Genomic DNA, 56476 nt, shown 5'->3' on the forward strand with positions numbered 1-56476 from the left:
ATGTTCATATTGGTCGACGTTCCCGCTCCTCCCTGGAAAACGTCGAGCGGAAATTCTCTCCACAGCACTCCTCGCGCTATTTCGCTGCAGACCTCGCAGATTACGTCGGCCTTATCTTGCTGGAGATCTCCAAGACGCGCATTTGCCCTTGCCGCAGCCGTCTTCACGAACGCTAGCCCTTAATAAAATGGGAAAGTGATTGATCGGAATACCTGAGATCGGGAAATTTGCGATCCCGCGTGCGGTCTGCGGTCCGTAGTAGGCGTTCGCCGGGATCGTCACCGGGCCAAGGCGCAGGCGAGCGGCAGGGCGAGCGCGTGTCCGCACCAGGCAGGAGTCCCGACCGCGGCCGCGGCAACGACCATCGCCACGGCGCGCCAGGCGTTACCGACCGAAGGTGAAGACGGGCCGGGCAAGGCCGAGAACGCCCGATGACGGGAGCGGGCCGAAGTAGCGGGAATCATAGGAGCCTGCGAAATCGGAGTGGAGATAGAGCTCGCCGGCGGGAATGACGCCCCCGGCAAAGGCTAAGAAAGGACGGCCGACGGCATCGGTATGCCGGACATTGGAATCGGGAACCGACGGCCATCGATCGAGACCTGCTCGGCCACATCGACCTGTTGGCCGCCGACGGCAGCGACGGTCTTGATGAGTGGGCTTAAGCCCCCGGCGCAAAGTCCGCGCCGAATGTAGCTGCGCGAATGCCCGTTCGAACTCGGCTGTGTCGGGCGGACAGATGAAGACGAGATCGCCGACGGCGGCTGCCCGATCCAGCCTCTCGATCCGCCACAGGCCGCGTAGATAGCTCGACGTCATGTTGATGCGCAGTCCGGCGCCCCAGCCGGCGCCAGCCACGGCGGCGACGAGCCCGGCGCCAGCCACCAGGATCGCCAAGGGGGAGCGCCGACTGCTCATTTCAGGGTCTGTCCCTGGCTCTGGATCAGGCGCTGCGCTTCGGCCTGCTTGAGGGCCTGCGCGGTGCGCTCCCCCGCTGCGAGCTGCTGTGCCGCACGCATGGCGGGCCATGCTTCTTTCAGCTGCTCGCGCCGCGCCGGATCCATGTCGGCAGCCGCCTTCTCGAAGATCTGCCCGTTGGGCTCTTTAGCGGCGTTCGGCAGGAATGTACGATCGCCAAAGCGCTCTGCGACGGCCTTGCTAAAACCGTCGATATCCGCCTCCACCATCCGGTCCTCGAGCGCGAACTCAAGCGCGCTCGGCAGGTCGTTGCGTTCGATGGCATCGCGCATGCGCTCGAGCACGCGACGCGCGTCGCGCGACAAAGCGGGGATGTCAATGGCCACACGATGCCGGATCGCGCGTTCCTCGGCTTCGTGCTTGTGCTCGGCCTCGGCGCGAAGACGTAAGTAGCGCTCGATGTCGCGCCGGAGCGCCGGCACATTGGCGTCTGCGCGCTGGCGTTCCTCCTTGTCCGCCTTGCCGGCCATCAGACCGCTTTTTCCACGCAGCGCGCCGAATAATTCCGGGGTTGCGGCGATGCACGCGAGCGTCGTGCTCGCAACGGCCGGATCCTTCAGCATGGCGTCGAAGTTCGTCGCCCTGAACGCCCGCTGGGGATCGGCAAAGACGAGGCGGAAGCGGGTGGAGACATCCTCCCACTGCTTCTTGATGGCGGGGTCCGCCAGGATTCTGTCCTCGACGGTGTCGATGAGAGATTTTGGGGAATGTCGTCACCCCAGTGACCATGGGCTTTGCCTCCTTATGTGCGGTGTTGATGATGGGTTTACGGCCATCGACGAGGCCGAGTTTTGCACCGAGCGCACGCAGCCGACGGCCGACTTCGGTGAGGCGCTGCTTCTGGCGAACCGTCCAGCGCAGGCGGTCGCTCATGAGCGTGCGCGCCACCCGAACGATGTGCAGTCCGCGGTTTGCGGCGAAGCGAAGCGCATCGCGGTAGAGGCTGCCGCGTTCGTAATCGAGGGTCGTTTCCTTCGCCCTGCGCTGAGACAGGATCGGGATCAGGCCCCCGGCCTTCTGGAACGAACGCCGGCCATAATACAGCGCCACATCCTCGCGATGGCGGGTCAGCGCGACATAGGTCAGGTGCTTATCCAGGGACAGCGTTGCCAGCACCTTGACCCGGTCGACGGTCGCCCTGCGCCTTATGCACCGTCGTCGCGTAGCCGTGGTCGACATTGCGATAGAAGCGCTGATCGACCTCGACGCGGCGGCGGCCCTCGCCCTCTCCAATCTCGGCGACCAGCGCTTAGGCTCTGCTTCCACGACCTTGCCGATCATGCCGTTCTTGACGCCGAGCGAGCCCTCGTTCTTCAGGAAGACGATCTGGTCGCCCGGCGCAAACCGGCGCTGGCCGTCCTCCGTCCGGAACGCATGTCCCTGTGCGACGAGACCGCGCTCGACGAGCTTGGCGCGCGCCATCTCGTTCAGCGCGCGGAAGTCGCGGCGCAAATGCGCGAGGATCAAAGTTGACTTCGATGGATCGTAGTCGCGGTTCCAATCAGCGATCAGATTGTCGATCGCCTGCGCCTTCAACTCCGAGCCGAACAGACGTCCATGATCGCGATAGGCGGATAGGGCCGGCGCCGTCCGGCCACGGGCAAGATCGAGTGAGGCGTCGCGCATCCATTGCTGGCCCTGGCGATAGATCGTCTCGAGCTCGGCATAGCCGATACGTTCGACGATCGCGCGAAACGCCGCCCCCGCTTCGATCGGCTGGAGCTGCTCGGGATCGCCGACCAGGACGATCTTCGCTCCCGCCTTTGATGCTGTTTCGATGAACAGCGCCATCTGCCGCGAAGCGACCATGCCGGCCTCGTCGAGGACAAAAACCGTCCTATCATTGAGGCCATTGCGGCCTCTCTTCCAGCGTAACTCCCAGGAGGCGAGCGTGCGGGATTGGATGCCCGCTTCCTTCTCCAATCCCTCGCGCTCCGCCCGGCGCTGGATGGCCTTGGCCGCGACGCCGATATGGGTGGTCGGCACGACGTCGATGCCGCGCTCGGCGTAGGAGCGGCCATCGACGCGAATCTCGTGACCATGCAGAGCTAGGTGCTGATTCTGCAGGTCGAGCGAACCGTTGCGCTGCTCGAGGAACTCCTGCTTCTCGCCGGCCCAAAGCCGGTAGGCGATCTTGCCGGATTTCATGCGCAGCGGCTGCCCGTCTTCTCCGACGACTGCGACCCGCTTCGGCCCGAATCCGTCCTCGGTGAGAGGCCGCAGCGTCGTCATCAGGTGGACATCCTCGCGCAATGCCGGTAGGCAGCGGCCAGCACGGCGCTGCGGCCATCGCCGCGTCCGATGAGCTGTGGCGTGAAATGCGTGATGGCCACGGCTGAAGCGATCCTTCGAACGAACATGCTGTTCGTCGGGATCGGCCCGCCCAGTTGGGCCGCGAAGCAGGACGTCGCGTCAGCGACGTATTACTGCGCCCTTGGAAGCCGCTCCTTCGGAACGGCGGGATGATCTTCCAAAGCGTCGGCTCCGCCGACCCCGTTAATTACCCGGGTCGCGCTTCGCGCTCACCCCGGCTTTCCTGTCGGCGCTTCGCGCAATTAATGACAGGAAAGGTCTTCCGGAATGAAAAAACCCTCGCGGCAGATCAGGGACGAAATCGCTCGGCTCCAGGACCAGCTGAAGCAGGCAGAAACACGGGAAGCCGAGCGCATCGGCCGCATCGCGCTCAAGGCCGGGATGGGAGAAATCGAGATCGAGGAAGGCGCGTTGCTGTCGGCGTTCGAGGAGATCGCCGGCCGGTTTCGCAAGGGCGGGAGCAGACCGGCCAAGGCGGCCACGACCATCCCGCCTGTCGCGCCTGCGGGCCTGGCTGAACAGGGCTGAACGCATGCGTCGGTCCGATGCAACTCACGCCCGCAAGAAGGACACGCGGGAGAAGATCGAGCTCGGTGGCCTGATCGCCAAGGCCGGGTTGCGCTACGAGAAGCGTGCGCTGCTGCTCGGCCTGTTGCTTGATGCCGCCGATCGTCTGCGCGGCAACGAGGCGGAACGCGAGCGCCTGACGGCGATCGACGCGATGGCCTTCGGCCATGAGAGCAAGTAGGATCGCGCTGGCGATCGCGCCGGCCGTGCTGATGGCGGGCTCATGCCTTGTCCTTACCGGCATCGAAGCGTGGCTTTCGAAGTTCGGAACAACCCCAAACGCGCACCTGGTGCTCGGGCGGATCGGCATCGCCTTGTCCTACGTGATGGCCGCGGCGATCGGCGTGGTCTTCCTGTTCGCGGCGGCTGGTGCGACGGCGATCCGCTGGGCCGGTTGGAGCGTCATGTTCGGCGGCCTGCTTGTGGTCGCGATCGCCGCCTCGCGCGAGATCGCCCGCCTCCATTCCTTTGCCAATGCCCTGCCCGCTGGAGACCGGCTTGTCGCTTATGCCGATCCCTCGACCATCATCGGAGCGACGATCGCATCGCTCGTGGCGGTGTTCGGACTGCGTGTAGCGATAAGGGGCAATGCCGCGTTCGCGGCCGCCGAGCCGCGCCGCATTCGTGGGCGACGCGCCATCCATGGCGAGTCGGACTGGATGACGATGATTGAGGCTGCGCGGCTGTTCCCGGAGGCGGGTGGCATCGTGGTCGGGGAGCGCTATCGTGTCGATCGGGATGCGGTCGCCGACCAGTCGTTCCGCGCCGATGACGTTGAGACATGGGGCGCCGGCGGTAAGTCTCCTTTGCTCTGTTTCGATGCGTCTTCGGCTCGTCGCACGGCATCGTGTTCGCCGGGTCCGGCGGCTTCAAGACAACATCGGTCACGGTGCCGACGGCGCTCAAATGGGGTGGAGGGTTGGTCGTCCTTGACCCGTCCAACGAGGTCGCACCGATGGTCACCGGACACCGGCACGGGGCGGGTCGTCAGGTCTTCGTGCTCGACCCGCGCGCCTCGGCGATCGGCTTCAATGTGCTCGACTGGATCGGCCAGCACGGCGCAACCAAGGAAGAGGACATTGCCGCCATCGCGTCATGGATCATGACCGACAATCCACGCCAGGGCCCGGCGCGGGACGACTTCTTTCGTGCCTGGGCCTTGCAGCTGCTGACCGCGCTGATCCGGCCCAGTCGGCTGCGCAGGATGCGCAACTGCCGCTGATGCCGCTTGAATTGCTTGGCATGGCCGTAGCGCCCCGCCATCATTGTCGCGGTTTTGGCAATGCGCAGATAGGACTGCCGCAGCTTGACCCCGTGCTTCCTCGCCAGACGGTTGGGCCCCTTGATGGCCGCGTGCAAGAGCTTGGCATCGGTCGGGAAGGTGATCGCCTTCGGCTGCACGGTGGTATCGACTGTGACCCGTTTGATGTCCTGGCTGCGTAACGCGCCGGCCTCGTGTGCCACCCGCAAGCTCTCGGCCAGCAACAGCTCCAGCTTGTCGCCGAGCCGCTTGCGCCAGTGGCTCAGGTCCGAGCGCTTGTGCGGGAATGCGTGCTGGAAGAACTCTTCGCCGGTGAAGTACTAGAAATATGGATCGTGGACCCAGCGCTCGCACACCCTCTCATCGGACAGCCCGTAAATGTGCTTGAGCAGCAACAGCCCGATCATGAAGCGGGTCGCGATCCCGGGCCGACCATTCTCGCTATAGAGCGGCGCGATCTCGCCGTCGATCCAGTCCCAATCGACCTTGCCGGCGAGCTGAACCAGCTCGTGCTTCATATTGATGATTTGGTCCAGCCTGGCCCGGAACAGATCGCCCGATCCGTCGTCCTGTGCTTCTTCGGTCGCATCGCCACCTCCGATGCGATGACGGAATCATGGTTGGCGATTCGACGGAATCCTGAAAATGAAATTGCAAGGTTCCGACGCCCGAAGCATCAAACCCCTGCAAACGCAAAACAGTCCACAACGACAAATGCGATTCTAGCTCAATCGCTTAGCCACTCTTCACGGACGACGCGATCGCCTAGGAAGCTGGCTCGACGGGCTCCAGAGTCGGATGCATCCGAACAAGGCCGTTGTCGCTCTAGCCGCCAAGATGGCCCGCATTGTCTGGGTGGTCTTGAACAAGGCTGGAGCTCTCTACGAACGCAGAGATCCTGCTTCCACCTGACGCTTTTGGCTTCGATTGCAAGGCTCGGGAACAGTGATGACGAAACAGTGGATCAACATGCCGTAAGCCTGTGCAAAAAAGCGGGCTTCGTGCCCGAACCATTTATTGGGAACGGCGTGCGCGGATCTCATCATGGCCTGGCTGCAACCGCAGTCCACTCGCGAGAGGCCGGATACATTTATACAACTGGAAGCGTCATTTTTGCTGGTTACGAACCCTTGCACGAACAGGACGGACCATACATTAATTGAAAGGAGCTCGCGAAGTGCGGCCGCATCGCCTTGACCCCTTGAACAACGCAAGTGGCGGCCAGGCGGGCTCGCCCTTTGTCACCAGCCCGGTCTGTTCACCCGAGATGGAGGCCACCCACGGGAGCAAGTTCAAGCCGTCAAATATCCGCACTGAGCCACTCTGACGCACGATGGTGAAACTGCCCTCGTTTTCACGCGAGTTTCACGGCCGTTCCTTTGGACCTTCTGTATAATCGCAGTAACAAGACATTACGAGGCCAGCTCCACAGGAAGTGGTAGTGTTTGAACATCAGAAGACTTTGACTGTCGCCCGACCTGACCGTTTCGTGAGTTCGTACAGTGTATTCAGCTGACACCACCAAAGGCGAACGGCGCCGGGCGGTGCTCGTAGGCATCAACGATTATCACGGCGCAGCGAACAACCTTCCGAGCAGTGTTAACGATGTTAATGCCTTTGAGGAGGTACTCAAGAAGCAATACGGATTCGCCAACATTGTTCGACTTGTCGATTCCGAAGCCACCGTAGGCAATGTAACAGCTGCCTTGCGAGAGCTCTTCGCAGACGTATCGCCGGACGATCGATTGGTCTTCTTTTTCTCCGGTCACGGAACGACTGCACTCCGAGGCCTCGTCATTGAAGAATGCATTGTTCTCTACGACGGCTATCTCTTCGACGTCACGTTCGCGCAGATGACGCAGAACCTGCCGCCCGGAATATTGACGCTCGTTGCCGATTGCTGCTTCTCCGGCGGCCTTGAAAAGCGGATGTTGGCGCCGGCGTTCAAGTACTCCGGGTTAGTCGGACGCGCGCGCGTCAAAACCCACATGCGTCCAACCCGCGACAAATTCCTCGAACACACCAACGGGCAGGGCAGGGCAATAGCAAAGAAGCGCTTTGGTGAGATGACTTACCTTCGGAATTCACCCGTCGCGGCGAATTCGCGGGATCCCCTGGCCGGGTTGCAGGCCTCTATGCCGGAGGCCGCGTCCGGTGAGACGGGGCAGCTACAGTTAAATGGCGTCCTTCTTTCCGCTTGCCTCGAAACCGAAACGGCAGCCGCGAGCACTGCATTAACGGAAGGGAAGTCGGCCTTTACCTTTGCCCTTCTCCATTCATTGAAGGCGCTCGGCCCCGGAGCAAGCTTGGCTGAGCTTGTGGACGCCGCGAAGTTAATGATCCAGAGGGTCGGGCTTCCCCAGACGCCTCTTTTAAAGGAACCTAAGATTCCAGGGGACACACGGCTCCGCTCCTTCATCACCTTTGCACGCCAGCGGAGAAGTGTGATCTGAGAGCCGCAACCAACCGCAAACATCAACAAGGTGATCAACAATGGACACATCTACGCTTACTCAACTGTCACTTGGCACAGCTAAAGAGAGATATCAGCTTGAGCGCGACCCTTTCGGAATAGATCATCCGAGTCTAGTTCGCGCGATCGTCTCGATGATTACGGCTGAGAACAATGACCAGCAGCCAACCCCGGAACCTAACCAAATTGCAGGTGACCTTGCCAGAGGTCAGCAGCTTACCGAGCAGAAGCTGTTCGGCATCAACCCTGCTATTCTGATCCCGGCGATCATCTCGGCGGCTAGGGCGGTGATCAAAGGTCAGCAGCCCAACGAGTTTGACGAGAGCCTACGTGGCGACGCGATCCAAATTGCAGGTGACCTTGCCAAAGGTCAGCAGCTTACCGAGCAGAAGCTGTTCGGCATCAACCCTGCTATTCTGATCCCGGCGATCATCTCGGCGGCTAGGGCGGTGATCAAAGGTCAGCAGCCCAACGAGTTTGACGAGAGCCTACGTGGCGACGCGATCCAAATTGCAGGTGACCTTGCCAAAGGTCAGCAGCTTACCGAGCAGAAGCTGTTCGGCATCAACCCTGCTATTCTGATCCCGGCGATCATCTCGGCGGCTAGGGCGGTGATCAAAGGTCAGCAGCCCAACGAGTTTGACGAGAGCCTACGTGGCGACGCGATCCAAATTGCAGGTGACCTTGCCAGAGGTCAGCAGCTTACCGAGCAGAAGCTGTTCGGCATCAACCCTGCTATTCTGATCCCGGCGATCATCTCGGCGGCTAGGGCGGTGATCAAAGGTCAGCAGCCCAACGAGTTTGACGAGAGCCTACGTGGCGGTCGTGTCCCAGAGAGTGGTGTAGCTGACGCGCGCCCCTACATAGCGCCGTAGCGAGCGAGCGGCTTTGCGGGTGGTCACCGATGATTCGTCGGTAAGGTTTGGATTGCGACAGCCAACCTGATTCGAGGAACCACCGATGACCGACGACATGATGAACCTGCGCGCGCTCGTAGAGAAGACCCCCGATGCTGATCTCTTGCGCGAGATGATCGGCTTTGCCGCCCACCGGCTGATGGAGCTGGAGGTCGAGGGCCTGACCGGAGCCGCGTACGGCGAGAAGAGCCAGGAGCGCCAGGTCCAGCGCAACGGCTACCGCGACCGGAGCTGGGAGACCCGGGCCGGCACGGTCGAGCTGCGCATTCCCAAGCTGCGCAAAGGCTCCTATTTCCCAGGCTTCCTGGAGCCACGGCGGATGGCTTCACTCGTGATCCTCGCTGAGCCGCTCTGACGCACGATGGTGAAACCTGGCTCTCGTTTTTAACGTGAGTTTCATGGCATTTCCTTCGGATCTTTCTGTATAATCGAGACAACAAGACATTCTGCGTTCAGCTTCACAGAGAGTTTCAATGGTTGAACATCAGCAGACTTCTACGATCGGCCGACCTGACCGTGGGTTCCTACAGTGGGTCCAAAGCGGGCACCAGCGAAGCCGAACGCAACCAAGGCTGGGCTGTGGACGCGGAATCAACGACTATCATGTCCCTGCCATACCTTCCGAGCTGTCTTAATGCCTTTTAAAGGGCATCGAAATGGCAAACGAAGCAACAAATGAGACGACAAACACAAGAGGACACGTCAGCAAAATGCAGAGCGGTTTGGAATTGCTTGCGCAGATCAAATTGAGGCCGAACGGATCGGTTGAAGCGTTTCTAACTGACGTGCGGCCAGTACTGAGGGCTTTCACAAAGAAAGATAACCCGTTCAAATACAAGAAGCCGGTGAACAAGATTAATAATGAATGCTACAGATTTGTGATAGGAAGGCTTGGGCAGGGCGTAGTGAAATCACCATCCGAAGGTGCCGACATTCTAGACAAGCTGATTTCGGCAGCATTGAACGACAGCGACACTGAATTTCAGGCGCTCATCGCAGAGGCATACCAATTGGATGCCAAAGTGGCAGAGGAAACACCAGACGAACCACCGGGAGCGGAAGGGAAGAAGAGAAAGTTGAAGACCGAACCAACACCCACCGATGACGGACAAACGCCCAAGGACCAAATGCAGGAATAACCAAACCGCCCCCCGGGGACGCTTTAGGGCGTACCGGGCAATCCTGCTCCAGTGCGTGCGCTGGATGTTTTTCAATGTCCAGCGGTACCGCGAAGCCAAGCCTCAAGGCGCTGCCGGTGATCCGCACATCGGGCCCGGAGGCCGGGCGGGCGGCGGCCCTGAGGGCGTAGCGCCAGTTTGTCGACCTTCGCCCCCGCATTCAACGGCGTCAGAGATGAGGCGGTGACTTTTGAGATCGGTTTTGGAGGATGTCAGGCCGCTACTGCGGCTGCGTGGCCCTATGGGGCGTGGAGCCGAACGGGGGAGAGCATTCTACCGCGTGGCCGCAAAGCTCAGGCAATCTTGGCTTATCTCGCCATGTGCGGAGAGGCACCCATCCCGCGCCGCCGCCTTGCTGGATTGCTGTGGAGCACGCGCTTTGATGAACAAGCGCGTGCTAGTCTTCACGATTATCGATATCTTCTCCCGCTTCTCGCCCGCCCTGGAGCCGCGGCTCACTTTCCGCGGCACCGATGTTGTGGAGGTGCTGGAAAGGGTTTGCAACGAAGTGGGCTTCTCGGCGACGATCCGCGTCGACCAAGGCAGCGAGTTCGTGTCGCGTGGCGTCGACCTCTGGGCTTACCAGCGCGGCGTCACGCTGGACTTCTCACGCCCGGGCAAAACGACCGACAATGCTTATATTGAGGCGTTCAATGGCCGCTTCCGGGCCGAATGCTTCAATGCCCATTGGTTCCTGTCGCTTGCGGACGCCCAAGAAAAAGTGGAGACTTGCCGCAGATACTATAACGAAGAACGGCCCCACGGCGCGATCGGCAATCGACGGCCGATTTTGCTGCACAACCACGTCGGCGCCACCAGCCCGCCAACGTGACAGAGGCGCAAAACTCTAGTTCTGGGTGGTCCAAAGTTCGGTCTCGCTACACAAAAGCCCGAGACTGTAACTGCCGCTGGATGAAAACTCGGTGGCAATGATATACCTCAATCATCTTAGTAGAGGGGCACGGTGAAATTCGATACCGACCCAGAGAACGTCAGACCGCTACTCCGGCTGCGCGTCTTTGGCGCAATGGAGGCTTGGCGCTGGACAGGTGAGAGCGTGCTGCCGCGCGGCCGCAAAGCGCAGGCAATCCTAGCCTATCTCGCCATGTGCGGAGACTCCACAGTCCCGCGGCGCCGGCTTGCCAGGTTGCTCTGGAGCACGCGCTGGTACGAACAGGCACGAGCCAGTCTCCGGCAAAGCCTAATGGAGCTGAAGCGAGGCATCGCGATCGACCCAGAGTTGCTTTGCATCGAAAAAGACCGCGTATCCTTGCAGACCAACAGGGTCTGGATCGATGGGATCGGCAGACCCGTCCAAGCTCACCGGTCAACATTCCCGCCTCAGCAGGAGCCCGACACATTTCTGGAGTCGCTGCGTGGCGTCGACACGGCATTCGACCGGTGGATCGACAGACAGCTGGCGATTTTCGCACAATCGGATGACATAATCATTGTATCAGCGAATTATGGAGAATTCCGCAACGTTCAACTTAGCTTGAGACCGGTGTCTGTCAACGACCGAGCAATCCGACCACCCGAGAAGAAACGGCTGGAGCGCTCCCGTTAATATCGTTCATTGCTGCCGACGTCGATGATCATTCTGGAAGCGTTCTACGTTTTGCAGACTTAAGTGACCTGCTACATTCGAAGCCCCCCAGTGGGCTCGTCCCCTGAATGGTCGCGATGCTGAGGACCATTGGGTCCGTTCTTAAGTGGTGCTGCTGCTGTTCTGGCCGCGGATGTCAACTTGCGGCGTTGTCCGAGCCTCTGGTTTGCCAGACGCTATCGCGCGCAGTTTTCCAGCGCGCTTGATGAGGGCGCTGTAAACCTTAGTTCGAGGGCCCAATGCTGGCGTGGAGCTTCTGGACTCCGGTTCGTGGGCCGCTTTGCCGTCCGACTGGCAAGCCCTCGTGTAGGTCGTGCGCTAGTGCACTGGCTTGGCCCGCAAGGTCCCCCAATGCCAGAACGGAGTGTTTACCGCCAATGTCTCGCGATACGCGCCACGCCGTCATCGTATATGACATGGCGAGTCCACACCTTGCTGCGCGAGGCTGGAAGAATGTTCAGGGGTCTTGCTCCAATCACGCGTTTCACCCGCGGGGCAGGTAGCAGTGCATCGCTGGCACCGCCGCCGCGATCCCGGCCCACATCGCAGCCGGTCTGAACAAACCGGTAGACACCTTGACGGGGTCATGGCCGGCGGATCGCCGCTCGAGCTTCAGGAGCGCAACGATCCGGCGGTACCCATAGCCCGGGCGGCTATCCACCAGGCACCGGATATCGGAAGTGAACTCCGCAACCCCGGCGCGCGGCCTAGGAACCACGGTTTCTACGCTTGCCGCCGGTTCGCTCAACCAGGTTGGAACGGGCGAGCCCGAAGGTCGCTGCGAACCCCTTTCACGAGCATCCTCCGGTGCTTGCATCGGGGCAGCAAGATCTTTTTTACTTGTGTTAGTACACTGTTGAAGAACTCAGCCGCGTTCGCAAACGAAGCCCGAATTGTGGCCATTGTGTGTATAGACATGGCCGGCGAGCCTGCCCGCAGTGCCGATCATAAACACATTCGCGTCCTCAGGCGGGGTCATTCTCGTCTCGGCCTTCGCATGAGAACTCCGTCAGGCCGAACCGTTTCGCGCGCCGGAGAGGACATCGGGAAAGCCCTCCAGCGCACCGAAGCCAATTTCACCGTCGGACTTGCCGCCGAAGCTGAGATGCGCCTCTTCAGGTAAGATCGAGGAAGTCGCCCCCCACTTGTTCACTTCGACGATGCGCCAGCAGCCGGAAAAAAGCCTTGGCGAAGCCGGGCACCTTGGTCGTCAGCCGCCCTCCGTGATCAACCATTGTAGGCGGCAGCAGCGAAGGTAAAAGCGATCCGCCCCGATCACGGCCACGGAAGCGGGTCTTCTCGTGCCCGGGGACCGTCTGGATCCAGCCGAATGCCTCCGCGATGCGCTTGCGGATGCTTTGGCTGACGGCATAGCTGCCGCGCCCGTCGTTCGCCGTCGATAGCAGAGCGGCCGCCGCTGGTGTTCTGCGCCACATGTGGCGTCACGTTCATCGAGCGCAGCTCGTTGACGAAGTCTTCTGCATCTTAGGCTTTGTCGGCGGCAGGCGGATCGCTGTCGGCCGGTCGGCACGCGGCTCGATCATGTGCAGCGCGGCGACCATTCGGCATGCCCGTTCACCAGCGTCAGGCGGGCGTCGACCAGGCCGCGATGAAGCAAGGCTTCGTTTCCCTGCCTTACCCTGCGGTACAGCTCGGCATCCGGATCGGTGGTCGAAGCATGGGTGTCGTTGGAGCGTTTCTGGCCGTGGAAGTCCGCTTCGGCATTGCGCCCGCCACCTGGCGCCGGCAACTCGCTGGAGCCGTCCTGCGGTTTGACGCTCTTCATCGAGGCCCAGGCCTCGATCAGGTTCTGTCGACCGAGAAGTATTCGCTCGACGGAAGCCTCGTCATCTTGGCTGCGCCAGCACCGCCGCGAGGAACTTGGCCGCGATGTCAACTAGCAGCCGGTCGCGGTTCTTCGAGAAACCCGAATGGTCCCAGGCTGCGTCGTCGGCGCCGGATTCCGATGAACCAGCGGAACAGCGGGTCGTAGTCTGGCCGCTCCATCAGAAGCCGCTCCGAGCCGATCGAATAAAACGCCTGCGACAGCATCGCCCGCAGCAGCTTCTCCGGGGGGATCGACGGCCGCCCAATCGGCGAAATAGAGCGCGGCAAGCTCGCGCTCCAGCAGGTCTCGAACCCGTTCCTCCAGCCGCGGGGCGTCCGATGCGGCGACCACATCCTCAGCCGCACTCGCCGCTGCCTTGCCCCTTCGATTATCAATCATCTCCACGGAGACCAGCGTCGGGAGGAGGGCCCATGGCGACGGACAACATAGCTGATCTACATGCCCGGTTGCAACGTCTCGTTGACAGCCAAGAGCTTCTGCTCCCTCATAAACCGCCGCTCGCGGGCAAGGCCGGTGATGACTCCACCTTCGAAAACGTCTCTGACCAGGCGTCGCTCCTCCGGCTAACGCCGGTGTCCGCTCAAAATTCTGAAGGCTGTTGCGCAGCAAGCCGGCATGTCGCCTCTTGATCAAAATGCCAGGGCCGACCCGCCCTAAATGAAACGCGCACTCATATACGCCGTCAATTTGGTAAGGCGGCACTTTCGACCATGCCGCTCAAGACCCATCGAAACGACACCGTAAGATCGCCCGGCTGGTGAGAACGTGGCTGAGGTTCTTGCACCGGCGTCAGCTCGATTGATTTCTCACGATGACCGCACGTGCCTCGTCAGTGTGTCGGGACGGAGCACCTTTTAGCGCGCTATTCACGCCTGCCGCGTTCTTTTGAATGCTATTGTCGCTGTGTATCGCTAGCTTCATCGCGAACTCGGAGAAGGCACATGGACCTAGCATTCTGCAGCCAGAAATGAAGTCCGCATGATCGCGTCGCGCTACGGGTGGACGGCAAGCCAGTCTCGGCCCCGCTCCCGAGGGAGGTGTTGCGAGTTGCCTGCGACTGGATCTCGCCTGTTCGAGCCGAGGAGTACACATCATGACCAGCCCCAACGCGCCCCATGGGACGAGGTATCGGTAGTTACCGAACACGAGCGTGCCCAAGGATCGTCTCCAAAATCACCGATGGCACGTCAGGTCGTCGTGGACACCGCGGCGCCTTTTTCGGGGCTCACGATTCCTGGACCGACGCGCGAACGAGCGGCAATTCATATAAGACATATCCTGGCCACGCAAAGTGTCACTGTGATTGGGGCAAACGTTTGGTCGTGCGGGAGACGAAACCTAGACAGGTATGCTCTGGGCACGCTCGGTTTGGGTGAGGTCCGATGGCGCGGACGGGTCCAGCCACTGTGCCTTACGAGCAACCCGACCGCCGACGGTACCTCTAGGAGAGCGTCGTGAGACGTTCCGAATGCTGATCGGCAGTGACTTGGGCAGTGACCAAGTCGCACGGTCCGTAGTTGCTCGTGAATCGGTTCGAAGCGGGCGGTCGGATGAGAAAGCCGTCCTGCGCGAGAAGCAACAACCATTCGATATTAAGCACACCTGAAACTTAACAATGAGACGGTGTGATGAGAGTATGCCGGTCTGGGCGCTAAGAGTCTCCACGACGAAATTTCAGCTGGGAAAACTGCTATGGCAATCGGAGGTCTACCATCGTGTCTGGCCGTAACTCTCAAATATGAAGGTGGATACTCGAACGATCCAAACGATCGGGGGAATTGGACTGGCAAGAAGCGCGGCGTCGGAGTTTTGAAAGGAACGAAATACGGGATCGCTGCTCATGCATATCCGAATCTCGACATCAAAAACCTGACGCTTGATGATGCAGAGTCAATCTATGAAAGAGACTATTGGAACCCAGTGCGCGGTGAGAGCCTCCCTTACGGCGTCGATCTTGCGACGTTTGACGCTGGCGTAATGTCCGGACCTCGGCGAGGCGTTCGCTGGTTGCAAGCGGCAGTCGGCGCGAAACAGGACGGCCTTGCCGGAAGCGAGACGATTGCGAAGACGATCGCCGCGAACGGCAAAGCGACCATCCTGAGGATTTGCGCCAAACGGCGAGGTTTTGTGCAATCCCTTTCGTCGAGCAACTTTTTCGGGAGAGGCTGGTCGCGGCGCATTGCTGAGGTTGAAGCGAAAGCCGTTGCCCTGTGGCTGACGCGCGGGGCCGGCAAGCTAACGGAAGAAGACCGTGCGGAGATCTATAACGATAGCATCGCTGCACGAAACAAGGCTGTTGCCCACACGAAGAGCGCGAAGTGGACTTGGACCGTCGGTGTGGCGCTTGGCGGCGGCGATACAATCCTAAGCCGCGGCCCCAACTTGGTCGTTATTGGGATCGTCGCTGTTCTCATGATCAGCGGGGTCGTGCTCTGGAACAAGGCCCGCCACAATAAGGAGCGAGCCTTGGCCTACAAGGCCGTGGGTGCTTGATGAGCAGTTCATTTTTCGAGCTGCAGAGCCCCTTTTTATCGCGATAGTTTCTGAGCCGAGACAAAAATACTCCATTGCCGGCTCAGTGCTTCCTTCGTATCCAGTCGTCGCAGGTCCGGTAGTCAGCGCCTGAGCAGGGTAGGATTTCTTTGTACACCTCAGCCGCCGGCTTGAGCCGCCGAATAGGACGCCGTGCGCTCGTTGCAGCCCTCGGCACGAAGCCGATCGCGCTGCTCGGTAGTCTCCACGCCTTTCGCGATCGTGGTGATGTTGAGGTGACCTGCCGCTGCTCCAGTAGGAGTTAGAGTCCGGGCCGAAGAAGGACGGACAGATGAAGCGAGCACGGTTCACGGAAGAGATGGGGTATTCGGTCCCGATCGCCTGACCGATTGCCGCGCGGCACGTTTTGGCTGACGATCATGGACCAACTCCATCCGGAAAGGAGGAAAGCCATAATCTACGTCGGCCTCGATGTTTCGCTGAATTCCGTTGCGGTATGTGCAGTGGACGAGACCGGAAAGCTTATCCGGGAGGGAACCACGTTGGCAGACGCGCCATCGATTGTTCAGTACCTCGAACCATGGGCTGGTCAAGTTGAGCGGGTTGGCCTTGAGGCAGGACCGATGTCAGAATGGCCCGCGCCGCGGCCGAACAAAAGAATGGACGCGATGCCCGCAATCGTCATCGGGGCGATCATTAAAAATCGCTTGTCTATCTCATCCGTCGAGTGCAGCTTGGCGCGATGTGCGGCGGGAACGTCATGTAGGCCAGCACATCGGTCTCGGCCTCGTCGAGGAAGCCGGCGAGCTTGGGTAGCTTGGGGCGGAGCTGATCGGCGACCTTCCGCCATTGCGCTCGTGCGGTCTCGGCATCGCCCTGGGCAAACGCAGTGGCGATGAAGGCGGAAACGACACGCCGTCCGCTTTTCTCGGCATGGGCCAGCGCATTGCGCATGAAGTGGACGCGGGGGTCGTTGAAGAAGGTGCCAATAGATCTCGCGCGATGCAGAGATCGGCCCTATCATGGCCCTCGCGTCAAAGCTCGCTCTACAGCGCGATCTGAAGCCGCAAACGCACTATGAGGGACAATCCAACGCAGAATAAGCGCAAGGAGAGCAGTTGCCAGCCGCTTGAGGTTGATGCCGGCGGCCGTGAGGTAGGCCTGGATCTTCATATTCGGTAGACCGCGCCGTATGGCGCGCGCCAGTCCATGCCAAGTTTTGGCTTCGCCGTGGAAGCCCTCTGAGCGCCAGCGATGCCGTTGATAGAGATGTCGATCCTGCTTACTCCATCGCTCGTGACGGCGGCGGGCACGCAGCAGTGCCGGATAATGGTCACCGACAACGACCGCTTTGTTAACTCGCCCTTTGGATAGGCAATCGCCCTTGAGCGGACACCGGGCGCAATCCTTCGCCTTCGAGTAAAAGAAACGGCCGTGCTTGATGAGCCGCGCGGGGCGCAAGATACGCCCTCGCGGGCACTTCAAGATGTCGTTTTTGGCATCGTACCGGAAGCGTCTGAGCGGTACGCGACTCTTGATGTCAATCGGCATTGGACTGGGACCCCCGTATTGCCGCATCAGCAAATGTTACCCTGATGGCACGGATACGAGGTCGACTGATCGGCCGCGCCAGGTAGCTTTCCCGGCTTGCTCGACGAAAGGGGCTGTGGGCGGGTCGGGCCCTACATAGCCCGAGCCGTCCACAACCCCGGGCGATGGAGCGGCGGTCGAGGCATCCGCAAGCGGCCGCTCCGCGACCAACTGCTCGGCCGTCTTTTGTCTAAGCGCCCTTAGCAGGCGCTGCACGATCGAATGCTGTCTCGCCCCGAACTCCTCGGGGTGAGTCTCGCTCAGCCGACCGACGATTGTGAGCGCCGTCAGTTGCGGCTGCTCCGCGAGCCAGCCCTCGATAGCAGCAATATGCGGGTCGAGCTTGGACGGCATGCGAACCCTGGTTTTATAGGGCCGACGAGTCCGCCGGTGCGTGGCACGCGGCTCGCCGGCGGTCACCCTCTTGCCGAGCGTCTTCGCGAACGTCGCCGCGGTCACCGGCGCGTTGCTCGCGTGAGCGGATTGCAGGCCACGCGCCTGTCCGGCACGACGATCGACGCGATTGCCGAGTTCGTTCTGGGTTGCGCGAATCTCGGCCAACAGCGCGACCGGATCGAGCGAGCGATACTGATCGCGCAGCCGTTTCTTCACGGCGGCGGTCACCTTGGGATGCGCTAATGCACGCTCGTAGGGCGTCGATGGGGGATGATAGCGCTTGATCACTTTAGCCCCTTCGCGGCGCTTCTCCTTCAGCTTGAACGAGGGCTGGAAGAAGTTGACGTAGAGCCGCGCCGCCGCATAGAGGCGGCCCATCACGCGCGCCGTCTCGACGCCATCGAAGCGGCCATAGCCCATGAGGCGGCGGACGACGGCACCATTCTTCTGCTCGACGAATGCTTGATCGTTCTTCTTGTACGCGCGCGAGCGCGTCACTTCGAGCTTCTGTTCGCGATACCATGGCACGACGACATCGTTCATGAAGGCGCTGTCGTTGTCGAAGTCAACGCCGCGCAACAACCAGGGGAACAGGCTCTGTGCGCGGTTGATCGCTTCGACGACCAGCGAACCCTCCCGCGTCAGCAACGGCAGGCACTCCGTCCAGCCAGTGGCGATATCGACCATCGTCAGGGTCTGGATGAACGAGCCGGCCACCGACGTGCCGCCATGCGCGACCATGTCGACCTCGCAGAAGCCAGGCACCGGGCTGTTCCAGTCATTGAACGTGCGGATCGGGACCTCGCGCCGGATTGCCGAATAGAATCCGGCACGGCGCCGCCTGCCGCCGCTCGCCGCAATCTTCACATCGACGAGCAGGCGATCAATGGTGGCGGCGCTGATGGCCAGAACACGATCACGGTCCGCCTGGCCAAGCCGCAATCGGCCATGTTGCTCGAGCGCCGGCAGCAAGGTCGGAACCATCACCTTGAGCCGCTTGCCGCACACCCGATCCGCGCCTCCCACAGCGCCGTCATCGCGTCCTTGATCGTCGTACCATATCTACGTTTACGCTCTTGCGGTTTCTCGACCTTGCTGGGCCCAACCGTCGTGCGCCGCCGGAGTGCGCGCATCGCATGCTTACGATGCCAGCCCGTCGTCGCGCACAGCGCGTCGAGGATCCGTCCCTTTTCCGCCCGCTTGGCCGACCGGTATTGCTCCGTCACTGCTGACACCACTTCGCGCCGCGCGCCCATGCTGATCTTTCCCGCCATAGTGGCCACCGAACCAATTCGGTGGCACCGACCCAATCATCGGCGAGAAGTTTTCCAGTAACATTTTGAATGAGGCAATGCGCAACGTAATTGGGCGCCGATCCGCGGATCTCATCAAGGCTCGTGGCATGCCATAAAGCCGGATAGATAGCTGCAAACGATCGTTAGCCAAAACAAAGCGAATGGCCTTGCAAAGCGGGGACCGTCCATAGATAGGTCCAGAGCCGGCCGGTCCTGGTCTTGCCCTTGGCCAGGACCGCCACCGTGGTGTCATCCGCGTGGATGCGCTCCGCCGCGAAGACGTGGCTCCCGATCGCATCGACCAGAGGCATCAGGGTTGCCGCGGAGGCACCTACCCAGTCCGCGAGCGTCGATACGTCGAGGTCGATGCCTTCACGCTGATAGACATCGCTCTGACGATGAAGCGGCAGGTGCAGGCCGTACTTGGCGAACAGGACATGGGCAAGCAGCTTGGACCCTGCACGCCCGCGCGCAATCGGATGCGAGGGGGCCGGCGGTTGAGTGATCGCTTCGCAGGCCCGGCAGACGAGCTTCTCGCGCACGTGCTGGATCACCTTCCACTGGCGCGGAACGAGCTCCAGCGTCTCGGTTACGGCCTCGCCAATCTTGCGCAATCGGCTGTCGCCGCAGCATGGGCAGGAAGCCGGCACGGGATAGACAATGCGCTCCCGCGGCAAATGCTCCGGCAGCGGCCGGCGGGCTGGCTTGCGGCGCTCGAACGATGGCGCCGCAATCTTCTCGGCTGCTATCTGCGCCGCGGTCTCAGCTTGAGCCGCGTTCTCCTCCAGGTCGGCCAGCTGTAGCTCGAGCTGGTCCAGCAATGCGCCTCGCTCGGAGGACTGTCCGAACTGCTCGTGCCGGAGCTTCTTGATCGTGAGCTTGAGCTTCTCGATCAGCAATGTTCCCGCCTGGGCTTCCGCTTCCGCGGCCAACCGGGCCGCTCGCTCGGCGCGCAGCATCGTCTGCAGCGTGGTCACATCGTCGGGAAGAGAATCATCGGGGCCCATCGCCGACCAGAGAATCACAAGACGCGATCTCTGTCCGAACCGCGGATCCTGTCACCCATTCAAATCCCAGCGATCAGCCAGCCGCCTGCGGTCGCCAGGTCTGTTGCGGCATCCGCCAGTCGATGCCCTCCAGCAAGTAGCCAAGCTGGGCAGGGGTGATTGTCACCACTCCATCAGCCGACGACGGCCACAGAAAGCGGCCACGCTCCAGCCGCTTGGCGTAGAGCGACATGCCCAGTCCATCGTGCCAAAGGATCTTGATCAGCTTGCCGCTCCTGCCACGGAACACATAGAGGTCGCCGCCGTGCGGGTCTCGCTTGAAGGCTTCCTGCACCAGCAAGCCCAGCGAGTTCATGCCGCGGCGCATATCGGTGTGGCCGGTCGCAATCCACACCCGCACGCCCGACGCAATCGGGATCACCGTAGGCGTCCATCTGCCAGCGCCGCCACGGCGGCCTTCAGCGTCGCCGCGTCGACCGCGCCCGTGATCCGCATCCGAGCCCCGGCCGCAAACTCGATCTCGATCGACCCGCCGTCGTTGGCCGGCGCGACTGGACAGGACGTCGGTCCTGCCTCCGCGACCACTACCGCCGGTACGAAGCCAGGTGGATCGGCGGCATCCTTCGGCTCAGGCCGAAACGACCGTCGCCATCGCAGCAGCAATGAGGGCGAAACGCCGTACCGCCGCGCGGTTGCAGCGACCTGGCGCGGCCCCTGTAAGCTCTCCAGGACGATCTTGAGCTTCTCATCCTCGGACCAGCGCCGTCGCCGGCCCGTGTCTACCACCTCAAGCCGTTCGACTTGGGCACTGCGCCTATCACTGTCCATAAGGACAGTTCTCAACAATACGCCTCATTCGGCAAGGCGGCCCTCACCGGGCGGATACGTCATAGGCGCAAGCGGCTCGGAAGTAAGCTTGAGCTCTTACTGGCGAGAGTCTCAGGGTGGCGCACCAAGCCGGCGCGTTGCGGACGCGCGATCTCGAGCGGGTGACGGTGGACACTACCGTGCAGCCCAAGGCCATCACGTTCCCGACCGATGCCAAGCTGGTCCATGCGGCGATCAGGGGCTCAACCGGCTGGCCCGCGCATGGCCTTGAGCTGCGGCAATCCTATCGGCGCATCGCCAAGCAGGCGGCGATGATGGCGGTCGTTATGCCCATGCCAAACAGTTCAAGCGCCATCGTCGGCAATTGCGCCTGCTGCGGTCGCGGCTCGGCCGCCTGATCCGAGACATCCGCCGCAAGATCGCCGGCCAGCCAGAACTCGAAGCTGCGTTCGAGCAACCGCTTTCGCGCGCAGGCCAGATCCGCTCCCAGGAGCAGCGGCAGCGCGGATACAAGCTTTACTCCTTCCACGCACCCGAGGTCGAATGCATCGGTAAGGGCAAGGCCTCAGCGCCGTATGAGTTCGGCGTCAAGGCTTCGATCGTCACCACCAATGCCCGCGCCCCGGGCGGCCAGTTCGTGCTGCACGCCAAGGCGCTGCCGGGTAACCCATATGACGGGCACACGTTCGGCGAGGTCATCAACAGCACCGAGACGCTCACTGGCTGCGGAATCGAGCGCGCCTATGTCGACAAGAGCTACCGCGGTCTCGAAACAGTAACCCGCGCCGCGTCTTCATCTCGGGCCAGAAGCGTGGCGTCTTCGGGGTGATCAAACGCGAACTCAGGCGCCGCTCCGCCATCGAGCCCGTGATCGGTCATATGAAGACCGACGGACACCTCGGCCGCTGCCATCTCAAGGGCCGCGACGGCGATCCGGCAAATGTCGTCCTGACCGCCGTCGGCCACAATCTTCCTCGCCTGGCTGAAGCTTTTGCTGCACCTAATCCTGAACGCTTTGATGCAGCTGCTCCCTCGCACACCCGCGCTCAAACCAGATTCTTAACGGAGGACTATTTGATCCAATTGCAACAACGGAAGCCTTTGACGCTGGTCTCTTCTAGCTCGATTGCGATCGTATGACCAAACCCCACCTTCCGTCATCGCCACGCGGCGGGTGCGGTGATGCAGACCGACTATGCCGGTCCGACGGTGGAGGTGATCGATCCGCAAAGCGGCGAGATCCGTCAGGCGCAGATATTTGTCGCGGTGCTCGGGGCCTCGTCGCTGACCTTCGCTATGGGAAGCTTCGGTCAGCGACTACCAGATTGGATCGAAGGCCAGACCCGAGCCTTGTCGTATTTCGGCGGAGTTCCCAAGGCGATCGTCTGCGACAATGTGAAGGCCGGGGTCGTCAAGGTGTTGTGGTTCGAGCCGACGCTCAACCAAACCTTTGCCGCCATGGCCGAGCACTACGACACGACGATTTTGCCGACCCGCAGCCGCAAGCCGCGGGACAAGGGCAAGGTTGAAGGCGCGGTGCTGATTGTTGAGCGCTGGATTCTGGCACGGCTGCGCCATCGGCGGTTCTTCAACCTGACCGATCTCAATACTGCGATCGCCGATTTGCTGGAGGAGCTGAACCATCGGCCGATGCGCCATACCGGCAAATCCCGCCGGCAGCTGTTCGAGGAGATCCAGCGCGCTGCGTTGAGGCCGCTGCCGGGCGAGCCGTTCGAATACGCCGAATGGAAAATGGCGAAGGTCCACCCGGATTATCATGTCGAAGTCGACAAGACCTTTTACTCGGTGCCGCACCGGCTGATCGGCCGTCGGGTGGACGTCCGGCTCACCTATCGGGCCGTTGAGATCTTCCAGGATCACCAGCGTGTCATCCCCTGATTGACGCTCGGCTTCCATCCTGATTGCCGCGCCGCAACAGTCCCGTCATCTCGTCCAAATAGCATCCATAGCGAGTCCCCCGACCTACAAAGACCATTCTAGCCGACCGCACATCCGCACGCGATCATTTCTGGGCGCAGACGCCAATTGAGCGAGCGCGTAGGATTCTCACGACCCCCTTTCGGATCGTCGCGCGCGCGCCTTGGGATCTTCCGCATATTTGGTGCAGCTCTCCTCTTCACGTGTCGTCCTAGGCGACTGTGCGTTGTCAGTCGGTTGCCAGCACCCTATTTCTGAGCAGTGCAAATCCCGAACGACCGTACATCTGGCGCTTCATCGTCTTCAGCCGGTTGATATGTCCTTCCACGGGGCTGGTACTCCAGGGTTGCTTGATCGCTCCCCGAACAGCTGCAATGTCCCTGGCGATACCTCGTGCCAGGGCAGCCAGTTCGCTGTTCGAAGCATCCTCGATCCATTGCTGGAGACTCGCATCATCTTGTCCCCGTATAACTCCCGCGAATCGTCGCGCGAGCCTGGCGGCGTCCGAAAGTTCCGGCGCAACCTCCAGGAGATGGTGAAGGAACAGCTCCGTTTGCTCATCGAGCAATGTAGGCTCTCCCATTAGGAGCCGTGCACAATTACGGCGCGAAGGCAATCGCCACTGCACATTTGACGGAGCATTCGATAAACCTTGCTTTCGCACGGCAGTCCATCGGTAGATTGTCGCCTTGCTGCCTTCAAAGCCCATGAGCTTGATTTCGGCCCATAGTTGCGACCCGCGGCGTTCACCTTCGTCCCAGCGCTTTTCTAGATAATCTTGGAAACCAACGATGACTGAGTGCGCGCGCGGCCTCCGGTGCTCAGGCTCACCACCCGCGGCAAGCCAGCGCTCGACCGTCCTCACACTCATACCGATCCGCAGCGCGATCCTGCGCGGCGCCAGGCCATTGGCGCGTAGGTCGAGGATTTCGGCATAATGTGAGCGGCGCTCGCTCCGTCGCTTGCGGCGCAGCTGATCAAGTTTTGTGGAAGCCTCTTTGGGCCGCGATTCGGGCTTAGCGTTATCTTCACGGACTACCTCCGCAGCCACGGCCTTTGCAGCGGCACCGAGGGCGTTGCGATGACGGCTAACTGCCAAATGCAGCGCATCGCTTAGGCTTTGAAGAAGATGAAAACGGTCTGCCACCTGCATTGCATCGGGAGCGCCACGACGGGCACCCTTGGAATAAACGCCGGCACGATCGCGGGCAATCACTTCGATGCCTGGATGGCGTTTTAGCCAATGCGCGACCGTATTGGCGTTTCGGTCCGGCAAAAGATCGATGACGCGATTGCGTTCAAGGTCGCAGATGATGGTTCCGTAGCGTTGCCCCTTGCGCCAGGCCCAGTCGTCAATGCCGATCACACGCAGCGGCTCTGGCGGCTTGAACTCGACCGCGCGGATCATCCGTAGCAGTGTGTCGCCGCTGGCAGGCATACCAAGCTTGCGAGATAGTCGTGCACCCGGCTTTCCGCCGATCGCGAATCCGATCGCCAATTGCCTGTCGCAGAGACGGGAGGTTCGTCTCGCTTTCGATCGCGCAATTTGCGGCAACCGCTCCGTGAAAATCTGTCGTGGGCATTTCGAGTTAGCGCATCGAAAGCGTCGTGCGCGAAGACGGATCTCAACAATCCGATCCTGCCACGGCAGATCAGCTAAGCGGCGCACGTAATGGCTGTGCACGCGGTCGGTCTGACAGCCGCAACAGGGACAGCTTGAGACCGCTGACTTCGGCCGAGCCAGTAGGATCACTTTATCGGCCTCCCGAAGGATCTGAACAATCGAAAGCTCGGGGGAGACGAGCGAGTGGTAAGGCATGGATATATGAGGTGGTCCCGGTTGTCTGAACAGCAATTCGGCGTCGATAAAGTGAAGCTTCCGCCAAAATTAAGCTGCCGCGCGGAACGGCAGCGGATTGAAGTAAGCTTGATCCGGGGTGCCGCCGTCAAGGCTCGAGTGAGGACGCCGGCCATTGTAAAAGTCGAGGTATCGGCCGATCGAGGCGCGGGCGTCGGACACGGTGTCGCAGGCGCGCAGATAGACCTCCTCATATTTGACGCTGCGCCACAGCCGCTTGACGTACACGTTGTCGCGCCAGGAGCCCTGGCCGTCCATGCTGATGGCGATGCCGTGACTGGCGAGCACGCCGGTGAACGCCGCGCCGGTGAACTGCGAGCCCTGGTCGGTGTTGAAGATGTCCGGCTTGCCGTGGCGAGCGAGAGCATCCTGCGTCTCGACGCAGAATGCGGCTTGAAGCGCCGCACCAACGAGATGGGCGCGCTCGCTGGGTTCGAGAAATCCGGCCACTTCTTCTTCAACAAGCCGTTCGGCCGCGGCTATGAAGACGGCCTGGTCTCGGCCATCGCGATCTGCGACATGCTCGCTGCTCAATTTTGTGACCCGGCGGTTTTCTGAAGGCCACGGCCTCACGGTGCGCATCGGAAGCGAAACTCGCCTCTGGTGCGGCGATTTGAACGTCTTCCGGTGGCATCATGATTGGCCGGTTCTGTCTGGTTCGACGATTCATAGCGTACTCATGGCGCTGGAACATTGACTCCACAAGAAGATCGATCGCGGCGAATCTGTCGACACGTGGATTAGCCGCATCCTGAAGGAGAGCGAGTCGCTGGCATTCGCCGGCCTCCTTTCGATGTTGGCAAATACTGTCCCGCCCTGTTTCGCCGGCGTCTTGAAGCCGCTTCTTCAGAACTGGGTGCTTTTGGATTGGGACCGCCAAGCCTCTACGCTACGAAATTCGGACAGTTCCGGTCCCATGGGGCTTTGGATACACCAGCCACGTGCGATGATCGAGCTTGGCCGCGCTTGGCATCAGATGCCCCACCGTCGAAACATGCTGCTCTACATCGGCGGCGGCATCGTTGAAACGCTGGTCGCCGATGAAGCCGAGCGGCCCTTCCTCGCACAGTTGCGACCGGGATGGGTTGCCGATCTCGACGGCGAGGAACCGCCGAAGAGCGAACGTCTCAACCCCGACAACTACACCTTCGAGATGCGCGACGGAAAGCGCGTGGCTGTCAGCTTCGAGTGGTCGGACGAGGTGAGGCAGAAGAATCACGAAGATCTTCAGCGCATCGCCACGGACCAGACGATTGCCAACTTTCCTTTCCAGATGCGGCAACTGCTCAATTCAGGCGAGCGTTTCTCGCAGGTCCAGCTCCCGCAGTTCTGGGAGTTTGTCCAGGGCCTTGAAGGCCTCTCGCCGCGGCTTGCCCATGACGGCGATCCGTTGCATCACATCGAAGACTTGCTTTGCGGCGCCATCGCTGCGCTCGTCGTCAAGCATCATGAGTGGCTCGCGGCCGATCGGAGCGCATGGGCTGGTGTCGCAGTAAACTGGAAGCCGTGATCGGTCTCCTCCCAGACCGCTCTGCAGTGCGGATCTTCGGCATCCTCCGGTCCAAGCGCGCGGCAGCGGCGCAGCTCGGCCGAGAGATCATCGGGTGCGGAGATGGCGGGCACCTCGGATACCGGCCGCGGCGCCGGGCGCCGATGGATGTAGGACAGCGTGACCATGAACACGGCCAACAGGGCAACCATCGCGATTGCGCGCCGGAAATCCGAGCGATCTATCTTCTGCGCCTTCAGTTGCTGCTGAACATGGTGACGTTGCCCGGCTGGTAGCCGCCCCGCGTCGAGAAGATCTTGTATTGCTGAGCGCCTTGCGACTCCGTCGCCGTCACTCGCGCCTGCTCCAGCGCGTCTGCGCGTCCCTTTGCGGCCAGAACCGCGACAACGCCGTTCGAAATGTTCGAGCCGCGCGGCCGCACCCTCCGCGATCAAATCGAGAGACACATGGACCGGAATCCCGGCGATTGGTCGGTCGAGCATTTGTTCGGAGAAATCGGGGCGTTCGACTGCTCGCGGGCGCGTTTCGCTGCGATGATCGAGGAGACGGTTCATCCACTGTCGCGAACGGGGGACGGGCAACTACGGATAGTGGACGCGCTCAACAAAGTCCTCACGCGAGACGGCTATCATCTAGCATTACAGTTGTCTTTTTGATTTGACGTGAGCGCGTTGAGCGGCAGCCTGATGAGCTCTGCGCCAGAAAGACCATGCGATGATGCGTGCGGGTTGAATACGCTTTCGAGCAAGTCTGATGGCAATGCGGCGGATTTCCTGGATTGACCAACGGATCAGTGGCGGTGTGGTTATGCTTTGGCTTTTGCCGGGGGGCGAGGTTTCGTTTTTTGGGCGGTGGCGGATTAGCGCGATGGCGGATCGCCGCCAGCATGGCGAAGGCGAGCATCACCAGGGACACGTGGCGATGCCAGCCATGCCAGGACCTGCTCTCGTTATGATCGAGCCCGAACTCGTTTTTCGCGGTTTCAAAGCTGTCCTCGATCGCCCATCGATGGCCTTCGACCGCGACCAGCGTTTCAATTGATGTTCCCGCTGGGCACCAGGTGGTGAAGAAGGCGAGATCGCCATCGGCGATATGGCGACGGATCAGCAGACCGCGCGTCCATAAACCATCATTTGCGCTGTTGAACTGCTCGGCCTCGAGGTCGGCCAGTTCGAGATAACACCAGTCGTGCAGCCGCGGTCCTTTGGTTCCGGCTCCCGCCGACAGGCGCTTCCAGTCGGACGGGCGCCGCGTCCGGGCGAGGTCCGCGGCCGTACCGGCGACCGGCGGTCGCTTGCCCCAGGATCGAAACACATGAGCGCTGCTGACCCCGAGCACGTAGCCTTTGCCTGCCCGACGTAGTTGCTGTTCGATGTCGCCAACACCGTAGACCGTGTCACCGGCAACCCACTTGAATGGTACAGACGCGGCTATCGCACGTGCGATCATTCTCGTCGCAAGCTTTGGTTTGGTCGCAAAGCAGACATCGGGCACGTATGCGGCTTCCAGACGATCTGGATCGTCGGTCCATTCCTTCGGAAGATACAACGCGCGATCGATGAACGCATGACCATGACGCGAAACGTAGGTAGCGAAGACGCCGATCTGGCAGTTCGTGATCTTCCCTGCCGAACCAGTGTATTGCCGCGCCACTCCGCACGAGGCGTTACCCTGCTTGAGAAAGCCGGTCTCGTCGATCACCAGCACCGCATCGTCATCCGCCAAGTGCTCGATGACATAGTCCCGGACGATATCGCGCAGGGCATCAGCGTCCCAATCCCCGCGACCCAGGATCGCCTGCTGCCGCCATGGGCCGGGATCGCCAGCCGCCTCCGCGCGCATCCAACCGGTCTTGCGCTGCTCATCTCCGAGCAGACCTTCCAGGAACAGGCCTGCATTCGTCGCCACACGCTCTTGCGTGAACAACGGACGTATCCGCTGCTTGACCTCTCGAAGCGACGCCGCCCACAACGCAAGCGTCTCCTCAACCGACGCGGCCCGCGTCCACGACATTCGAATCATGGTTGCCCATGGATTCAGAAGCGCGCAAAAAAGGCAACTGTAATGCTAGGGCTTCTCGGAATTCCGGCGACTCCAGCATAAGTAAAGAGCACATGTACTAACCAGTGAAATGAAGGCAGCCGACCAGCGCGGTCTTTCGAGACCGCGCGGGGCAGAAGGTCGACTCTCGGACCGCCTCATCCGGCTCATCGCAAAACCTACATTACATCCGGACTTGGCGGGCGTCGCTGCCGCCCTCCAAAATCCGCAGCAACCAACGGCTCTGCCCCGCGTCCCTAGCAATCAGTGTGCCGCAAAAGGGGTGGTGCGAGTGTTGCTTAAAGAATGGCAAAAACCTCGTGCTTCGCACTGAGGCGGCGGGCTACGCGCCAGCCTTACTGTCGGACGTCCTACATGCACGTCTTCAACCGGACACGGCTCATCACAACGACACGGACCGTCAGTGAAGAGATCACCTCTGGTGCCGTTGGAACGTGTTCCCGCAACCATGATTGAAATGGACCCCGATTTTAGGACCAGAGGCTTAGTTGGAAAAGGGCCGCTCCGTTTGATAGACGGAGGGCATGAGGACGAAAAGACACGACGGAAGATCGACGCGGCGTTGAAGGCAAAGATCGCGCTGGAAGCCGTGCGGGAGCAGGCGACGGTGGCCGATCTGGCCAGCGCCATGAGGTTCACGCGAACCAGATCTATGCCTGGAAGAAGCAACTGCTGGACCAGGCGGCCCGAGCTTTTGACGCGGGTGTCCGGCGGGAGAGCGAGGACGTGCGCGAACGCGAGGCCACAAGATCTATCCCTATCTGCTGCGCAACATGACGATCGTGTTGAAAATCTCCGGCGTGCCGTACGTCGCCAGCGCCTCTTCCAGAGCCGCCACGCAGAACGAGACGTCCATCGTGTTCGACAACCGCCACGCCAGAACCGCACGGCTCGCCCAGTCGATGACGGCGACGAGATAGAGAAAGCCACGGCCGATGGGCAAATACGTGATGTCGGCCGCCCACACCTGGTTTGGCCGGTCCTGGCGCCGGCTTCGTCGTGTTCGGCTTGGCTTTCGGACGCCGGCCCCGTATGCGCGGCAATACCGTCATGGGGCCGGCATCCGAAACCCGGTCCCAGCGCCGCGATGCCCATCTTGCGCATCAGGCGCTGCACGCGTCTTGCGATTGACCTGAAGCCCCTCAGCCTTCAGCATGGTGGTCATTCGCCGCGAGCCCAGGAACGGCCAGGCGGTGAACAGCTCGTCGATCCGCTGCATCAGGGCAAGGCCGTTGTCGTTGGCCGGCCGTGGCGGCCGGTAGACCCCAGAGCGCGCGATGCCAAGCAACATGCATTGCCGGCGGATCGACAGCGCCTGGGTCGGCGCGATCGAGCATTCCTCGACGGTCCGGCGTGCTCATCTTCCGGACCTCCGTGCTAAAAAATCGCGCTCGACTGTCAGTTGTCCGATCTTGGCGTGCAGCTTCTCGATCTCCGACCAGGGCAGTCAGTTCACCAGTGCGCCTTCACCCGGCGCGTTGGCGGGCGCAGGGATCAAGATCTCCATGGATGGCCGCGGTCGTTGGATGGACAACGTCTTCATCGAGCGGCTGTGGCGGTCGCTCAAGCAATGAGGACATCGTGTGCTGTGGAAGTCAGGCTTCGGCATGAAGCCTGACGAAGCTTTGTCAGAGATGGAGGAGGGCCCTCCGAGGTCGGCCTGCAGGGGAAGACTTCAAACCAGTCCGAGCTGCGAGGGTAAAGAGCCCTGGTGGTGAGCGTTGGAAGAAAAGGCGGAGGAAACTCCGTCAGGTGAGGTCCGAGGAGACGAACGTAAGTAAACCGCTGATGACGTGTCGTAACATGTTCTATCGACGTCGAAACCGGCATCAGGATGTCTATCCCGCGAGCAAGGGTTGGGGGGAGCCTGCTGACTGCCCCACCGGCGTCCGGCATGAAGGCGGCGTGACCTCGGATCAGGCTTTGACAAGGAACACAGGAACCTGTCGCTCCGATGTGAAGGGAGGACTCCAAGCGGCCCGTCGCCGCAAGGAGCAGAGTACCGATGCGGAGCACAGGGGCGGAATCGAACCCTCGCCTATCCAGCTGAAAGTACATCAATTTTTGATCGAAGGCGTTCCAGTGTACCTGCCAGTGGACCCAGCGCTCTTGGCGTCGCTGCCGCGGTGCGACACTGTGCCGCCGTACCCAAGTCGCGTGCGTATCACGCGTTCTGCGAAAGAGATCATCAGCACCGTGCTGTGCGCTATCGCACGCGAAGAGGACCGCCCGCTTCTGGCCTTCGCCGGCCTCTGGACAAATTGGACGAGCGTCCGAAAGGCAAGGCGGGCATCCTTGAGTTCATCGGCAATACTCAACGCGAAATCGCGATTCTGGATCGACAACTGCTTGCGGGCTTCAACTTGCACGACTAGCCATAATCCAAGAATGAGCGTTGCGGCCAAAATACGCGTATGGCCCTAGCCCAGGCGCACGAGGCGTGCGCAGCGCGCTTCACCATCTAAATCCTGCTGGTCCGCCATGGAGCAAACAGGAGAGCCTGCGGCAGCGATCAGGTTGAAATCGGGCGAGAGCCGATCTCGACATACTCGGAGTTTTAATATGCGAGGCCAGACAGCCGCTGGGACAGTCCGACGTCGACGAGGCGTCCGACGACGATCCCGTGCGAATACCGTTCGATGATCTCGTCGACTTCGCATTCGAGTGCAGCCAATGCCTCGCCAAGCAAGGGCACGCCACTGGCACCTCTCGTCCAGGAGAAACCGTCGAAACGCTCTTTGCCTTTGAATCGGCCATTACTGAAGCGTTCGGCAATGTCGCGTTGATCCGCGCCAAGGATATTCGCTCCAAAGGTCCTGTGGCGCGCAATTAGAGAAAACGAGGAGGCTTGCCTGTTGATGTTGACGAGAAGCTGCGGAGGATCGACGCTGAGCGAGGTAACCCGTTGAAGTTTGCGGGGACCCAGCGCGGCCCCTCGATCTTTGTCTGGCTTTTCACAGCCGTGTACGAAAGAAGACATCGCGCGCCGTGGCGCATGGCGAGCTGTTTCAAAGCGTAATCAGGCGGTTCAACGCGTGGGGAGCGCTGGCATGGTCGTTGCTCTCGCAGCCGGCAACAACGGCGCTGGCTACTCCCCTTCTGGCGCGCGAGGAATGGTGCAATATGAGCTTGGTAAGATCATTGGAAAGTGCGGAAGTTGATGCCTTCTATACGTTCGATGAGGGGCGTCTTGCATCCGTCACGCGCGAATTCACCGAGCATTTCTCAGGACGCGTGCTGTATGCGGTGAAGGCGAATCCGTTGCCCAAAATTCTTCACGCGGTCTCTCGCGCTGGAGTGGCCGGATTCGACGTGGCGTCGCTGGCCGAAGCCCGCCTTGTCCATTCGACTGTTCCCCGGGCCTGTTCATGGTTCATGAATCCCGTGAAATCTCGTCGCGATATCGAACGGACGTTCCGAGATCTGGGGGTTCGCGACTATGTCATCGATTGCGAAGCCGAGCTGCGGAAGCTCCTTGAGGTGCTGCCGTCGCATGATCCGGAAATACGAATCTACGTCCGGTTCAAGTGTAGCGGGACGTGCGCCATCTTAGACTTAAACGGCAAGTTTGGTGTCTCGCCCGCCGAAGCGAGCCGTCTGCTGGGTCTCGTCAACGCGCAATCGCGCTGGACCACGGGCTTGGCCTTTCACCCAGGTTCCCAAACGATCGTTGTCGATCCGTACCTGCATGGCATTCGGGCGGCCGTCGACATTATTGAAGCTGTTTCTCCGGCTCCCACAGCGCTCGATATTGGTGGCGGCTTTCCCGGCCATTATCTGAACGTCCCCTATAACTCTCCCTTGAGCATGCTCTCCGACATCACGAAACTTGTGCGCGAAACGGATGCACTGAAGCGTGTTGAACTCTTGTGTGAGCCCGGACGAGCACTGGTTCATGATAGCATCTCTTTGTTTTGCCGGGTGATCTTAAGAAAAGACGGGGCGCTCTACTGCGGCGCGGGCATCTACAGCGGGCTCTCACCTGCCCGGCAATATTTTCTGCTCCCCGCCCGTGCTTGGCGTGGGGGACGGCCGATCCAGACTGAGGAGTGGCAGGACTTCATCATCTTCGGCCCAACTTGCGACGGCACGGACAGGCTTGGATTCTCGTATTCACTGCCACGCGATTTGCACGAAGGCGATTGGATTGAATTCCAGAATGTGGGCGCCTATACGCAAATGGCGAGATTCAACGGGTTCTCGGTCGATAAGATCGTGGCTGTAGGGCAGGATGAACTTACCGTGTTGCCCGCCGCGTAGTTGCTCATGAACATACTAATCAGGTGAATTCTAAAGTTCGCCACATAAAGTCTGGTGGGCTTTGTGGTGGCAGAAGTTGGCGATGTCTCGTTTTGTAACCAGAGCGAACTGGCATAGAATGAGCCAGTGCATGGCGAAGCGGTAGGGCCTCGTGACCTCGCAGTGGCAATATCAAGTTAGGTTTGATGTCCGCGATACTGCGGTAGCGGAATCAATACGTCGAAATTTTCGCGATCCGGCACTGAGGCCTCTATTCGATATACTCACGGCGCATGGTGCGGGACCGAAATGTCAGTTCGACGCCTTTGCGGAGTATGTCGCCGCGGCAGAGGAAAACGGCGTCAAAAGTTATCCGCACCGACTTGCTCGGCGAGATTGTCCTTGGGCGTATGCTGGCGCTGGCGCGACGGGTGCTCGACCAGAAGCAGCACCAGCGGGGACCGAAGGTCTATTCGCTGCACGCGCCGGAGGTGGAATGCATCGGCAAGGGCAAAGCGCACCGGAGCGGCCACAATGCGCCGCCCGATTACAGGTTCAGGGTGTTCACCTCAGGCCAGAAGCGGCGGGTGACGCCAAAGATCAAACGCGAGCTGCGAAGGCGCTCCGCGGTCGAGCCGGTCATCGGCCATCTCAAATCCGAACACCGGATGGGCCGCAACTATCTCTGGCATCCCCAAGGCGACGCCACCAATGCCGTCCTCGCCGCCGCCGGTTACAACTTCCAGCGTCTCCTCCGCTGGCTGCAGCTCCTGTTGCGCCAAATCCTCGTCCAGCTCTTCCTACGGCTTCAGTTCGTCCCGAGCTGAAATCCAGGTTCTTCACGGACGACTAACTGACCTGCCTTCGCAGGCTTCAGTCGCCCACTTGGACGGGGCGACCCCGGCGCTTTTATTTGAGCGGCTCAAAATTGTGACGTTCTGGTCCACAATCGCCGCCCGAAGCAAGAGCATCTGCGGCGGACGTGTCGAGGATGAAGCACCAAGGCCGATTTTCGTTCTCGCTCGCGAATCTGCATCCGTCGCACGGGTGTTGATCCTCCCATTCCGCACCGTCAATCTCTGCCGGCGAGCAATCGCTGGTCTTGTCCGAATGAAGTCGGGAATGACACTCATCGCAAACCGCGATCAGCTCGAACACGAACTCGCGAAAGATGTGCTTGTAAGTTAGGTGATGGACCTGCGTCGCCTTGCGATCCAAACAGCCCTCGCAAATGCCCTTGGCTCGATTTAGTACCTTGGCGCGTCTAGCGCGCCATTCGGGGCAAGCAGGTAGTTGTCGTATTCTCTTTCAAAGCATTCATCGCCGTCTCTTTGCTTGCGAACATTCTTTTGGATGATCTCACTATATTGCGCGTCGCGGGCACGTTGAATTTCTCCGCGTGATCTTCCTTCCATGGTGGGCAATCGGCAAGTTCCGGGGTTTTATTCAGAGCAGAGCCGATTGATTGTGCGCAACGCAAACATTGGCGATAGAAATGGAGCGCGCCACCTGAATCAGGCCGTTGGCGAACTTCAAAAATCGACATGCTGGCAAAAGCCTTCGCGATACGAAGCAAGGTCCGCCTGCAATTCCGGGCTTTTCTGGATTTTGATTGATAACGCGTATCACTTGCGAGTCCTTGCCGAAAAGCGCCCTTCGTACTTGGGTTGCGCCAGTGAACTGCATACCTGGGCGCCGAATCCGTCATCGATTTTCTTTGCTAGTGTTAGTCGGCAGCCAATCCTTTGCTGGGTGGGGCGGCCGTGGGATCGATTTGAGGCGACCAGCTCGATTCTGCAGGTGGTCCTTGGCAAGGCAGCACGTGTATGCGCCGTCGACCGCGCAAAAAATGCGTTTTACAAAAATAAATGAGGGGAAGCTGCATTCAGGCGCACAAGCGAGCCAGCAAAAGGCCTTCACCGTGATGCAGCATTAGCACTGTACGACTATTCCACCCAGCACCTGGAAGCTGGGCTTCATCACCTTTCAAATGGAGATTTGACGATGCGAACCTGGCTTTTGGCTACTTCAATGTTGCTTGCCTGCTCGCCCCCCACGTTTGCCGAAAGTATCTTCGTCGACCGCGCGGCGGTTACGACGCGCGATGCATCTGAACTGGAAGTTGTCGCTCCCCCGGAGGTGCCGAAAGAAATCGCGGATGCGATCAAGGCCGCACCGAAGATCAAATCTGTCATCCCCATCACAAAGTCGGAGACGTTCACCCAGCAGGTCATCAAGGCCGATGAAATTGTGTTCGACAAGGACGCGCATCTGGTCTTGGCGAATTTTTCTCATCCTTGGGTCGCGATCGTCACCAAGACTCTCAAGTTCAGGGACGCTTCAGCTTATTCGTTCATCGAGCGCGATATGAGTAAACCCGCTGCAAATAACGGATACGTCGGCGCGGTGGGACAGAAAGGAGCAGACGATTTCGGTGAGACGAACCGAAGGGGCAACAATGGTCATCCGGGACAACCGGGTGGGGCCGGGCTCCAATGGATCGTCGATCACACTCCCCACAATCTACGTGATTGCGGAGAAGCTCCTCGATGACAAAGGAAAAGAGATACCGCCTGGCATTCTGAATCTCGCCGTTCTTGTGCGCGGACTTGATGGAGGCGTAGGCGGGCAAGGCGGCCGGGGTGGTGATGGCGGCCATGCCGGAAATGGAAAAGAGGGCGCAACTGGTCCGTTTGATTGCCACGAGGGACCTGGTCCCGGAGGAGATGGCGGCACTGCGGGCCAAGGAGGGCGTGGCGGCAACGGTGGTGCCGGTGGCGCCGGTGCGACACTCGTATTCGTATCGCTGAAGCGGGGAGCTGATACGTTCAGCTATGCTCGCGTCAACAACCAAGGTGGCCTGGGTGGGGTCGGTGGTCGAGGTGGAGCGCCGGGTACTCCCGGAGGCGGCGGCTCCGGCGCGGGAAGGAATGGGTGGTGCGGTCCCTCGGGTCCCGGCTCGCCGGGAGACTATCCCAACCCGGCGAATCTCGGTAGCGGCACAAATGGACCCGATGGGGCCAAGGGCGAGATGTTTGTCATCGCTGTCAAGAATCTCGATCCCTATTTCTGAGACGCAATACGACGACGCGCGCCTGTGGCGCGCGCAAATTTTTGGACACAACAGAGCCGGGCCGCCTGCGCGGCCCGGCATACTCGCCGGAGTCGATTATGCGGCCAGCGCTGGCTCCGACGCGCGTTGCGACATCCGCAGCACCTGCGGCAGCCAGCCCCTTGCCGGCCAGCAACCGCTCGGCGGCCTCGGGCATCGCGGGCTTCTTCAAATCCGCCAGTTGTGCCGCTGCTTCCTCCGACACGCCTTGGCAATCCAAACACCTGAGCAAGGGGGCCTTGGCGCGCATCACGCTCGTCCGCAAAGGCGCTTCCGCCGCCGACGACCGACTGCTGGTCACCTTCCCCAACGGCGAAACGCGGCGGATGAAGCCCGGCCCCAGCTCCGACATCACCAAGGCGGTCATCGAGGAGTTTGCTCCGAAGTTCCTGGTGAATCCCGCTGTTCTGTTCGTCACCGAAAGCGGCAACAAGGTCATCGAGAGGGACGATCATCTCGCGACAACGATCGGGATCGACATTAAGACCGACAAGGCTCTTCCCGACGCGGTCTTTGTGGACCTGGCTCCGGCCCATCCTTAACGAGCGCCGCAAAGAAGCGCTCCAAGCTCTTGCTGCCGCGACAGGCTTTCCGACAGAGCATCTGTGCTTTGTAACGGCTTTTCGGGACCGCAGCGCTGCTCGGTTGAAGAAGGCCGTCGATGCGTGCGCCTGGTGCAGCTACCCGGAATGCAACAGGCCGACCGTGTCTCGTCCCTTGGGACCTGCAAAAGTAGCAGCTTTACCGCGCCAAAGCACTAGCGGAATAATCAAGCAACGAATGCGCGGCATTTGCTCGATTATTGCGCTACGCCTTTCGTCATGCAAAGCGAAAACAAATTCGACCGAACTGCTCCGCAGCCGCTTGTAGATGGGGAAGCACAGGGCTTTCGCGGCTACATGACCGTCGACTTGACCGCACTGCGCCGGAATTTTGAGCGTATCGCAGCTTTGGCGAACCCGGCCAGCGTTGCGGCAGTCGTCAAGGCCGACGCCTATGGTCTGGGTGCCATCCAGGTGGCGAGGTCATTGCTCGATGCAGGCTGCAGACACTTTTTTGTGGCGCAAGCGGAGGAAGCCATTGCGCTGCGGCCTCATCTTCCAAACGACGCTCAGCTCTTTGTGCTGAATGGCCTGCTGCCCGGCGCGGAGCCCGCTTGCGCTTCAGCCCACATCATTCCCGTCATCAACTCCTTATGCCAGCTTCAGCGGTGGCGCGCTCGGGCGCGTCGAAGGTAGGCGTCTGCCTGCTATTCTACAATTCGATACCGGCATGTCACGGCTCGGATTTGCGCCCGCCGAGCGCGCTGTGGTGCGCATGGAAATAGCGCAATCACCGGAACTCGAGATTCTCTACGTGATGAGCCATCTCGCCTCTGCAGATGAGCCCACCAAGGGGCAGAATGCTGCGCAGCTTGCAGAAATGCTGATGGTGACACAGGAATTTGCCCCGGTACCATTCTGCTTTGCCAACTCGGCTGGCGTACTGATGGGCAAGGACTATCACGGTGCTCTTGTCCGTTCGGGGATCGCGCTCTATGGCGGCGCGGCGCAGGCAAGTGTCGCAAATCCGATGGAGCCAGTCGTGAGCCTCTCGATTGCAGTTGCGCAGACCCGCACGGACCGTGCGGCACGCTGGTCGGCTACAGTGGAACGCACGTTACCACCGGCAGCACCCGGCTTGCCACTCTTTGCGCCGGCTATGCTGACGGTCTCCCACGGAGTCTGAGCGGTCGCGGGGCCGTCTACTACCGCGGTCAACGTCTGCCCATCCTGGGTCGCGTCTCGATGGACAGCATGACAGTCGACATCTCCGGTCTGCCTGATGATGCACTCGGTCTCGGAAGCCTCGTCGAAGTGATCGGTCCTCATCAGACAATCGAGGCGCTGGCAGCTGACGCGGGCACGATCGCCTACGAAATTCTCACAGGCCTCGGTTCTCGCTTCCGCAGAGAATATCGCTGACGCGATCGCGGCAAATGCCTCCCGTCGCTATCGTTTAAACAGAACATTGGACCGAAACGATGAAAGTCACGAGTTTAGGCGCGGGCGTTATCGGCGTCACAACCGCATATCAACTTGCAAAGCTCGGGCACGAAGTCGTCGTTGTCGATAGGCAGTCGGGTCCAGCACTGGAGACCAGTTATGCGAACGACGGGGAGGTCTCCTTTGGCTATTGTTCGCCTTGCGCTGCCCCCGGAATCCCTATGAAGGCCGTCAGGTGGATGCTCATGCGGCATGCGCCATTGATCCTTCGCCCGAAGCTTGATGCCGCGATGCTATCTTGGCTTGTCCGCATGCTGTCCAACTGCACAGCCAGCCGGTATGCCCGCAACAAGGGACGGATGCTGCGTCTGGCGGACTACAGTCGCAAGGCGCTTGCCGAGGTAAGGGCGGAAGCCTCGCTTCACTATGACGAGCGCATGCAGGGAACCCTGCAGCTGTTTCGAACACAACAGCAGCTCGATGCATCAGCAAAGGACGTGAAGGCTCTTGCAGCAGATGGCGTTCCATTTGAGGTGCTCGATCGAGACGGTTGCGTTCGGGTCGAACCCGCATTGCGCCATGTTCGCGATCGAATAGTCGGAGGACTTTTGACTCCGAAGGACGAGACCGGCGATTGCTTCAAGTTCACCAATGCACTGGAGCAGAAATCCGCTGCATTGGGCACCGATTTCCGTTACGGACATTGCATCAATGGACTGGACATCGAAGCCGGCCGAGTGCGTGGTGTGATCACCGATCGCGGGGCTATTCGTTCGGACGCGGTCGTTGTCGCACTGGGAAGTTATTCGCCGCTTCTCCTCAAGAAAATAGGAATCAAGTTGCCAGTCTATCCTGTCAAGGGATACTCGCTGACGATTCCCATTACCGACACTTCGCGCGCTCCCGAATCGACGGTCATGGACGAGACATACAAGATTGCGATTACCCGCCTCGGGGATCGCATTCGTGTCGGCGGAATGGCCGAAATCTCGGGTTACACCAATGACCTCGTCGAGGCACGCCGGCTAACGCTGGAGTATTCCGTGATGGATCTGTTTCCCGGTGGAGATCCCAAAAAGGCGTCCTTCTGGTCAGGGCTACGACCGATGACCCCGGATGGAACGCCAATTATCGGCGGGACCAGAATTAGTAATCTATTCTTGAACACAGGACATGGCACTCTCGGTTGGACGATGAGTTGCGGCTCCGCACGGGTCATAGCGGACCTTGTCTCTGGTCGAAGGCCTGACATTGAAGCTGCGGATTTCGGACTAGAGCGTTACGAATAGTTCTAGGCCTAAGGAACGAGTCGGCTGAACTTGGACGATGAGACTCGCACGCGAAGGGTGTGTGGCTTCCACAAAGGCATCATGCTCGTACGGACCAATATGCCAGGCAGGAAGGATCGCAAGCGCTAGCAGGATTGCGAAAGTGACTGTCCCCATCGGGGCATAGGAACAGTGAACGGGCGGACGAGGCGGCGCGAAGCAGTGCAAGCTCCCTTCAAGAGAAATCTTGGTCACGAGCAAGCTGTCATAGGTTTCGACGTGCCAGTGTAATTTCGAGATCTACGCTGGGCGATCGTCGTATCCCAGCACCGAAGCCTCCGCCAAGCGGCAGAGACCCTCGGAGTTAAGCAGTCAGCGCTGAGGCGTTACCTGCGCAATTTCGAACATAAGTTGGGCGGTGCTATCTTCGAGCGCTCTGCCCAATCGCATATAATGGCTAACCCGCCCAACGACGACGTAAACTCACCGGTTGCGATCTTTAGGAAAGGTCTTGGGCGTCACAGGCCGAACGAAGAATTCGGACAAATGAACGTCCAGCGCCTCGGCGATGCGCTCGAGCAGATCAATTGTCGGGTTTTTCGATTGCCGCTCAAGACTGGCCAAATAGGAGCGGTCAACGCCGGCCTGATAAGCCAATTTCTCTTGCGAAATGCCGCGGCTAATCCGAATCCGACGCACATTCCAAGCCACAAGTGCACGACTTTCCATGTGCAAAGCATGCCATGAGCTCGGGCGTCAAATCACTGGCTATAACCCGCCTATTAGATTTGATCGTTCGGAACTGCCAACAGATAGAATGTGGCCTCGCCCGAAATGGCGGTCAGATTTTCCGCCTACTTATTAGCCCCATCGCGCCGTGCGCCTACGTCGGTTCGAAGATTGGGTTCTGGAACATCTAGCAACTCACGCACATGGGGGTCGTTGAAAAAGCTCCAATTGGCTGATTCCGTTCTCGTCGGCGATTCGCGATCGGCGGAGCAAACGAGATGCTGGGGCGCAAGGAGCGGGATCAGTTGGAGCTCTTCATCACGCGCTCGCTGAAACAGCTCGCCCCAGATGAGCACGTGCTGGCGCGGTCGATCGTGTGCTCGACCCGTCTTGGCTAAGGGAAGAGGTCTCCGACTGCGCGAACGACGGTCGGCCAGGCATCGATCCGGAAGCCGCGGTACGGCTGATGCTCGCGGGTCTGCTCACCGGGATCGTACACGATCGCAAGCTGATCCGTGAGGCTCAGGTCAACATCGCATTCGATGGATTGCTGGTTATGGCCTCCACGAGCAGCTACCGCACCATTCAAGCCTGACGCGCATCCGCCAGCGCTGGGGCGAAGAGCGATTCCGTAGGATCTTGAAACGCACGGTCGAGGCCTGCCTGAAGGCCAAGATCGCAACAGCCGAAGTGGTTCACGTCGATGCGTCGCTGATCCGCGCCAACGTGAGTTGGAACAGCCTCACCGAGCAGCTTGTGATGGATATGCTGAGCGAAAATCAAGGCGAAGATGAAAGTGAGGATGAGAGAAGGTCCGGCAAAGCGGGAAGTACAAAAGGTCTGCACGACTGATCCCCGATGCGACAATGGCCACCAATGCCCGAAACCGGCGGCTGGAGCCCGCTTACAAGCAGCACACTGCCGTCGATGACAAGGTCGCATTGCCTCACCTTAATTGTTACCGGATGCTAAGCCGTTGCCTCACGTAAATTGCTCCCTTGGATCGGGAACGAGCGGGGGCGAAGGTGGGGCGGCTAACCATGGTGACGCGGAAGTGTCAAACGCCATCCGGAACTGCCCCCTTTGCGTCATGAAGAACTGCCCCCACCATCGCGATTACGATCTCGGTTGAAGGTTGTTTCCGCCGGTGGCGGGCCGGAGGGAGGCCGAGCCGACCGGAGGGCCGTCACCGGCGGTGGGCGTCTTGATGAGGCCGCTCTTGCGCTTGGCGCGGAGCCGATAGCTGTCGCCTCGGATCGTCAGCACGTGGCTGTGGTGCAGGAGCCGGTCGAGGATCGCGGTGGCGACCACGGGATCGGCGAACACTGTGCTCCATTCGGCAACGCTGCGGCTCGACGTGATCAGCATGGCGCCGGTTTCGTAGCGCCGGCTGACCAGTTGGAAGAACAGATGCGCCGCGTCAGGTTCAAGCGGCAAGTAGCCGAGTTCGTCGACGATGAGCAGCTTTGGCTTCGACAGCGCGAGCAGTTTCTCGTCCAGGCGTCGCTCGCCGTGCGCCTTGGCAAGGCCTGCGACCAGCGTCGTCGCAGTGGTGAACTGCACGGTGTATCCGGCCAGGATCGCCTCTCGCCCGAGAGCGATCGACAAGTGCGTCTTATCGGGCCGAGCAGCAGCACGTTCTCTCCGTTGGCTATCCAACGTGATGCGGCCAGGTCGCGGATTTGCTTTGGGTCGATCGATGGCTGCGCTTCGAAGTCGAAGCCCGCAAGCTCCTTCACGGCCGGGAAGTGTGCGAGCTTCAGCGCCATCTCGATGCGGCGATGATCCTTGCGCGCGATCTCGCGCTCGCACAGCAGGATCAGCGTCTCACGCGCCGACAGGTTCGCGCGCGCCGCCTCGTCGAGCAGGCTGTCGAGCTGGTCGCGAATGCCGGAGAGCTGCAATCGCGCCAGCATGGCGTCTAGCGGATCGGTTGTTGCTTCAATTACATTCTTTGCCCGTGCCATCAGAAGCTTCCTCCAATCACGGCTTCGTATTCGGCAAGAGGACGCAACAACGAGGGCGGTGGAGACGATCCCGGTACCGTGGCCGCAGCAATCTCCGGCCGGCGGACCGCGCCGTTGCGACCAGCAACACCATCGAGATGGGCAAAGTCGATGATCCGCAGCCGGCGACCCTCCGATAGCTTGTGCACTGCTACCTGGTGCAATCCATGGCGGATCCGCACTTCGCCGGCCGCGATCGTTACCGCCACGCGCTCGCCAATCAGGCGCCACGGTACCGAGTAGCTGTTCGTGTCGATCTGGACGGCGCAATCATTGCCGACGACGCGGGTCAGTTCACGCAAGGATCCGAACGAAGGCTGCCCGCCGAGCGGCTTCAACCGATGTATCTCGTCGCGCGCGAAGCGGATGATCGGCGCCTCTCCGGTCGTGCCATGGATACGAACGTTTGCAACCTCACGCTCCCACCTGTCGAGATGCGCCTCGAATGCTTCCCAGCTTGGGAAGGAATGACCGGCGATTGCGTTCTTCTTCACGTAGCCGACGCCGTTCTCGGTCTTGCCTTTCGTGCGCGCCCGATATGGTGCGCAGGCGCGAGGACGGAAGCCCCGATGTTTTGCGAAGGCGATCAGCTTGTCATTGAACTGAACCGATCGGCTCACCGCGTCGTGGCGCACCACAAGCGCCCGTGGATTGTCCATCAGCACTCCCTCGGGCACACCGCCGAGGGTCGTGAATGTGCTCTCGAGCCCGGCAAACCAATGCTCCTGTCTCTCGGCCCGGAACGCACGCACATGAAGCCGTCGCGAGTGGCCGAGCGTTGCCACGAACACGAATGCCTTGACTTTCGCTCCTCCGATCTCGACCAGGCGCTCCCCAAAGTCGATCTGCAGCTGTCGGCCCGGCGGCGTCTCAAACCGCGTCGTCGCCAGAGCCTCCGCCTTCAGCGCCTGGCGATAGGGCTGCACGGCGCGTTGCAGCGTCCGCCGGCTGACTGTTACGCCTCTCTCGGCCAACAGGTCCTGGCGCACCACGTCGGCATTGCCGCGATGCCGAACGAGCCTCTCGCGCAGCCAACCCTCAAGGCCGTCGAGACGCTTCGGCCGCTCAGGCGACTTGAACGCCTTCACCCCGCCCGCCACCACGTAGCCCTTCACCGTGTGATGGCTGCAGCCCAGCTGTCGCGCAATCCGCTTCAGACCCCACCCGCACGCCCTCAGGCGCAACATCTCCGCCACGTCATCCGGCGTCTTCATCACCTGCCCCCGTGGATCAATCCACGACGAGCCTTCAGTGATTCGTTCCCGCTTCATTCACTCTCTCCCCAGCTATCCGAGGAGGGGGCAATTCCTCGTGACGCTGAGGGGGCAGTTTTCCATGGCGCGCGACACGGAAGGAACTGACGGCGGCGGCAGGCGCGCGCTATCGGACGTCGAGTCGCGCCAATCCGGCCAGGCGATACGCCCGGGAAATCGACCCGAAATGGTGAATCACGGTCAAACCTGCGCGCAAGTTCGGCTCATCATATAACGCAATCGGCGCGACAGGCTCGAAACCGGAAAACCTCGTCCATGCAAACTCGGGATTTATTTATCACAACCGGCTTCTGCAGTCTGTGGATCGTCCGATTGTATGTCACTCGACCGATGCACAGTTCGCTGTTCCCTCGACAAGATCTCCGAATGATTGCAGGGCAAAGCAAGCAAGCTCCCGGCCCGATGGACAGCAGTTCGGCAAGCGAATGCCCTGGGCAGGATCGCGCAGGATCGGGCCACACTGCGGATATTCCCGGTTTTACCCATTTAGATTGAAATTTTGCTTCCCATTGATTTGGAAGAAAATTCTACTACCAGTTGTTTTTTTGATCGATCCCAACTGCGGTTTGGCATGGTAGCACCGAATCATACGAGCTAGAGGGGGTTGCGCTTCGACCGTGCCAATGGAATTTCGAGATCTACGCTGGGCTATCGTCGCATCCCAGCACCGAAGCCTCCGCCAAGCGGCAGAGACCCTCAGGGTTAAGCAGTCAACGCTGAGTCGCCGTCTGCGCAATCTCGAACATAAGTTGGGCGGTGCCATCTTCGAGCGCACTAAAGCCGGTACGCGACCGACCATCGAAGGTCAGGAATTCCTCGATGCTGCCCGGCGCATCGTGAATGATACTGAGGCGATGACCGGCCGCCTCAAGAGCCGCTGGCGCGGCGAGAGCGGTCTATTGAACATCGGGATCCACGCCTCATTCTCCGCCGGCAATCTACGGGGCACCCTTCTCGAGCACCAGCGGCGCTTCCCTGATGTCAAACCGCATTTCGTCGACGGATCGAGCGACGATTTGATGTCCGATCTCGCCAGCTCCGCCATTGACGTCGCCTTCCTGGTCGAGCCCAATGCGAGCTGGAGCGACAGATCCTTGTTGCTCTGGAGCGAACGTGCCGTGGTTGCTCTCCCCGCGGGTCATCCGTTAGCAGGCCGTGATGTGGTTCACTGGGGCGAACTGAGGCACGAAGCCCTTTTGGTGACAGAACACGGCCCCGGTCCCGAACTCGTCAAGCTTCTCATCAGCAAAATGGGAAGTCTTGATACTTGTCAATTGCTCCACCATGAAGCGTCGCTCGACCGGCTTCTCACCTCGGTCGGAGCCGGCTGGGGTATCCTCCTGGCACTCGAAGGTGCGACGGGCGCCACCTATCCGGGAGTTACCTTCCGCGAGGTGCATGGTACCGAAGGTCCGACGCGGCTGAGCTTCCGCGCGTATTGGCGGCAGGACAATTGCAATCCATCGCTGCGTCCGTTTCTCGACCTGCTTCGCGAGCGTTATCCGGACCTCTCGGCTGCGCCAGGTACGGATTGAGCAGCATTTCGTCGGGCCTTCGCAAAGGCGCGGTCGGTTGCCATGAATCGCTCTATCATCGGCGCGATCAGTTTGGCGGGCTCGATCGGCGTGGTCGCCCTTCCGCTACGAGACAAAATCTCAGCGTAGCTTTTGAGATCCCTGAAGACCGTCGCCGGCAGCTCGACGCTGAGCTTGACTGGTTTGTCGTCTTCGAGTGGTCCAAGCTTGAGCTTCGTCATCGCGCACCTTTTTGTCCGTAGGGAGCCAGCACCAGGTCGCGAGTAACGATGACCCGGACCGGGAAACCTGGCCGAATGGTCAGCGTCGGTTGGATGTTGAGCTGACGCTGCACGATCTGCTGGCCGGTCTGGCTGATGCTGTTGGACGCACCGCTGCGGATCGCTTGAACAAGATTGTTCTCGTTCTGGCTCGTGCCCGCCTCGGCTCCGACGCTGAGCATGGTCGAGAGAACAGCGGCCTTGAACAGCATGCCCCAATGGTTGTCGACCTCGTCCTCAAGCCCGGCATAACCGCCGGTGTCGGCGCCGGGCTGGCGCTCCAGCACGATGGAGGTGCCTTCCGGCATGATGATGCGGGTCCAGACCAGGAGGATGCGGCTTTGGCCGAACGCGACGGAGCTGTCGTACTGACCGATCAGTTTTGCGCCCTGAGGGATCAGAAGATACCTGCCGGACGGACTATCATACACCGCCTCGGTCACCTGGGCGGTGATTTGGCCGGGCAGATCGGACCTGATGCCCGTGTTGAGCGCCGCCGGAATCACGGTGCCCGCCTGCACGACATAAGGAGAAACTTTGGCCTCGAGCCGGTCGGGACTGACCGTGCGCTTGTCCGTCGAACCGTTGAGAAAGGCCGTCTTGCGATCCTGCATGTTCTGGGCGGACCCGGCATCGACGGGGGGTGTCGCGGCCGGGGTCGTCGCGGTTGCGGTCGAACTATTCGGAATGAGCTGGCCGACGCTGTGTGGTTGCTGATTGGTCTGGGCAAAGAGACGACTGACACGGGCCGCCTCAACCTCCTGGGATCTGTGCTGTGCCTCCGGATCGGGCGCCGTTCCCGGGACCACGGTGTTGGGTGCCGCGCCTGCGTTGAGGATCGGCTTGCCGAGATCGCCGGGCAGCGGCGGCCCGAGCGGCGGTGCCTGACGCGGCAGTCCGGTATAATCCTTCGGCAAGGCGGCGAGGCCCTCAGGTGATGGACGGTTCTGGGTGCTGAGCAACTCCTGGCCGGCTTGCTGCTTGTTGCGGGTCTGGAGCGCGTAGCCGAGTGCACCCGCGATTGCGAGGGCAGACACCGCGCCGAGGCCGATCAGCATCTTGCGCGAGAGGCGCGTGACAGGTGGCCACTCGCCCCGGAGCCGCAAATCCGGCGGCGCCACGGGTGGAATGTCGTTTTGACGTTCGTCTTCGCCGCCTATCGCCATGCTCGCGGCCTCCCATCGGTGCGGACGACGCGCACGCGCCGCTCACTGTCCTTGTCGCCAAGACGCAATTCGGCGGCGGCGAACAGGCGGTCGACGATGTAGTAGTTGCGGTTCGCCCGGTAATTTACTAGCTCGGAGCCGCCGGCCGGACCAATGACGAACAGCGGCGGCATCTCGCCCTGGGCGATTCCGCTGGGGAATTCGATGTAGACCTTATTGCCGTCGTCGAAGGCGCGCAGCGGACGCCAGGCCGGATCATCGCCCTCGATCGCGTAGCGGAAGTTGATCGAGCCGAGATCGACACCGGCTGCAATTGGCGCGGCTGCTTCAGCCGTCGCGTTCTGCTGCCGAAGTGCGATGAGCTGGTCCTCGGGATATTGCCAGGAGACCGAGGCCATATAGGTCTTTTCCGTCGAGCGCAGCTCGAGGAGATAGGTCCGCCGGTCGGTGTTGATGACGAGATTGGTGACCAACTCCGGCCGCGTCGGCTTAACCAGGATGTGGATCTTCTTGGTCGCTCCCGCGCCGCTCTCGGTGTCGCCGATGATCCAGCGCACGGTGTCGCCTGCGGCGACCGGACCTGAGCCTGTGAGCCGCTCGCCCTCCTGGAGGGCGACATCGGTGATCTGGCCGGGCGCCGTATAGACCTGATAGAGGGCGCCGCCGGAGAACGGATAGACCTGGACGGCATTGATGAAGCCGTTGCGGACCGGCTGCACGCGTGCCGCGGCGTTCGCCTGTTTGACGCGGACTTTTGGGTCGGCGGCTTCGGGGATCCGTTTACTAGCAGTGAGCGGCTTCAACTGCCCGGGCAGCGGCAGGGGCTTTGGCAATTCCACGATCTTGACGGGCGGCGGCGGATCAGTGGTGAGCGCTGCCGGCTCCGCAGTGTCATAGTTGATGTCGGGCGGGATGAAATTGTGCGCGCAGCCGCCAAGCACCGAGGCGACCATCAGCAAAGCCGCAAAGGCGGGTTTACGGAAAGACGTATCGCCGTCTTTCCAATTTTGGTGAACGATGGAAAAGCGCCAAGCCGGACCGCCGGCTTTCGAGAAATTCGGCGGGGTCATTGTCCCAGCTCCTTCGACCAGTTGATAGCGTTGACGTAGATGCCGAGTGGATTCTTGCGCAGCCGATCGGCGTCCGTGGGCGGCGCAATTGCGATGGTGAGGATCGCGGTCCAACGTGTGGTGCCGGCGAGCGCTCCGTCCTGATAGCGGTGCTCGACCCAAGCGACGCGAAAACTGTCGGGCGAGGCGCGGATGACGCTGGAGACGTCGATCGCGACCTGCTGCTTGCCGAGATTGGCGAAGGGGTCATTGGCGCGGGCGTAGTCGTTCAGCGCCACCGAGCCCGCCGTGGTCGTGAAATCATAAGCCTGCAGCCAGTTGTGCCGCACGATGATTGGATCGGCCGGAAGCGAGCGAACGATCTGGATGAAGTGGGCGAGATACCAGGCAATCTGCGGGTCGTTCGGCCTGTAGTCCGCGGTGGCTGGCGCCACGGCCTGCGCCTCCCCGAGCTTGTCGACCTGCACCACCCAGGGAACGACGGTGCCGTGCGCGGATTCCCAGACGAGCCCACCAGCGAGGCCGCAAGAAAGGATCAGCGAACCGAAGGCCATCAGCCGCCAGTTCCTGGCCTGCACGCGGGCGGAGCCGATGCGTTCATCCCAAACCCGCGCCGCACGCTGGTAGGGGGTTTCGGGTTCGGGCGTGCGGCCATAGCGGACCGACGATCGCCGGAAGACTGACATTTCTTATTCTCCCCCTGATAGCTCGACGGAGTGGCCGCCACCATGGCTGTCGCCGGATTTGAGGGCTTGCGCGGCTGTCTGAGCGCCGTGAATGACGGTCTGATTGCGCTTGACGCGCTGGGCCCAGGCGGGCGGACCGCTTTCGCTCGCTGCTTGAGATTCGGCTCCATCGGGTGCAGCCTCGCCACTCCCGATGGTCCCCATCGTCGAGGAGCCACCGGTGTTGGCGACGCCGGCACGGGCACCGGAGGTGAAGCTCTCTCTCATTGCCCCCGCCGCTTGGGAAGCGGCGCGTCTGACGGGAGCTGCCGCGTGACTTGCCGCCGCGCGGCCTGCGCCACCGAGACCGGACGCGACGCTGCCAACGCCGGACCGACCGGCCGATGCGAGGCTGTAGGCGGAGGACACACCGCCCGCCATCGCCGCACCACCACGCGCGGCGGCCGCAGCACCGGAACTAGCCGCCATCGCCCCCCTTCCGGCGAGCCCAAGCGCAGCTCCACCCGCCATAGCCGTGCCGGCGACGGCGAGGCCCGTGCCGACGGCAGCGCCGACGCCAAGCTGCGGCGCGCCCGACACAAGCCCGGTGGCGATGCCCGGACCGAAAATGCCGAGGCCGAGCATGGCGAGTGCCGCCAGCACGACAGAGAGCGCTTGCTCGATGGTCGGCTCCCCGCCGGCATAGGCAGTTGTGAATTGGGAGAAGAGCCCGGTGCCGATGCCGACGATGACAGCAAGCACCATGACCTTCACGCCGGAGGCAACGACGTTGCCCAGCACCTTTTCCGCGAGGAAGGCGGTCTTGTTGAAAAGCGCGAAGGGAATAAGGATGAAACCGGCAAGCGTCGTCAGCTTGAACTCGAGCAGCGTTACGAACAGTTGCACCGCCAGAATGAAGAAGGCGATCAGCACGAGTAGCCAGGACACCATCAGCACGGCAATCTGGACGAAGTTCGCAAAGAAGCTGGTGAAGCCCATCATTTGGCTTGCGGAGTCGAGCAACGGTTGCCCGGCATCGAGTCCGACCTGCGCAAGTCGGCCGGGCCGCAGGAAGTCCGCGGTCGAGATTGATGAGCCGCCGGCCTTCAGTCCGAGGCTAGCGAAGCTATTGAAGATGATGCCTGAGAGCTTGGTGAAGTTGGTGATGATGAAGGCAAAGAAGCCGATGTAGAGGGTCTTCTTCACCAGCCGTTGGAGAATGTCTTCGTCTGCGCCCCAGGCCCAGAACAGGCCGGCGAGCGTGATGTCGATGACGATCAACGTCGACGACACATACGTGACCTCGCCTTTGATCAGGCCGAAACCTGAATCGATGTAGGTCGTGAAGGTATTGAGAAAGGTGTCGATGACGCCGACGTTGTTCACGGCTTCTCTCCCTGTGGAGCACTCGTCGTCGGCTGTGTGGCCGGCGCGGCCTGCGGCAGAAGTGGCCGCGCCGGCCCGCCGAAGAAGCGCGCGCGGTTCTCCTCCCAGACCGCCTGGCAGTGCGGATCTTCGGCATCCTGGGGGCCAAGCGCGCGGCAGCGGCGCAGCTCGGCCGAGAGATTATCGGGAGCGGAGACAGAGGGTGCATCGGATACAGGCCGCTTCGCCGGACGCCGATGAATGACGTGCAGCGTGGCAAGAAAAATCGCGAACACAATGATCATCGCGCCTACGCGAAGGATATCCGAGCGCTCCATGATCGGTGTGCCTTAGTTGCCGCTGAACATGGTGACATTGCCGGGCTGATAGCCGCTGCGTGTCGAGAAGATCTTGTATTGTTGCTGGCCCTGCGATTCGGTCGCGGTCACGCGCGCCTGCTCCAGCGCGTCCGCCCGTCCCTTTGCGGCGAGCACCGCGACTAGATCGGATAGCTGCTGGGAATGCAGGGCCAGGAGCTGATTGCCGGCCTGAGCGGCCTGCAGGGCGCCACTCGCCGACTGGCTGGCGGTGACCAGCGAGCTCATTGCGCTGGAGTTGGTCGAGATATTGCCGACGACCCCGGCCTGCACCTTGAGCGAGTCTTCGAACGCGCCTACCGAGTTCTGCCAACGACTTTGGGCCGCGGCAAACATTGTCGAATTGGAGCCCGTGGCCGCCGCCGTGCCGTAGGTGCTGGAATATGTCGTCTGGATGCGCTCGACGTTGAAGGCGATGTTCTGGGCCTGGCTCAGCAGTGACTGAGTCCGTGCGACCTGTGACTGAAGCTGGGTCAGCGTCGACAACGGCAGATTGGCGAGGTTTTTTCCTTGGTTCACCAGGCTCTGAGCCTGATTGGTCAGCATCTGGATCTGATTGTTGATCTGCTGCAACTCACGCGCCGCGGTCAGCACGTTCTGGCTGAAGTTGGTGGGATCGTAGACGATCCACTGCGCGGAGGTTGGCGTCGTCGAAGGCGGCAAGATCGATAGTGCGAGCGAGAGAGCGGCCGCGGCGACCAAGCTTGCGCGTCGCGTCTTAAGAGTGGTCATGATTGCACCTCCAGGTTTGTCAGGTCGGGGATGAGATCGGCGGCCCAGAGCAGCTCGTGATCCGCGAGCCAGGCGGGCGTGAAGTCGTCGCGGCGGTGCTCGGCGAGCAGCCGTTCAATTGCGGCATGGTCGGCCTTGGAGGACGCGGCGCAGAAGGCGAGCGCGACCGGCCCGAGGCCGAGCTCGAAGAGCCGATTGCCCCGACGAGATTGGCAATAATAGTCCCGCTTCGGTGTCGCCCGCGCGATGATCTCGATCTGGCGGTCGTTCAACCCAAACCGCTGGTAGATGGCGGTGATCTGCGGTTCGATCGCGCGCTCATTCGGCAGGAAGATGCGCGTCGGGCAGCTCTCGACGATTGCGGGTGCGATGTTGCTGGCGTCGATGTCGGAGAGCGATTGGGTTGCAAAGACGACAGAGGCGTTCTTCTTCCTCAACGTCTTCAGCCATTCGCGAAGCTGCTGGGCGAAGGCCGGATCGTCGAGGACGAGCCAGCCCTCGTCGATGATGAGCAGCGTCGGCCGACCGTCGAGCCGTCCCTCGATGCGATGGAAGAGGTAGGTGAGGACGGCGGGCGCAGCACCCGCGCCGATCAAGCCCTCGGTCTCGAACGCCTGCACCGACGCGAAGCCGAGCTGCTCGGCCTCCGCGTCGAGCAGGCGGCCGGAGGAGCCACCAACACAATAAGGTTGCAGCGCCTGCTTGAGCGCGGTCGATTGCAACAGAGCAGTGAGGCCGGTGATCGTGCGTTCCTCGACCGGCGAGGATGCCAGCGAGGTCAACGCCGACCAGACATGCTCCTTCGCGGTCGGATCGATGGTGACGCCCTCCTTGGCAAGGATCGCGGTCACCCATTCGGCAGCCCAGGCGCGCTCTGCCGCATCGCCGATACGTGCGAGCGGTTGAAGAGACACGGAGTCCTCCGCGCTGTTCGACAGACTTCCGCCGAGGTCGTGCCAGTCGCCGCCCATGGCAAGCGCAGCTGTGCGGATCGAACCGCCGAAATCGAAGGCGAAGATCTGGCTCTTCCGGTAGCGGCGGAACTGGATCGCCATCAGCGCGAGCAGCACGGACTTGCCGGCACCGGTCGGGCCGACGATCAGGGTGTGACCGACGTCGCCGACATGCAGCGAGAAGCGGAACGGCGTCGAGCCTTCCGTCTTGCCGAAGAAGAGCGGAGAGCTGCGGAAATGCTCATCGCGGTCTGGCCCGGCCCAGACCGCCGAAAGAGGAATCAGGTGAGCCAGGTTCAGTGTCGAGAGCGGCGGCTGGCGGACGTTAGCATAGGCGTGCCCTGGCAGAGAGCCGAGCCAGGCTTCGAGCGCGTTCACCCCTTCCGGCATGCAGGTGAAGTCGCGCCCCTGGATCACCTTCTCGACGAGCCGAAGCTTCTCGGCGGCGAGACCGGCGTCCTCGTCCCAGACGGTGACAGTCGCGGTGACGTAGGCCTGGCCGACATCGTCGGTGCCCAGTTCCAGCAAGGCGAGATCGGCGTCAGTGGCCTTGTTCGCCGCATCGCTATCCACCAGTGTTGAGGCTTCGTTGGTCATCACCTCCTTGACGATGGCAGCGACGGACTTTCGCTTGGCGAACCACTGGCGGCGGATCTTGGTCAGCAGTTTCACCGCCTCGGTCTTGTCGAGCAGGATCGCACGCGTCGACCAGCGGTAGGGGAAGGCAAGCCGGTTCAGCTCGTCGAGGATTCCAGGATGGGTTGCGGTCGGGAAACCGACCACGGTGAGTGTGCGAAGGTGGTGGCTGCCGAGACGCGGCTCGAGGCCGCCGGCGAGCGGCTCATCCGCAAGCAACGCGTCGAGATGCATGGGCGTCTCGGGAACGCGTACGCGCTGTTGCCGGGTCGAGATGGTCGAATGCAGGTAAGTTAGCGTCTCGCCGTCATCGAGCCATGCCACTTCGGGCATGAACCCTTCGACCAATTGCAGGACGCGGTTGGTCCGGTCGACGAAGCCACGCAGCAGCTCGTGAGGATCGACACCGCTCTGCGCTCGGCCCTCATAGAGCCACCCCTCGATGCGCGAGGCATCCTCGGCCGGCGGGAGCCAGACGAGAGTCATAAAATAACGGCTCTCAAAATGCGCGCCGGCCTCCTCGAAAGCGTCCCGTCGTTCCAGATCGACCAGCGCTGATGCGGCGTCGGGAAAGGTGTTGTGCGGATACGTCTGGGCGGTGATACGCTGGGCCTCGACGAAGATCGCCCAGCCTGAGCCGAGACGGCGCAGCGCGTTGTTCAGGCGGGACGTCACGCCGACGAGCTCGGCTGGCGTCGCGCTGTCGAGATCAGGGCCGCGGAAGCGAGCCGTGCGCTGGAACGCGCCGTCCTTGTTGAGGACGATGCCCTTCTCGACCAAAGCGGCCCAAGGCAGGAAGTCGGCGAGACTATGGGGCCGGGTGCGATATTCGGCGAGGTTCAGCATGAAAGGCTCACTCGCCGAGATAGGATGGATAGCGGAGGTGACGTCGAACGACGTCCACGAACTGCGGGTCGCGCTTGGCCGCCCAGACCGCCGCCGCATGGCCCACCGCCCAAATCAGCGCTCCGGGGATCCAGAGGTGGAGGCCGAGCGCGATGGCGGCCGCCAACGTGCCGTTGGCGATCGCAACCGTGCGGGGCGCGCCGCCCATAAGGATCGGATCGGTGAGCGCGCGATGGACCGGCGCGAAGAAGCCCGGAACTTCCGGATCGACGATGCCGGCCATCAGACCAACGCTCCGCCGGAGAAGCTGAAGAAGGTCAGGAAAAAGCTCGACGCGGCGAAGGCGATCGACAGTCCGAAGACGATCTGGATCAGCCGGCGGAAGCCGCCGGAAGTATCGCCGAACGCGAGCGTCAAACCGGTCACGGTAATGATGATGACCGACATGATCTTGGCGACCGGACCTTGCACTGACTCCAGGATCTGGTTGAGCGGCGTCTCCCACGGCATCGAGGAGCCGGAGGCGTGGGCCGCGGGCGCGACAACGATGGAGATGACGGCAATCGCCGCAAGCTCCGTGAAGCGGCGGCGAACGCGACGGATCGCGGCAGGCAATTGGGTCATGATCGGTCTCCGGTAAGCGAGGATTGGCCGCCCGCCTCGGCGGACTGGACGCGGTAATCGCCGGTGGCGGGATCGAGGCCGGCAATGAGAGCGAGTTCGGCAAGGCGGCGTTCGCTGCCGCGGCCGCGCAGCACCGCGACGAGATCGATCGTCTCGGCAATCAGCGCCTTGGGAACGGTGAGGACGGCCTCCTGGATGAGCTGTTCTAGACGACGAAGCGCGCCCAGCGCGGAGCCTGCGTGAATCGTTCCGATCCCGCCGGGGTGGCCCGTTCCCCAGGCTTTGAGGAGCTCCAAGGCTTCGCTGCCGCGTACCTCGCCGATCGGAATCCGGTCGGGGCGTAGACGTAAGGAGGACCGAACCAGATCGGACAGGGATGCGACGCCGTCCTTGGTGCGCAGCGCGACCAGATTCGGAGCGCGGCATTGCAGCTCACGCGTATCCTCGATCAAGACCACGCGATCGGTGGTGCCCGCGATCTCGGCCAGCAGTGCGTTTGTCAGGGTGGTCTTGCCGGTCGAGGTGCCACCGGCGACCAGGATGTTCTTGCGGGCGGCGACGGCTTCGCGGAGCACGCCCGCCTGCCCTGCCGTCATGATGCCGGCCGCGGCGTAGTCGTCGAGGGTAAAAACAGCAACGGCGGGCTTGCGGATCGCAAAGGCCGGCGCCGCAACGACGGGCGGAAGGAGCCCCTCGAACCTCTCCCCCGTCTCGGGAAGCTCGGCCGAGACGCGCGGCTTCTCGCCATGCACCTCGGCGCCAACATGGTGCGCGACCAGACGCACGATCCGCTCGCCATCGGCGGCGGACATCGTTCGTCCGCTATCCTCCAGGCCGCCGGACAGCCGGTCGATCCAGAGCCGGCCATCAGGGTTGAGCATCACCTCGACGATCGAGGGGTCTTCGAGGAAAGTGGCGATCGCGGGGCCGAGCGCGGTGCGCAACATGCGCGCGCCACGCGAGAACGCTTCCGAATGGAGTGAAGTGTCCGCCATGATCGTCCCCCGTCGAGCGCCAATCACGGCAAGCGATCAGCAACGGGGATGGATAGAAAAGGCAGGAACTGGCGCAGTTCAACAAGTATTCAGCCGTCGTAGGGACCCGGCGCAGAGCAGAGAAAAAATACTTGCTAGGTCGCGAATGCGACTCGCTGAGAATCACATAGCAGCAAGGGTGTCGAAGTTCACAATTCCATATGCACGATTTCGACAGGCTCGCCGCCGAGACCGTGAGAGAAATAGCCCCTACCTATGCTTTTAAAGCCATGCTTTTGGTAGAAGCCTTCGGCATTGATCGTCGCTTCGAGCCTCACTGGACCGTTATGGCCTAACCGTGCCTGTTCAATCCCGATCTCGAGCAGTTGCCGACCCAGTCCGGCGCCAGCGGCTTCTGGCAAGATAAATAGGCGTGTTACTTCGCCGGGTTCCGCATCGACAAATCCGACCACGATACGGCCGCGGAGACACACGGTCATTCGCCCCTTGGCGATGAGCTCTTCGTAAAATGCCGGCGTACGGTGGCCCATCCAATTCTGGATTTGGTTGTGAGAGTAGGATGCGCGAGCAAGGCCGTCGATCGACGCCTTGGTAACGTTGAAAACCGCCTCCGCGTCCTCGCGGCGAGCGGCCCTAAAGGAAACATCGTCGAACGTCATAAGAAGTGAACTCCAGATGTTTCTGCCTAGTTCGGTTTGCGAGTTCGCCGGAGTTTTGATCAACCGTGGTCGGCTGATTGCGGTACTCTTCGGCGAATACCGTGCCAATGGAGAAACCCAGCAAACTCGTATGACCGTGAAAATGAACCACGGCATATTCCCTCTTCGACTTAGGCTATTAGCGCATTTTTTGTTCGGTACCACGCAGGTTTCCTGCAGATTTCGGCGAAGATGCGCGATCACTCCCAGTGGACCCTAGGACATCGCAAATGTCAGATGCAAAACTGTCGCTTGAATCGGAAAATATGTCAGATCATTAGGAGACGCCAACCACGATCTCCCTTGAGGCAGATTCAGCGTGAAAGATTCGGAAAGACCTCTGTTTATAGCGTTTTCGTCGGCTTCTTTCTTCATCGTTGGTGTCGGCATTGTTCTGCCAGCCTGGGTAGCTTCCACGAGGGTGGTTCTGGACTGGTTGGACTGGTGTTACTTTCAACCAGCGTCGCCGGCTTACTGCTCGCGCCGGTTGCCGGCCACCTGGCCGATCGTCATGATCGGGCACAGGTCACGGTGGCGGGGCAGACGATCCGCGCCTTGGGGCTGGCCGTTCTCGCTCCCGTTGGATTTCTCACAGAATCTTTGTCGCCCGTCCTTCTCATCGCTTCCGGCGTATTGGGAGCCTTTGGCTTCGCGCTGCTGTCGGGATCACTGAGCGGCATTTTGCAGGCAATCGTCCCCGAAGCACAGCGCATGGGGTTCGCCCTTCGACTTTCCCTTTTCAATCAGTTGGGCATAGCGATCGGGACGGGTGCTACCGGGCTTGCCATTGACAGGCTTGGCAGTCTCACGACCGCACTGATGTTTGCGGCGGCAGCTCTAGCATGTCTTCCTTTGCTGAAGCCGATCACAGCGCAGGCCCGCGACGTCCGATCGTCTCGACGGCTTAGTCTACTTTCTGCTTCACGGCAGGCTCTCAGCTATTTGCTCGCCAGTCCTCAAGCACTCTCCGCAGCGGTGACGGTCGGACTGGCATTTGCCGTGATCCAGATAACCAACCTTCTCTTACCGGGTTTTGTGATTCGATCGCTCGACGGTGATAGTGGCCTTTTTGGGTTGCTCGAAATGGCTGCCGCGATCACTGGAATGGTCGCATTGGCGGTAGTGGGCTTTCCGTCCATAGCGAAACGTCTGCAAGGTCTCACACCCGCAATCCTGGCTATTGCTGGCGTATCCCTGTTCTTGTTCTCCCTCGCGCCGAATCGGGCCATCGCTATTGTTCTCTACTGTGTGGCCGGCATGCTCTGGAAGGTGTCGCGAGCAGCGGCCAACGGCCACCTTTTGACCGTTGTGGATGCCGGCATGATTGGCCGTGTGCAAGCGTTCACAGCCCTGCTTACAGGTGGCTTCGGGCTTGCGATATATCTCATCCCGACAATTGCGCCAGGAGCCTCGGAGGCAACACTCTACATGGCATGTGGCGCGGCCATTGTGGCCTGCGTCGGCGGGCTATCCCTTTGGACCGCAGGTCAGGAACGATCGCGGAAATCTTGATCTTCGTGGCCAGTTTCGTTGCGTTGAACTTCAACAGAGGCCGCAAACATCACTTGCACAGTTGGTATTTCGCGACCGACGTTTGCGAGATCTTCGCCAACAAATTCGGGCTCGAAGCGGTTAGCTACCTGACTGATAGGCCGTAGCCCTAGCCCATTGCAGGGTTCGAGACCGCCATCCACTTCACTGGCTTGATTTCAGTGTCGCGTCGTCCCTAGTCGCCTTGAAACGAGCCAGTCTGCTGAGCATCCTCCGGGATTTCCTGCCGCAGCTTTGGTCCCTGATTGAGTCGGCGGCCCAGAGCGGCGACAAAG

At 61.1% G+C, this 56476-nt stretch carries 44 protein-coding genes and 22 pseudogenes (2 of these 66 cut by a window edge); 28 read left to right on the top strand and 38 right to left on the bottom strand.

Annotated features, from left to right (window positions below; translation table 11 throughout):
* The 3 genes and pseudogenes from IVB07_RS34655 to IVB07_RS34665 all read right to left on the bottom strand — a co-directional run.
* Positions 1-330, bottom strand: a pseudogene (locus tag IVB07_RS34655) (aspartate ammonia-lyase); its annotated part reaches 853 nt to the left of the window's first position; the annotation flags it as partial.
* Positions 331-384: 54 nt separating this feature from the next.
* Positions 385-915, bottom strand: coding sequence for a S26 family signal peptidase (locus tag IVB07_RS34660; protein ID WP_345947062.1), 531 nt, complete (start codon positions 913-915; stop codon positions 385-387).
* Positions 912-3216: pseudogene (locus IVB07_RS34665) on the bottom strand (AAA family ATPase); the annotation flags it as partial. The gene IVB07_RS34660 and the pseudogene IVB07_RS34665, both read right to left, overlap by 4 nt.
* 339 nt (positions 3217-3555) lie before the next feature.
* Here IVB07_RS34665 and traC point away from each other — a divergent pair.
* From traC to IVB07_RS34680, 3 genes and pseudogenes are all read left to right on the top strand, one after another.
* Positions 3556-3816 (top strand): conjugal transfer protein TraC, encoded by a 261-nt coding sequence (gene traC / locus IVB07_RS34670; protein ID WP_018458955.1) that lies wholly within the window; start codon positions 3556-3558, stop codon positions 3814-3816.
* Positions 3817-3820: 4 nt separating this feature from the next.
* Complete coding sequence (gene traD / locus IVB07_RS34675; RefSeq protein WP_018458954.1) at positions 3821-4036, top strand: conjugal transfer protein TraD; 216 nt, start codon at positions 3821-3823, stop codon at positions 4034-4036.
* Positions 4023-5038 (top strand): annotated as a pseudogene (locus tag IVB07_RS34680) (type IV secretory system conjugative DNA transfer family protein); the annotation flags it as partial. The gene traD and the pseudogene IVB07_RS34680, both read left to right, overlap by 14 nt.
* Here IVB07_RS34680 and IVB07_RS34685 read toward each other — a convergent pair.
* Positions 5035-5705 (bottom strand): annotated as a pseudogene (locus IVB07_RS34685) (transposase); the annotation flags it as partial. The pseudogenes IVB07_RS34680 and IVB07_RS34685 sit on opposite strands and share 4 nt — an antisense overlap.
* Before the next feature lie 173 nt (positions 5706-5878).
* Between IVB07_RS34685 and IVB07_RS34690 the strand changes: the two are divergent.
* From IVB07_RS34690 to IVB07_RS34720, 7 genes and pseudogenes are all read left to right on the top strand, one after another.
* Positions 5879-6028: pseudogene (locus IVB07_RS34690) on the top strand (IS110 family transposase); the annotation flags it as partial.
* Between the two features lie 590 nt (positions 6029-6618).
* Entirely contained in the window at positions 6619-7569 is a 951-nt protein-coding gene (locus tag IVB07_RS34695) for a caspase family protein (RefSeq protein WP_018458949.1), read from the top strand.
* Between the two features lie 40 nt (positions 7570-7609).
* Positions 7610-8464: a hypothetical protein gene (locus tag IVB07_RS34700; protein ID WP_247336369.1), complete on the top strand. Its 855-nt coding sequence runs from the start codon at positions 7610-7612 to the stop codon at positions 8462-8464.
* Between the two features lie 85 nt (positions 8465-8549).
* A pseudogene (locus IVB07_RS34705) lies at positions 8550-8831 on the top strand (transposase); the annotation flags it as partial.
* Between the two features lie 331 nt (positions 8832-9162).
* A complete protein-coding gene (locus IVB07_RS34710) occupies positions 9163-9645 on the top strand; it encodes a hypothetical protein (RefSeq protein WP_157643113.1) in 483 nt (160 codons plus the stop codon).
* Positions 9646-10072: 427 nt separating this feature from the next.
* A pseudogene (locus IVB07_RS34715) lies at positions 10073-10516 on the top strand (integrase core domain-containing protein); the annotation flags it as partial.
* A 132-nt stretch (positions 10517-10648) separates the two neighbouring features.
* Complete coding sequence (locus tag IVB07_RS34720; protein ID WP_018459540.1) at positions 10649-11251, top strand: hypothetical protein; 603 nt, start codon at positions 10649-10651, stop codon at positions 11249-11251.
* 1266 nt (positions 11252-12517) lie between these two features.
* On the opposite strand, the pseudogene IVB07_RS34725 reads toward IVB07_RS34720, so the two are convergent.
* A pseudogene (locus tag IVB07_RS34725) lies at positions 12518-13390 on the bottom strand (IS5 family transposase); the annotation flags it as partial.
* A 1441-nt stretch (positions 13391-14831) separates the two neighbouring features.
* Between IVB07_RS34725 and IVB07_RS34730 the strand changes: the two are divergent.
* The gene (locus IVB07_RS34730) at positions 14832-15632 is read left to right on the top strand and encodes a glycosyl hydrolase 108 family protein (protein WP_083926563.1); all 801 of its coding nucleotides are present in this window, start codon (positions 14832-14834) and stop codon (positions 15630-15632) included.
* Between the two features lie 706 nt (positions 15633-16338).
* Here IVB07_RS34730 and IVB07_RS34735 read toward each other — a convergent pair.
* The 7 genes and pseudogenes from IVB07_RS34735 to IVB07_RS34765 all read right to left on the bottom strand — a co-directional run.
* A pseudogene (locus IVB07_RS34735) lies at positions 16339-16598 on the bottom strand (transposase); the annotation flags it as partial.
* A gap of 120 nt (positions 16599-16718) precedes the next feature.
* Positions 16719-17171 (bottom strand): annotated as a pseudogene (locus IVB07_RS34740) (transposase); the annotation flags it as partial.
* Between the two features lie 48 nt (positions 17172-17219).
* A complete protein-coding gene (locus IVB07_RS34745; protein WP_247767405.1) occupies positions 17220-18605 on the bottom strand; it encodes a transposase in 1386 nt (461 codons plus the stop codon).
* Complete coding sequence (locus IVB07_RS34750; protein ID WP_088930824.1) at positions 18602-18892, bottom strand: hypothetical protein; 291 nt, start codon at positions 18890-18892, stop codon at positions 18602-18604. Before IVB07_RS34750 ends, IVB07_RS34745 begins: the two co-directional genes overlap by 4 nt.
* Positions 18893-19101: 209 nt before the next feature.
* Positions 19102-19920 (bottom strand): annotated as a pseudogene (locus tag IVB07_RS34755) (IS66 family transposase); the annotation flags it as partial.
* Positions 19921-19993: 73 nt separating this feature from the next.
* The gene (gene tnpB, locus IVB07_RS34760; protein ID WP_008545089.1) at positions 19994-20341 is read right to left on the bottom strand and encodes an IS66 family insertion sequence element accessory protein TnpB; all 348 of its coding nucleotides are present in this window, start codon (positions 20339-20341) and stop codon (positions 19994-19996) included.
* On the bottom strand, positions 20338-20706 hold the full coding sequence (locus tag IVB07_RS34765; RefSeq protein WP_245288547.1) for a transposase: 369 nt from the start codon (positions 20704-20706) through the stop codon (positions 20338-20340). Before IVB07_RS34765 ends, tnpB begins: the two co-directional genes overlap by 4 nt.
* Before the next feature lie 108 nt (positions 20707-20814).
* Here IVB07_RS34765 and IVB07_RS34770 point away from each other — a divergent pair.
* Both IVB07_RS34770 and istA (IVB07_RS34775) read left to right on the top strand, forming a co-directional pair.
* Positions 20815-21811 (top strand): annotated as a pseudogene (locus IVB07_RS34770) (IS5 family transposase); the annotation flags it as partial.
* An 89-nt stretch (positions 21812-21900) separates the two neighbouring features.
* A pseudogene (gene istA / locus IVB07_RS34775) lies at positions 21901-22638 on the top strand (IS21 family transposase); the annotation flags it as partial.
* A gap of 277 nt (positions 22639-22915) precedes the next feature.
* Here the strand turns inward: istA (IVB07_RS34775) and IVB07_RS34780 are convergent.
* Together IVB07_RS34780 and IVB07_RS34785 are read right to left on the bottom strand one after the other, a co-directional pair.
* Positions 22916-24505, bottom strand: a complete 1590-nt coding sequence (locus tag IVB07_RS34780) for an ISL3 family transposase (protein WP_026233831.1) — start codon at positions 24503-24505, stop codon at positions 22916-22918.
* A 69-nt stretch (positions 24506-24574) separates the two neighbouring features.
* A pseudogene (locus tag IVB07_RS34785) lies at positions 24575-24943 on the bottom strand (integrase core domain-containing protein); the annotation flags it as partial.
* A gap of 15 nt (positions 24944-24958) precedes the next feature.
* Between IVB07_RS34785 and IVB07_RS34790 the strand changes: the two are divergent.
* Together IVB07_RS34790 and IVB07_RS34795 are read left to right on the top strand one after the other, a co-directional pair.
* Positions 24959-25102 (top strand): hypothetical protein, encoded by a 144-nt coding sequence (locus IVB07_RS34790; RefSeq protein WP_018459529.1) that lies wholly within the window; start codon positions 24959-24961, stop codon positions 25100-25102.
* Between the two features lie 274 nt (positions 25103-25376).
* Complete coding sequence (locus IVB07_RS34795) at positions 25377-26054, top strand: hypothetical protein (RefSeq protein WP_247440375.1); 678 nt, start codon at positions 25377-25379, stop codon at positions 26052-26054.
* Here IVB07_RS34795 and trbK-alt (IVB07_RS34800) read toward each other — a convergent pair.
* Both trbK-alt (IVB07_RS34800) and IVB07_RS40845 read right to left on the bottom strand, forming a co-directional pair.
* The gene (gene trbK-alt, locus IVB07_RS34800) at positions 25991-26245 is read right to left on the bottom strand and encodes a putative entry exclusion protein TrbK-alt (RefSeq protein ID WP_083926562.1); all 255 of its coding nucleotides are present in this window, start codon (positions 26243-26245) and stop codon (positions 25991-25993) included. The genes IVB07_RS34795 and trbK-alt (IVB07_RS34800) overlap by 64 nt on opposite strands.
* 44 nt (positions 26246-26289) lie before the next feature.
* Positions 26290-26454, bottom strand: a pseudogene (locus IVB07_RS40845) (conjugal transfer protein TrbJ); the annotation flags it as partial.
* Between the two features lie 46 nt (positions 26455-26500).
* On the opposite strand from IVB07_RS40845, the gene IVB07_RS34805 reads away from it, so the two are divergent.
* Positions 26501-26710 carry a hypothetical protein gene (locus IVB07_RS34805; protein ID WP_018459526.1) on the top strand — a complete coding sequence of 70 codons (210 nt, stop codon included), beginning with the start codon at positions 26501-26503 and terminating at the stop codon, positions 26708-26710.
* Positions 26711-26912: 202 nt separating this feature from the next.
* On the opposite strand, the pseudogene IVB07_RS34810 reads toward IVB07_RS34805, so the two are convergent.
* The 3 genes and pseudogenes from IVB07_RS34810 to IVB07_RS34820 form a co-directional block, all read right to left on the bottom strand.
* Positions 26913-28076 (bottom strand): annotated as a pseudogene (locus IVB07_RS34810) (IS701 family transposase); the annotation flags it as partial.
* A gap of 796 nt (positions 28077-28872) precedes the next feature.
* Positions 28873-29082, bottom strand: a complete 210-nt coding sequence (locus IVB07_RS34815) for a DDE-type integrase/transposase/recombinase (RefSeq protein WP_247401223.1) — start codon at positions 29080-29082, stop codon at positions 28873-28875.
* An 81-nt stretch (positions 29083-29163) separates the two neighbouring features.
* Positions 29164-29406 (bottom strand): IS3 family transposase, encoded by a 243-nt coding sequence (locus tag IVB07_RS34820; protein ID WP_247338499.1) that lies wholly within the window; start codon positions 29404-29406, stop codon positions 29164-29166.
* Between the two features lie 133 nt (positions 29407-29539).
* On the opposite strand from IVB07_RS34820, the pseudogene IVB07_RS34825 reads away from it, so the two are divergent.
* Positions 29540-29683, top strand: a pseudogene (locus tag IVB07_RS34825) (IS3 family transposase); the annotation flags it as partial.
* 989 nt (positions 29684-30672) lie between these two features.
* Here IVB07_RS34825 and IVB07_RS34830 read toward each other — a convergent pair.
* Positions 30673-31095: a flavin reductase family protein gene (locus IVB07_RS34830; RefSeq protein ID WP_083926464.1), complete on the bottom strand. Its 423-nt coding sequence runs from the start codon at positions 31093-31095 to the stop codon at positions 30673-30675.
* A gap of 8 nt (positions 31096-31103) precedes the next feature.
* Here IVB07_RS34830 and IVB07_RS34835 point away from each other — a divergent pair, with 8 nt between their 5' ends.
* Positions 31104-32375 (top strand): alanine racemase, encoded by a 1272-nt coding sequence (locus IVB07_RS34835; RefSeq protein WP_018457197.1) that lies wholly within the window; start codon positions 31104-31106, stop codon positions 32373-32375.
* Positions 32376-32776: 401 nt separating this feature from the next.
* A pseudogene (locus IVB07_RS34840) lies at positions 32777-33181 on the top strand (IS5/IS1182 family transposase); the annotation flags it as partial.
* A gap of 82 nt (positions 33182-33263) precedes the next feature.
* Here the strand turns inward: IVB07_RS34840 and IVB07_RS34845 are convergent.
* Positions 33264-33572, bottom strand: a complete 309-nt coding sequence (locus IVB07_RS34845) for a hypothetical protein (protein ID WP_018457199.1) — start codon at positions 33570-33572, stop codon at positions 33264-33266.
* A gap of 46 nt (positions 33573-33618) precedes the next feature.
* The gene (locus IVB07_RS34850) at positions 33619-34062 is read right to left on the bottom strand and encodes a hypothetical protein (RefSeq protein ID WP_247293533.1); all 444 of its coding nucleotides are present in this window, start codon (positions 34060-34062) and stop codon (positions 33619-33621) included.
* A 296-nt stretch (positions 34063-34358) separates the two neighbouring features.
* On the opposite strand from IVB07_RS34850, the gene IVB07_RS34855 reads away from it, so the two are divergent.
* The 6 genes and pseudogenes from IVB07_RS34855 to IVB07_RS40545 all read left to right on the top strand — a co-directional run.
* Positions 34359-34907, top strand: a complete 549-nt coding sequence (locus IVB07_RS34855) for a hypothetical protein (RefSeq protein WP_157643000.1) — start codon at positions 34359-34361, stop codon at positions 34905-34907.
* Between the two features lie 89 nt (positions 34908-34996).
* A complete protein-coding gene (locus IVB07_RS40540; RefSeq protein ID WP_018457201.1) occupies positions 34997-35164 on the top strand; it encodes a hypothetical protein in 168 nt (55 codons plus the stop codon).
* 361 nt (positions 35165-35525) lie between these two features.
* On the top strand, positions 35526-36008 hold the full coding sequence (locus IVB07_RS34865; RefSeq protein ID WP_083926465.1) for a BsuBI/PstI family type II restriction endonuclease: 483 nt from the start codon (positions 35526-35528) through the stop codon (positions 36006-36008).
* A gap of 357 nt (positions 36009-36365) precedes the next feature.
* Positions 36366-37430: pseudogene (gene alr / locus IVB07_RS34870) on the top strand (alanine racemase).
* A gap of 59 nt (positions 37431-37489) precedes the next feature.
* Positions 37490-38740, top strand: a complete 1251-nt coding sequence (locus IVB07_RS34875) for a D-amino acid dehydrogenase (protein WP_018457204.1) — start codon at positions 37490-37492, stop codon at positions 38738-38740.
* Positions 38741-39022: 282 nt separating this feature from the next.
* Positions 39023-39151 (top strand): annotated as a pseudogene (locus IVB07_RS40545) (LysR family transcriptional regulator); the annotation flags it as partial.
* A gap of 51 nt (positions 39152-39202) precedes the next feature.
* Here the strand turns inward: IVB07_RS40545 and IVB07_RS34885 are convergent.
* Positions 39203-39448: a helix-turn-helix transcriptional regulator gene (locus tag IVB07_RS34885; RefSeq protein WP_026233326.1), complete on the bottom strand. Its 246-nt coding sequence runs from the start codon at positions 39446-39448 to the stop codon at positions 39203-39205.
* A 278-nt stretch (positions 39449-39726) separates the two neighbouring features.
* On the opposite strand from IVB07_RS34885, the pseudogene IVB07_RS34890 reads away from it, so the two are divergent.
* A pseudogene (locus tag IVB07_RS34890) lies at positions 39727-40380 on the top strand (transposase); the annotation flags it as partial.
* A 184-nt stretch (positions 40381-40564) separates the two neighbouring features.
* On the opposite strand, the pseudogene istB reads toward IVB07_RS34890, so the two are convergent.
* A pseudogene (gene istB, locus IVB07_RS34895) lies at positions 40565-41415 on the bottom strand (IS21-like element helper ATPase IstB).
* On the bottom strand, positions 41415-42725 hold the full coding sequence (gene istA, locus IVB07_RS34900) for an IS21 family transposase (RefSeq protein ID WP_051113019.1): 1311 nt from the start codon (positions 42723-42725) through the stop codon (positions 41415-41417). Before istA (IVB07_RS34900) ends, istB begins: the two are co-directional and overlap by 1 nt.
* Before the next feature lie 626 nt (positions 42726-43351).
* Here istA (IVB07_RS34900) and IVB07_RS34905 point away from each other — a divergent pair.
* Entirely contained in the window at positions 43352-44263 is a 912-nt protein-coding gene (locus IVB07_RS34905; RefSeq protein WP_198293376.1) for a LysR family transcriptional regulator, read from the top strand.
* Here IVB07_RS34905 and IVB07_RS34910 read toward each other — a convergent pair.
* From IVB07_RS34910 to IVB07_RS34965, 12 genes are all read right to left on the bottom strand, one after another.
* The gene (locus IVB07_RS34910; RefSeq protein ID WP_083926467.1) at positions 44227-44484 is read right to left on the bottom strand and encodes a DUF2274 domain-containing protein; all 258 of its coding nucleotides are present in this window, start codon (positions 44482-44484) and stop codon (positions 44227-44229) included. The genes IVB07_RS34905 and IVB07_RS34910 overlap by 37 nt on opposite strands.
* Complete coding sequence (locus IVB07_RS34915; protein ID WP_018457213.1) at positions 44481-45689, bottom strand: TrbI/VirB10 family protein; 1209 nt, start codon at positions 45687-45689, stop codon at positions 44481-44483. Before IVB07_RS34915 ends, IVB07_RS34910 begins: the two co-directional genes overlap by 4 nt.
* Complete coding sequence (gene trbG, locus IVB07_RS34920; protein WP_018457214.1) at positions 45680-46759, bottom strand: P-type conjugative transfer protein TrbG; 1080 nt, start codon at positions 46757-46759, stop codon at positions 45680-45682. Before trbG ends, IVB07_RS34915 begins: the two co-directional genes overlap by 10 nt.
* Positions 46756-47445, bottom strand: coding sequence for a conjugal transfer protein TrbF (gene trbF, locus IVB07_RS34925; protein WP_018457215.1), 690 nt, complete (start codon positions 47443-47445; stop codon positions 46756-46758). Before trbF ends, trbG begins: the two co-directional genes overlap by 4 nt.
* A 3-nt stretch (positions 47446-47448) precedes the next feature.
* Entirely contained in the window at positions 47449-48810 is a 1362-nt protein-coding gene (gene trbL, locus IVB07_RS34930; RefSeq protein ID WP_247293531.1) for a P-type conjugative transfer protein TrbL, read from the bottom strand.
* On the bottom strand, positions 48807-49127 hold the full coding sequence (gene trbK-alt, locus IVB07_RS34935; RefSeq protein ID WP_018457216.1) for a putative entry exclusion protein TrbK-alt: 321 nt from the start codon (positions 49125-49127) through the stop codon (positions 48807-48809). Before trbK-alt (IVB07_RS34935) ends, trbL begins: the two co-directional genes overlap by 4 nt.
* Before the next feature lie 12 nt (positions 49128-49139).
* The gene (trbJ, locus tag IVB07_RS34940; protein ID WP_026233328.1) at positions 49140-49898 is read right to left on the bottom strand and encodes a P-type conjugative transfer protein TrbJ; all 759 of its coding nucleotides are present in this window, start codon (positions 49896-49898) and stop codon (positions 49140-49142) included.
* Positions 49895-52333: a conjugal transfer protein TrbE gene (gene trbE / locus IVB07_RS34945; RefSeq protein WP_018457218.1), complete on the bottom strand. Its 2439-nt coding sequence runs from the start codon at positions 52331-52333 to the stop codon at positions 49895-49897. Before trbE ends, trbJ begins: the two co-directional genes overlap by 4 nt.
* 7 nt (positions 52334-52340) lie before the next feature.
* Positions 52341-52616, bottom strand: a complete 276-nt coding sequence (locus IVB07_RS34950; protein ID WP_018457219.1) for a VirB3 family type IV secretion system protein — start codon at positions 52614-52616, stop codon at positions 52341-52343.
* Positions 52616-52957: a TrbC/VirB2 family protein gene (locus IVB07_RS34955; protein ID WP_018457220.1), complete on the bottom strand. Its 342-nt coding sequence runs from the start codon at positions 52955-52957 to the stop codon at positions 52616-52618. The genes IVB07_RS34950 and IVB07_RS34955 overlap by 1 nt, the downstream gene beginning before the upstream one ends.
* Positions 52954-53952 (bottom strand): P-type conjugative transfer ATPase TrbB, encoded by a 999-nt coding sequence (gene trbB, locus IVB07_RS34960; RefSeq protein WP_018457221.1) that lies wholly within the window; start codon positions 53950-53952, stop codon positions 52954-52956. The genes IVB07_RS34955 and trbB overlap by 4 nt, the downstream gene beginning before the upstream one ends.
* 188 nt (positions 53953-54140) lie before the next feature.
* Positions 54141-54611 (bottom strand): GNAT family N-acetyltransferase, encoded by a 471-nt coding sequence (locus tag IVB07_RS34965; protein ID WP_018457222.1) that lies wholly within the window; start codon positions 54609-54611, stop codon positions 54141-54143.
* A 342-nt stretch (positions 54612-54953) separates the two neighbouring features.
* Between IVB07_RS34965 and IVB07_RS34970 the strand changes: the two genes are divergently transcribed.
* Positions 54954-56162, top strand: coding sequence for an MFS transporter (locus IVB07_RS34970; RefSeq protein ID WP_247293527.1), 1209 nt, complete (start codon positions 54954-54956; stop codon positions 56160-56162).
* Positions 56163-56376: 214 nt separating this feature from the next.
* Here the strand turns inward: IVB07_RS34970 and IVB07_RS34975 are convergent, their stop codons facing one another.
* On the bottom strand, positions 56377-56476 hold the 3' end of the coding sequence (locus IVB07_RS34975; protein WP_018457225.1) for a CopG family transcriptional regulator. It continues 341 nt past the right edge of the window; 100 of the gene's 441 nt are visible here — the last part of the coding sequence; the start codon falls outside the window, past its right edge; it ends in the stop codon at positions 56377-56379.

The organism is Bradyrhizobium sp. 172, from assembly GCF_023101065.1.
Classification (GTDB): domain Bacteria; phylum Pseudomonadota; class Alphaproteobacteria; order Rhizobiales; family Xanthobacteraceae; genus Bradyrhizobium; species Bradyrhizobium canariense_D.

Excerpts from the sequence above, each read along its gene's own strand:
- IVB07_RS34730 (WP_083926563.1), top strand. The coding sequence starts at position 14,832 with ATGGCAATCGGAGGTCTACCATCGTGTCTGGCCGTAACTCTCAAATAT.
- IVB07_RS34820 (WP_247338499.1), bottom strand. The coding sequence starts at position 29,406 with ATGTTGCTTGGCATCGCGCGCTCTGGGGTCTACCGGCCGCCACGGCCG.
- IVB07_RS34830 (WP_083926464.1), bottom strand. The coding sequence starts at position 31,095 with ATGTCTTCTTTCGTACACGGCTGTGAAAAGCCAGACAAAGATCGAGGG.
- IVB07_RS34660 (WP_345947062.1), bottom strand. The coding sequence starts at position 915 with ATGAGCAGTCGGCGCTCCCCCTTGGCGATCCTGGTGGCTGGCGCCGGG.
- IVB07_RS34910 (WP_083926467.1), bottom strand. The coding sequence starts at position 44,484 with ATGACGAAGCTCAAGCTTGGACCACTCGAAGACGACAAACCAGTCAAG.
- trbE (WP_018457218.1), bottom strand. The coding sequence starts at position 52,333 with ATGCTGAACCTCGCCGAATATCGCACCCGGCCCCATAGTCTCGCCGAC.
- IVB07_RS34950 (WP_018457219.1), bottom strand. The coding sequence starts at position 52,616 with ATGGCCGGCATCGTCGATCCGGAAGTTCCGGGCTTCTTCGCGCCGGTC.
- trbK-alt (WP_083926562.1), bottom strand. The coding sequence starts at position 26,245 with ATGGTTGCCCTGTTGGCCGTGTTCATGGTCACGCTGTCCTACATCCAT.
- trbJ (WP_026233328.1), bottom strand. The coding sequence starts at position 49,898 with ATGACCACTCTTAAGACGCGACGCGCAAGCTTGGTCGCCGCGGCCGCT.
- IVB07_RS34750 (WP_088930824.1), bottom strand. The coding sequence starts at position 18,892 with ATGGCGGGAAAGATCAGCATGGGCGCGCGGCGCGAAGTGGTGTCAGCA.
- IVB07_RS34855 (WP_157643000.1), top strand. The coding sequence starts at position 34,359 with ATGCGAACCTGGCTTTTGGCTACTTCAATGTTGCTTGCCTGCTCGCCC.
- IVB07_RS34905 (WP_198293376.1), top strand. The coding sequence starts at position 43,352 with ATGGAATTTCGAGATCTACGCTGGGCTATCGTCGCATCCCAGCACCGA.
- IVB07_RS34790 (WP_018459529.1), top strand. The coding sequence starts at position 24,959 with ATGGGCGCGCTCGCTGGGTTCGAGAAATCCGGCCACTTCTTCTTCAAC.
- IVB07_RS34780 (WP_026233831.1), bottom strand. The coding sequence starts at position 24,505 with ATGCCTTACCACTCGCTCGTCTCCCCCGAGCTTTCGATTGTTCAGATC.
- IVB07_RS34885 (WP_026233326.1), bottom strand. The coding sequence starts at position 39,448 with ATGGAAAGTCGTGCACTTGTGGCTTGGAATGTGCGTCGGATTCGGATT.
- IVB07_RS34850 (WP_247293533.1), bottom strand. The coding sequence starts at position 34,062 with ATGACGGATTCGGCGCCCAGGTATGCAGTTCACTGGCGCAACCCAAGT.
- traC (WP_018458955.1), top strand. The coding sequence starts at position 3,556 with ATGAAAAAACCCTCGCGGCAGATCAGGGACGAAATCGCTCGGCTCCAG.
- IVB07_RS34915 (WP_018457213.1), bottom strand. The coding sequence starts at position 45,689 with ATGGCGATAGGCGGCGAAGACGAACGTCAAAACGACATTCCACCCGTG.
- IVB07_RS34955 (WP_018457220.1), bottom strand. The coding sequence starts at position 52,957 with ATGACCCAATTGCCTGCCGCGATCCGTCGCGTTCGCCGCCGCTTCACG.
- IVB07_RS34805 (WP_018459526.1), top strand. The coding sequence starts at position 26,501 with ATGGACCGGAATCCCGGCGATTGGTCGGTCGAGCATTTGTTCGGAGAA.
- IVB07_RS34965 (WP_018457222.1), bottom strand. The coding sequence starts at position 54,611 with ATGACGTTCGACGATGTTTCCTTTAGGGCCGCTCGCCGCGAGGACGCG.
- IVB07_RS34710 (WP_157643113.1), top strand. The coding sequence starts at position 9,163 with ATGGCAAACGAAGCAACAAATGAGACGACAAACACAAGAGGACACGTC.
- trbG (WP_018457214.1), bottom strand. The coding sequence starts at position 46,759 with ATGACCCCGCCGAATTTCTCGAAAGCCGGCGGTCCGGCTTGGCGCTTT.
- istA (WP_051113019.1), bottom strand. The coding sequence starts at position 42,725 with ATGAAGCGGGAACGAATCACTGAAGGCTCGTCGTGGATTGATCCACGG.
- IVB07_RS34700 (WP_247336369.1), top strand. The coding sequence starts at position 7,610 with ATGGACACATCTACGCTTACTCAACTGTCACTTGGCACAGCTAAAGAG.
- IVB07_RS34865 (WP_083926465.1), top strand. The coding sequence starts at position 35,526 with ATGCGGCCAGCGCTGGCTCCGACGCGCGTTGCGACATCCGCAGCACCT.
- trbB (WP_018457221.1), bottom strand. The coding sequence starts at position 53,952 with ATGGCGGACACTTCACTCCATTCGGAAGCGTTCTCGCGTGGCGCGCGC.
- trbF (WP_018457215.1), bottom strand. The coding sequence starts at position 47,445 with ATGTCAGTCTTCCGGCGATCGTCGGTCCGCTATGGCCGCACGCCCGAA.
- traD (WP_018458954.1), top strand. The coding sequence starts at position 3,821 with ATGCGTCGGTCCGATGCAACTCACGCCCGCAAGAAGGACACGCGGGAG.
- trbK-alt (WP_018457216.1), bottom strand. The coding sequence starts at position 49,127 with ATGGAGCGCTCGGATATCCTTCGCGTAGGCGCGATGATCATTGTGTTC.
- IVB07_RS34875 (WP_018457204.1), top strand. The coding sequence starts at position 37,490 with ATGAAAGTCACGAGTTTAGGCGCGGGCGTTATCGGCGTCACAACCGCA.